General features: G+C 67.2%; 66 protein-coding genes (1 of these 66 running past the window's edge). 48 read left to right on the forward strand and 18 right to left on the reverse strand.

What is annotated here, in order from left to right:
• Positions 1-26: 26 nt before the first annotated feature.
• Positions 27-605, reverse strand: coding sequence for a putative immunity protein (locus R4P95_RS10600; RefSeq protein ID WP_213572096.1), 579 nt, complete (start codon positions 603-605; stop codon positions 27-29).
• Between the two features lie 74 nt (positions 606-679).
• Positions 680-1867 (reverse strand): serine hydrolase domain-containing protein, encoded by a 1188-nt coding sequence (locus R4P95_RS10605; RefSeq protein ID WP_317744893.1) that lies wholly within the window; start codon positions 1865-1867, stop codon positions 680-682.
• 192 nt (positions 1868-2059) lie between these two features.
• On the opposite strand from R4P95_RS10605, the gene R4P95_RS10610 reads away from it, so the two are divergent.
• The 7 genes from R4P95_RS10610 to R4P95_RS10640 all read left to right on the forward strand — a co-directional run bounded on the left by R4P95_RS10610 (position 2060) and on the right by R4P95_RS10640 (position 11497).
• Positions 2060-3490 (forward strand): 3' terminal RNA ribose 2'-O-methyltransferase Hen1, encoded by a 1431-nt coding sequence (locus R4P95_RS10610; RefSeq protein ID WP_317744892.1) that lies wholly within the window; start codon positions 2060-2062, stop codon positions 3488-3490.
• On the forward strand, positions 3483-6020 hold the full coding sequence (locus R4P95_RS10615; protein ID WP_317744890.1) for a polynucleotide kinase-phosphatase: 2538 nt from the start codon (positions 3483-3485) through the stop codon (positions 6018-6020). Before R4P95_RS10610 ends, R4P95_RS10615 begins: the two co-directional genes overlap by 8 nt.
• 190 nt (positions 6021-6210) lie before the next feature.
• Positions 6211-7791, forward strand: a complete 1581-nt coding sequence (locus R4P95_RS10620; RefSeq protein ID WP_317745122.1) for an FUSC family protein — start codon at positions 6211-6213, stop codon at positions 7789-7791.
• A 79-nt stretch (positions 7792-7870) separates the two neighbouring features.
• Complete coding sequence (locus R4P95_RS10625) at positions 7871-8338, forward strand: SRPBCC family protein (protein WP_317744887.1); 468 nt, start codon at positions 7871-7873, stop codon at positions 8336-8338.
• A 112-nt stretch (positions 8339-8450) separates the two neighbouring features.
• Positions 8451-9680 carry an NAD(P)/FAD-dependent oxidoreductase gene (locus tag R4P95_RS10630; RefSeq protein ID WP_317744885.1) on the forward strand — a complete coding sequence of 410 codons (1230 nt, stop codon included), beginning with the start codon at positions 8451-8453 and terminating at the stop codon, positions 9678-9680.
• A 161-nt stretch (positions 9681-9841) separates the two neighbouring features.
• Entirely contained in the window at positions 9842-10471 is a 630-nt protein-coding gene (locus tag R4P95_RS10635) for an antibiotic biosynthesis monooxygenase (protein ID WP_159922382.1), read from the forward strand.
• 123 nt (positions 10472-10594) lie between these two features.
• Positions 10595-11497, forward strand: a complete 903-nt coding sequence (locus R4P95_RS10640; RefSeq protein ID WP_317744883.1) for a DNA ligase — start codon at positions 10595-10597, stop codon at positions 11495-11497.
• An 18-nt stretch (positions 11498-11515) separates the two neighbouring features.
• Here R4P95_RS10640 and R4P95_RS10645 read toward each other — a convergent pair whose 3' ends face one another.
• The 4 genes from R4P95_RS10645 to R4P95_RS10660 all read right to left on the reverse strand — a co-directional run bounded on the left by R4P95_RS10645 (position 11516) and on the right by R4P95_RS10660 (position 14330).
• Entirely contained in the window at positions 11516-12352 is an 837-nt protein-coding gene (locus R4P95_RS10645; RefSeq protein WP_213572102.1) for a formate/nitrite transporter family protein, read from the reverse strand.
• A gap of 169 nt (positions 12353-12521) precedes the next feature.
• Positions 12522-13004 carry an adenosine-specific kinase gene (locus R4P95_RS10650; protein WP_213572103.1) on the reverse strand — a complete coding sequence of 161 codons (483 nt, stop codon included), beginning with the start codon at positions 13002-13004 and terminating at the stop codon, positions 12522-12524.
• Positions 13005-13126: 122 nt separating this feature from the next.
• Positions 13127-13924 (reverse strand): SDR family oxidoreductase, encoded by a 798-nt coding sequence (locus R4P95_RS10655; RefSeq protein ID WP_213577998.1) that lies wholly within the window; start codon positions 13922-13924, stop codon positions 13127-13129.
• A 160-nt stretch (positions 13925-14084) separates the two neighbouring features.
• Complete coding sequence (locus R4P95_RS10660; RefSeq protein WP_397517632.1) at positions 14085-14330, reverse strand: cold-shock protein; 246 nt, start codon at positions 14328-14330, stop codon at positions 14085-14087.
• Positions 14331-14785: 455 nt separating this feature from the next.
• Here R4P95_RS10660 and R4P95_RS10665 point away from each other — a divergent pair, with 455 nt between their 5' ends.
• From R4P95_RS10665 to R4P95_RS10730, 14 genes are all read left to right on the forward strand, one after another.
• A complete protein-coding gene (locus tag R4P95_RS10665) occupies positions 14786-14908 on the forward strand; it encodes a hypothetical protein (protein ID WP_257792479.1) in 123 nt (40 codons plus the stop codon).
• Positions 14909-14973: 65 nt separating this feature from the next.
• Positions 14974-15513 carry a Dps family protein gene (locus R4P95_RS10670; RefSeq protein WP_159922372.1) on the forward strand — a complete coding sequence of 180 codons (540 nt, stop codon included), beginning with the start codon at positions 14974-14976 and terminating at the stop codon, positions 15511-15513.
• A 106-nt stretch (positions 15514-15619) separates the two neighbouring features.
• Positions 15620-15895, forward strand: coding sequence for a GlsB/YeaQ/YmgE family stress response membrane protein (locus R4P95_RS10675; RefSeq protein WP_109329916.1), 276 nt, complete (start codon positions 15620-15622; stop codon positions 15893-15895).
• Between the two features lie 250 nt (positions 15896-16145).
• Entirely contained in the window at positions 16146-16802 is a 657-nt protein-coding gene (locus R4P95_RS10680) for a nucleotidyltransferase (protein WP_317744879.1), read from the forward strand.
• Positions 16799-17059, forward strand: coding sequence for a BON domain-containing protein (locus tag R4P95_RS10685; protein ID WP_317744877.1), 261 nt, complete (start codon positions 16799-16801; stop codon positions 17057-17059). The genes R4P95_RS10680 and R4P95_RS10685 overlap by 4 nt, the downstream gene beginning before the upstream one ends.
• Positions 17056-17772 carry a metallophosphoesterase gene (locus R4P95_RS10690; protein WP_317745120.1) on the forward strand — a complete coding sequence of 239 codons (717 nt, stop codon included), beginning with the start codon at positions 17056-17058 and terminating at the stop codon, positions 17770-17772. Before R4P95_RS10685 ends, R4P95_RS10690 begins: the two co-directional genes overlap by 4 nt.
• Before the next feature lie 35 nt (positions 17773-17807).
• Complete coding sequence (locus R4P95_RS10695) at positions 17808-18311, forward strand: DUF6328 family protein (RefSeq protein ID WP_317744876.1); 504 nt, start codon at positions 17808-17810, stop codon at positions 18309-18311.
• A 156-nt stretch (positions 18312-18467) separates the two neighbouring features.
• The gene (locus R4P95_RS10700; protein ID WP_213572105.1) at positions 18468-18710 is read left to right on the forward strand and encodes a DUF3072 domain-containing protein; all 243 of its coding nucleotides are present in this window, start codon (positions 18468-18470) and stop codon (positions 18708-18710) included.
• 79 nt (positions 18711-18789) lie between these two features.
• Positions 18790-19248: a phage holin family protein gene (locus R4P95_RS10705; RefSeq protein ID WP_317744874.1), complete on the forward strand. Its 459-nt coding sequence runs from the start codon at positions 18790-18792 to the stop codon at positions 19246-19248.
• Positions 19245-19499, forward strand: a complete 255-nt coding sequence (locus R4P95_RS10710; RefSeq protein WP_213572107.1) for a hypothetical protein — start codon at positions 19245-19247, stop codon at positions 19497-19499. The genes R4P95_RS10705 and R4P95_RS10710 overlap by 4 nt, the downstream gene beginning before the upstream one ends.
• 27 nt (positions 19500-19526) lie before the next feature.
• Positions 19527-19676 (forward strand): hypothetical protein, encoded by a 150-nt coding sequence (locus R4P95_RS10715; RefSeq protein WP_201453577.1) that lies wholly within the window; start codon positions 19527-19529, stop codon positions 19674-19676.
• A 60-nt stretch (positions 19677-19736) separates the two neighbouring features.
• On the forward strand, positions 19737-20060 hold the full coding sequence (locus tag R4P95_RS10720; RefSeq protein WP_213572108.1) for a hypothetical protein: 324 nt from the start codon (positions 19737-19739) through the stop codon (positions 20058-20060).
• Between the two features lie 134 nt (positions 20061-20194).
• Entirely contained in the window at positions 20195-20773 is a 579-nt protein-coding gene (locus R4P95_RS10725) for a carboxymuconolactone decarboxylase family protein (protein ID WP_317744873.1), read from the forward strand.
• Complete coding sequence (locus tag R4P95_RS10730) at positions 20770-20970, forward strand: hypothetical protein (RefSeq protein WP_249353756.1); 201 nt, start codon at positions 20770-20772, stop codon at positions 20968-20970. Before R4P95_RS10725 ends, R4P95_RS10730 begins: the two co-directional genes overlap by 4 nt.
• A gap of 31 nt (positions 20971-21001) precedes the next feature.
• Here the strand turns inward: R4P95_RS10730 and R4P95_RS10735 are convergent, their stop codons facing one another.
• Positions 21002-21829: an SDR family NAD(P)-dependent oxidoreductase gene (locus R4P95_RS10735; protein WP_317744871.1), complete on the reverse strand. Its 828-nt coding sequence runs from the start codon at positions 21827-21829 to the stop codon at positions 21002-21004.
• Between the two features lie 216 nt (positions 21830-22045).
• Between R4P95_RS10735 and R4P95_RS10740 the strand changes: the two genes are divergently transcribed.
• From R4P95_RS10740 to R4P95_RS10810, 15 genes are all read left to right on the forward strand, one after another.
• Positions 22046-22288, forward strand: coding sequence for a CsbD family protein (locus R4P95_RS10740; RefSeq protein ID WP_109329899.1), 243 nt, complete (start codon positions 22046-22048; stop codon positions 22286-22288).
• Positions 22289-22438: 150 nt separating this feature from the next.
• Positions 22439-23410 carry a glycosyltransferase gene (locus tag R4P95_RS10745; RefSeq protein ID WP_317744870.1) on the forward strand — a complete coding sequence of 324 codons (972 nt, stop codon included), beginning with the start codon at positions 22439-22441 and terminating at the stop codon, positions 23408-23410.
• A gap of 43 nt (positions 23411-23453) precedes the next feature.
• Positions 23454-24668, forward strand: a complete 1215-nt coding sequence (locus R4P95_RS10750; protein WP_317745119.1) for a glycosyltransferase — start codon at positions 23454-23456, stop codon at positions 24666-24668.
• Positions 24669-24691: 23 nt separating this feature from the next.
• Complete coding sequence (locus R4P95_RS10755; protein ID WP_317744869.1) at positions 24692-25642, forward strand: UDP-glucuronic acid decarboxylase family protein; 951 nt, start codon at positions 24692-24694, stop codon at positions 25640-25642.
• Positions 25643-25761: 119 nt separating this feature from the next.
• Complete coding sequence (locus R4P95_RS10760; protein ID WP_317744867.1) at positions 25762-27402, forward strand: carbamoyltransferase; 1641 nt, start codon at positions 25762-25764, stop codon at positions 27400-27402.
• Between the two features lie 8 nt (positions 27403-27410).
• Positions 27411-28976, forward strand: a complete 1566-nt coding sequence (locus tag R4P95_RS10765) for an HAD-IIIA family hydrolase (protein ID WP_317744865.1) — start codon at positions 27411-27413, stop codon at positions 28974-28976.
• Positions 28973-30016 (forward strand): glycosyltransferase family 9 protein, encoded by a 1044-nt coding sequence (locus R4P95_RS10770; protein ID WP_249353757.1) that lies wholly within the window; start codon positions 28973-28975, stop codon positions 30014-30016. The genes R4P95_RS10765 and R4P95_RS10770 overlap by 4 nt, the downstream gene beginning before the upstream one ends.
• A 68-nt stretch (positions 30017-30084) precedes the next feature.
• Complete coding sequence (locus R4P95_RS10775; RefSeq protein WP_397517650.1) at positions 30085-30612, forward strand: SIS domain-containing protein; 528 nt, start codon at positions 30085-30087, stop codon at positions 30610-30612.
• Positions 30609-32039, forward strand: a complete 1431-nt coding sequence (locus R4P95_RS10780; RefSeq protein ID WP_249353760.1) for a PfkB family carbohydrate kinase — start codon at positions 30609-30611, stop codon at positions 32037-32039. The genes R4P95_RS10775 and R4P95_RS10780 overlap by 4 nt, the downstream gene beginning before the upstream one ends.
• Positions 32040-32067: 28 nt before the next feature.
• Positions 32068-32772, forward strand: a complete 705-nt coding sequence (locus tag R4P95_RS10785) for an SDR family oxidoreductase (protein WP_213572115.1) — start codon at positions 32068-32070, stop codon at positions 32770-32772.
• Positions 32763-33725: a glycosyltransferase family 9 protein gene (locus R4P95_RS10790; protein WP_213572116.1), complete on the forward strand. Its 963-nt coding sequence runs from the start codon at positions 32763-32765 to the stop codon at positions 33723-33725. Before R4P95_RS10785 ends, R4P95_RS10790 begins: the two co-directional genes overlap by 10 nt.
• The gene (locus R4P95_RS10795) at positions 33718-35037 is read left to right on the forward strand and encodes a UDP-glucose/GDP-mannose dehydrogenase family protein (RefSeq protein ID WP_317744864.1); all 1320 of its coding nucleotides are present in this window, start codon (positions 33718-33720) and stop codon (positions 35035-35037) included. Before R4P95_RS10790 ends, R4P95_RS10795 begins: the two co-directional genes overlap by 8 nt.
• Positions 35028-36062 carry an NAD-dependent epimerase/dehydratase family protein gene (locus R4P95_RS10800; RefSeq protein ID WP_317744863.1) on the forward strand — a complete coding sequence of 345 codons (1035 nt, stop codon included), beginning with the start codon at positions 35028-35030 and terminating at the stop codon, positions 36060-36062. Before R4P95_RS10795 ends, R4P95_RS10800 begins: the two co-directional genes overlap by 10 nt.
• Positions 36063-36104: 42 nt before the next feature.
• Positions 36105-37169: an NAD-dependent epimerase/dehydratase family protein gene (locus R4P95_RS10805; protein WP_317744861.1), complete on the forward strand. Its 1065-nt coding sequence runs from the start codon at positions 36105-36107 to the stop codon at positions 37167-37169.
• A 73-nt stretch (positions 37170-37242) separates the two neighbouring features.
• Positions 37243-37392, forward strand: coding sequence for a hypothetical protein (locus R4P95_RS10810; protein ID WP_213572120.1), 150 nt, complete (start codon positions 37243-37245; stop codon positions 37390-37392).
• 18 nt (positions 37393-37410) lie between these two features.
• Here R4P95_RS10810 and R4P95_RS10815 read toward each other — a convergent pair whose 3' ends face one another.
• Positions 37411-37659 (reverse strand): DUF6480 family protein, encoded by a 249-nt coding sequence (locus R4P95_RS10815; protein ID WP_159922334.1) that lies wholly within the window; start codon positions 37657-37659, stop codon positions 37411-37413.
• A gap of 110 nt (positions 37660-37769) precedes the next feature.
• On the reverse strand, positions 37770-38201 hold the full coding sequence (locus R4P95_RS10820) for an ATP-binding protein (protein WP_317744860.1): 432 nt from the start codon (positions 38199-38201) through the stop codon (positions 37770-37772).
• Between the two features lie 283 nt (positions 38202-38484).
• Between R4P95_RS10820 and R4P95_RS10825 the strand changes: the two genes are divergently transcribed.
• The gene (locus R4P95_RS10825) at positions 38485-38913 is read left to right on the forward strand and encodes an STAS domain-containing protein (RefSeq protein WP_213572122.1); all 429 of its coding nucleotides are present in this window, start codon (positions 38485-38487) and stop codon (positions 38911-38913) included.
• 260 nt (positions 38914-39173) lie between these two features.
• Here the strand turns inward: R4P95_RS10825 and ctaD are convergent, their stop codons facing one another.
• Complete coding sequence (ctaD, locus tag R4P95_RS10830) at positions 39174-40937, reverse strand: cytochrome c oxidase subunit I (protein WP_317744858.1); 1764 nt, start codon at positions 40935-40937, stop codon at positions 39174-39176.
• Between the two features lie 233 nt (positions 40938-41170).
• Here ctaD and R4P95_RS10835 point away from each other — a divergent pair, with 233 nt between their 5' ends.
• The 4 genes from R4P95_RS10835 to R4P95_RS10850 all read left to right on the forward strand — a co-directional run bounded on the left by R4P95_RS10835 (position 41171) and on the right by R4P95_RS10850 (position 42813).
• Entirely contained in the window at positions 41171-41614 is a 444-nt protein-coding gene (locus R4P95_RS10835) for a DUF4383 domain-containing protein (RefSeq protein WP_213578010.1), read from the forward strand.
• A gap of 78 nt (positions 41615-41692) precedes the next feature.
• Positions 41693-41935 carry an acyl carrier protein gene (locus R4P95_RS10840; RefSeq protein ID WP_159922324.1) on the forward strand — a complete coding sequence of 81 codons (243 nt, stop codon included), beginning with the start codon at positions 41693-41695 and terminating at the stop codon, positions 41933-41935.
• A gap of 62 nt (positions 41936-41997) precedes the next feature.
• Positions 41998-42459, forward strand: a complete 462-nt coding sequence (locus R4P95_RS10845) for a DUF6098 family protein (RefSeq protein ID WP_213578012.1) — start codon at positions 41998-42000, stop codon at positions 42457-42459.
• An 84-nt stretch (positions 42460-42543) separates the two neighbouring features.
• Positions 42544-42813: a hypothetical protein gene (locus R4P95_RS10850; protein ID WP_249353762.1), complete on the forward strand. Its 270-nt coding sequence runs from the start codon at positions 42544-42546 to the stop codon at positions 42811-42813.
• A 17-nt stretch (positions 42814-42830) separates the two neighbouring features.
• Here R4P95_RS10850 and R4P95_RS10855 read toward each other — a convergent pair whose 3' ends face one another.
• Complete coding sequence (locus R4P95_RS10855; RefSeq protein WP_317744857.1) at positions 42831-43295, reverse strand: SRPBCC family protein; 465 nt, start codon at positions 43293-43295, stop codon at positions 42831-42833.
• A gap of 117 nt (positions 43296-43412) precedes the next feature.
• Here R4P95_RS10855 and R4P95_RS10860 point away from each other — a divergent pair, with 117 nt between their 5' ends.
• Positions 43413-44105 carry an HAD family hydrolase gene (locus tag R4P95_RS10860; protein ID WP_213572125.1) on the forward strand — a complete coding sequence of 231 codons (693 nt, stop codon included), beginning with the start codon at positions 43413-43415 and terminating at the stop codon, positions 44103-44105.
• Positions 44106-44148: 43 nt separating this feature from the next.
• Here the strand turns inward: R4P95_RS10860 and R4P95_RS10865 are convergent, their stop codons facing one another.
• From R4P95_RS10865 to R4P95_RS10875, 3 genes are read right to left on the reverse strand one after another with little or no spacing between them, the layout of a single operon-like run.
• A complete protein-coding gene (locus tag R4P95_RS10865) occupies positions 44149-44373 on the reverse strand; it encodes a hypothetical protein (RefSeq protein ID WP_213572126.1) in 225 nt (74 codons plus the stop codon).
• On the reverse strand, positions 44366-44689 hold the full coding sequence (locus R4P95_RS10870) for a GNAT family N-acetyltransferase (protein WP_213572127.1): 324 nt from the start codon (positions 44687-44689) through the stop codon (positions 44366-44368). Before R4P95_RS10870 ends, R4P95_RS10865 begins: the two co-directional genes overlap by 8 nt.
• A gap of 45 nt (positions 44690-44734) precedes the next feature.
• Positions 44735-46057: an NAD(P)/FAD-dependent oxidoreductase gene (locus tag R4P95_RS10875; protein WP_317744855.1), complete on the reverse strand. Its 1323-nt coding sequence runs from the start codon at positions 46055-46057 to the stop codon at positions 44735-44737.
• A 135-nt stretch (positions 46058-46192) separates the two neighbouring features.
• On the opposite strand from R4P95_RS10875, the gene R4P95_RS10880 reads away from it, so the two are divergent.
• The 6 genes from R4P95_RS10880 to R4P95_RS10905 are packed head-to-tail and all read left to right on the forward strand — an operon-like array spanning position 46193 to position 51328.
• A complete protein-coding gene (locus R4P95_RS10880; protein ID WP_159922314.1) occupies positions 46193-46654 on the forward strand; it encodes an SRPBCC family protein in 462 nt (153 codons plus the stop codon).
• A 52-nt stretch (positions 46655-46706) separates the two neighbouring features.
• The gene (locus R4P95_RS10885) at positions 46707-46976 is read left to right on the forward strand and encodes a DUF4235 domain-containing protein (protein WP_159922312.1); all 270 of its coding nucleotides are present in this window, start codon (positions 46707-46709) and stop codon (positions 46974-46976) included.
• A gap of 39 nt (positions 46977-47015) precedes the next feature.
• Positions 47016-47666: a phosphate signaling complex protein PhoU gene (gene phoU / locus R4P95_RS10890; RefSeq protein WP_109329850.1), complete on the forward strand. Its 651-nt coding sequence runs from the start codon at positions 47016-47018 to the stop codon at positions 47664-47666.
• A gap of 46 nt (positions 47667-47712) precedes the next feature.
• Complete coding sequence (locus tag R4P95_RS10895; RefSeq protein WP_213572129.1) at positions 47713-48249, forward strand: 2Fe-2S iron-sulfur cluster-binding protein; 537 nt, start codon at positions 47713-47715, stop codon at positions 48247-48249.
• A complete protein-coding gene (locus R4P95_RS10900; protein ID WP_317744854.1) occupies positions 48246-49235 on the forward strand; it encodes a xanthine dehydrogenase family protein subunit M in 990 nt (329 codons plus the stop codon). The genes R4P95_RS10895 and R4P95_RS10900 overlap by 4 nt, the downstream gene beginning before the upstream one ends.
• The gene (locus R4P95_RS10905) at positions 49235-51328 is read left to right on the forward strand and encodes a xanthine dehydrogenase family protein molybdopterin-binding subunit (RefSeq protein ID WP_213572131.1); all 2094 of its coding nucleotides are present in this window, start codon (positions 49235-49237) and stop codon (positions 51326-51328) included. Before R4P95_RS10900 ends, R4P95_RS10905 begins: the two co-directional genes overlap by 1 nt.
• A gap of 11 nt (positions 51329-51339) precedes the next feature.
• On the opposite strand, the gene R4P95_RS10910 is transcribed toward R4P95_RS10905, so the two are convergent.
• The 4 genes from R4P95_RS10910 to R4P95_RS10925 all read right to left on the reverse strand — a co-directional run.
• A complete protein-coding gene (locus tag R4P95_RS10910; protein ID WP_213572132.1) occupies positions 51340-51663 on the reverse strand; it encodes a hypothetical protein in 324 nt (107 codons plus the stop codon).
• Between the two features lie 3 nt (positions 51664-51666).
• The gene (locus R4P95_RS10915; RefSeq protein ID WP_213572133.1) at positions 51667-52059 is read right to left on the reverse strand and encodes a Zn-ribbon domain-containing OB-fold protein; all 393 of its coding nucleotides are present in this window, start codon (positions 52057-52059) and stop codon (positions 51667-51669) included.
• A 362-nt stretch (positions 52060-52421) separates the two neighbouring features.
• On the reverse strand, positions 52422-54743 hold the full coding sequence (locus R4P95_RS10920; protein ID WP_317744852.1) for an ATP-binding protein: 2322 nt from the start codon (positions 54741-54743) through the stop codon (positions 52422-52424).
• A gap of 83 nt (positions 54744-54826) precedes the next feature.
• Position 54827: a 1-nt sliver of an SDR family NAD(P)-dependent oxidoreductase gene (locus R4P95_RS10925; protein WP_249353764.1), read on the reverse strand. Its footprint extends 662 nt past the window's final position; a 1-nt sliver of its 663-nt coding sequence is all that appears in the window; the start codon falls outside the window, past its right edge — the gene reads right to left on this strand; the stop codon is cut by the window's right edge — 1 of its three bases falls inside, at position 54827.

The following is a 54827-nucleotide window of genomic DNA, read 5'->3' on the forward strand; positions in this document are numbered from 1 at the left end:
TGGGGGTCCCGGCCCGAGTCCGCCGTCTACTCCGGTGTGTCCGTGAGGTCCGCCATCGTGGGGGAATACCGGAGCGACGCGTCCAACTGACGGATCAGTTCCCCGACCCGTCCTCCCCCACCCGGGGCCACCGGGTAGCGGCGCAGGACCTCTACCACCACGTGATCCGCAAGTCTCTGCGCCCCCGCGAGGTATTCGGCTCCGACGACGGGATCGTCGCCGGCGGAGAGTTCGAACGCTCGTGCGGCATGAGCGGCGGAGCCGAGGATGTGCTTTATCTGCGTGGCTTTGGCGAGTGGATGGAGGAACGCCGCACCGGCCGCGTGGCCGGCCGCGCGGGCAGCGTCGCTCGCTGCGGGCTGTCCTGCATCGCGGGCCTCCTGAGCAGCCCGATGTGCTGCCCACGCTCTGTGGCGGAGAGTTGTGGTCCGCTCGGCTCCCTCCGCGAACGCCCCTGCACCGTCGATCGCGGCTCGTGGGCGCTGATCGTGCGGGCGTTCACGTTCGAAAACCGCCAATGCAGGTCGCGCGCACGCCACTGCAAAGCCGGCGACCTCGCGAAGTTCCGAGCGGCTGAGTTCGATCTCGCTGGAGTCATCCGCCATGGGGTCACCCTTCCGCACAGGGTCCTGAGCTTCAACATCACCAAGGCAGTGACCAGCTGGAGGTGCCGGGTCGGTCAGGGCACCTTGGGCGGGTTGTCCGGGAGGAGGAGTGCGCCGATGTCGTTGCCGATCGGCACGGTGTTGTTGGCGTTTGCGTTGGCCGTCGGTCCGAGCGTGGCGTAGACGACGATCGTGGTCTTCGACTCCGTGTCGTAGAGGGCGATGCCGTTGTAGCCCCCGAAAGCCGGGTTCATGAGCAGCCAACTGCCCAGGTGAACGGTTCCGAATGCGAAGTACCTGTCCGCAGTCAGCGGGCCCAGCCCGGCGGTCTTGTCCGCCATCATCTCCGTGAACGCCGTGTCGGAGAGGAGCTCGCCGTTGCCGAGCGCCCGTACCCACCGCGCGACTTCGGCCACCGTCGAGTTCATGTTGCCGCTGTTGAGGAACGCCGTGGGATTCCAGAACGTGGAGTCCTCGAAGACGCCACGTTCGTTGGTATAGCCGTGCAGAATCGGTTCACTGATCTCGGGTGTCAACATCACGCTGCTCTGATTCATCCCGAGTGGCTGAAAGATGCGTTCCTTCAGCAGATCACCGAGCGGCTTTCCCGTCGCCTGCTCGAGTACCACTCCCAGCAGGCACAGATCGCTGTGCGCGTAGGCAAAACTGGTCCCCGGTTCGAACAGCGGTGGGCGGGAATTGGCGAGGGCGAAGATCTCCTGAGACGTGAAGCCTTTGATCGGATTTGCGTAGAAGGTCTTCAGGAATTCGGGGTTGGTGACGTAGTCCGAAATGCCCGTCGTGCTGTTGGCGAGCATCCGCGGGGTGATCTTGTCGGCGCGCGGAAAGTCGGGTACCCACTTGGCGATCGGCTCGTCCAGGCTCAGCGTTCCGGCTTCGCCCAGCTGTAACAGAACGGTCGACAGCATTGGTTCCATCGGCTGGCCGACTCGCAATTGCATGTCACGCGTCGCGGGAACGCCGAGCGGCGACTCCCCCACTGCTCCGCTGACAATTTCCTCGTCACCGCGCCACACACCGAAGACGGCACCGCTGAGATCGAGTTCCGCCAGCTTGTTGCGAACTACGTCGACGATTCTGTCGGCGTCGGGATCGTCCGCGTGCAGTGCATCCGCACCGTGCTCTGTTGTCTGCTGTCCGCCGCGATCTTCCGAGCCACAGGAAACGGCGCCGCAAACAAGAACGATGCTGAGCGCGGCAACCGCGCTTCGACGCAGCCGGCTGCGAGTCGACGAACTCATGAGGTCGATCCCTTCGTGCGCAGGGTCGAGCGGGACTCGCTGCTTCCTGATTCTAGGCACAAATCTTCCTCGGCCTGAGGGTTTCTGGCCGTCAATCACGGGCCACCGTGTTAGTCCGCCGCGAAGTACGCGATCAAAGCCTGCCGAATATGTTGCTGCGGCGAACACCTCGTCTGCGGCAGACTGTGCCTGGTGATTCTGACGATCTCCACGACAGCACGACCGGCCACCGATCTCGGCTACCTGCTGCACAAGCACCCTGATCGGGTCCAGGAGTTCCCCCAATCCTGCGGTGTCGCCCGCGTGTTCTATCCCGAGGCGACCGTGGATCGCTGCACGGCAGCGCTGTTGCTGGATGTCGACTCGGTACGGCTCGCCCGCATGTCAGGCAGGTCTGCACCCGACTATGCGCTCGGCCAGTACGTCAACGATCGGCCCTACGCTGTCTCCTCGCTGTTGTCGGTGGCGTTGACGGAGGTATTCCGCACCGCCCGCGCCGGCCGGTGCACAATGAAACCCGAGCTCGCTGCCGCCCGGATACCGCTCGAGATTTCGTTGCCCGCATTGCCCTGTCGCGGTGGACCGGAGCTGGCCGAGCGACTTTTCGCCCCGCTGGGATGGACGGTCGTGGCCCGCGCCGTGCCGCTGGACGACGCCTTCCCCGAATGGGGCAACTCCCATTACGTGCGGCTCACCATGCGGGGTGACATCCGGCTCGCCGACGCACTCAATCACCTTCACGTGCTGCTTCCCGTGCTCGATGACGCCAAACACTATTGGGTCGCCTCCGACGAGGTCGACAAACTTATCCGGGCGGGCGGATCCTGGCTCACCGAGCACCCCGAAAGGACGCTGATCACCCGCCGCTATCTGCGGCACCAGTCCGCACTCACTCGCGCCGCCTTCGAGCGACTCGCCGAACTCGGGGACGATGTGGAGGCGCATCTGGAACCGCCGGTCGACGAAGAGCCCGACAACGACACGGTGACCGCGCCGGACACCTCGGTCCCGCCGCCGCTGAACCTGCTTCGGCGTGAGGCGGTCCTTCGAGTGCTCGACGAGCTGGACGCTCGCACGGTCATCGACCTCGGATGCGGGTCCGGTCAACTCGTTTCCGCGCTGCTGGACGATCCCGGCTATACCGAGATCGCCGGTGTGGACGTGTCGACGAGAGCGTTGACGATAGCGGGACGCCGCTTGCGGTTGGATCGGATGCCGGAGCGGCGCCGCACACGTCTGCAGCTGTTCCAGGCGGCGCTCACCTACACCGACAGAAGGTTCGCCGGCTACGACGCGGCAGTGCTGATGGAGGTTGTCGAGCACATCGACCCGCCACGGCTGCCCGCACTCGAACAGGTGGTGTTCGGCACGGCACGGCCCGGGCACGTGATCGTGACGACGCCGAACTCCGAGTACAACGTGCGTTACACCGACCTTCGGGGTATGCGCCACCCCGACCATCGCTTCGAGTGGTCCCGCGCCGAATTCGGTTCGTGGGCAGCCCATGTCGGCGAAGAATTCGGTTACACCGTCGACTTCCGCCCGGTGGGTGACGACGACCCCGACGTCGGTTCCCCCACTCAGATGGCGGTCTTCACCCGGGTGGGCGGCGCCGATGTCTGATATCTCGGTGCCGGCACTGTCGCTGGTCGTGCTCGTGGGAGTCTCGGGCAGCGGGAAATCTACGTTCGCTGCCCACCATTTCGCGCCCACCCAGGTGCTGTCGTCCGACTTCTGCCGCGGCCTGGTCGCCGACGACCAGAACGACCAGGCGGCAACGTCCGATGCCTTCGACGTGCTGCTCTACATTGCCGCAACCCGGCTGCGTCGGGGCCTGCTCACCGTCGTCGACGCCACGAACGTGCAGCGTGAAGCGCGCAAGGCGCTGATCGATCTGGCGAAGTCTCACGACGTCCTGGTGGACGCGATCGTGCTCGACGTCCCCGACGACGTCGCAATCACCCGCAACCAGGCCCGATCGGACCGCGACTTCGGGGCGCACGTGATCCGAAGGCAGCACAAGGATCTTCGGCGATCGTTGCCGAAGATGGGCCGCGAAGGTTTCCGGCGTGTGCACGTGCTGACCGGAGTGGACGACATCGCTGCGGCGACAGTGGCATTGGAGAAGGCATGGACCGACAAGCGTGAGCTGACCGGACCGTTCGACATCATCGGTGATGTACACGGCTGCCGGAGCGAACTTCAGACCCTGCTGCGCAAGCTCGGCTGGATGCTCGATCCCGACGGCGGCGGCGCGTCGCACCCCGAGGGCCGAACCGCGGTGTTCGTCGGCGACCTGGTCGACCGCGGACCCGACACCCCGGGAGTGCTGCGCCTGGTGATGGGCATGGTGACGGCCGGAACCGCCCTGTGCGTGTCGGGCAACCACGAACAGAAGCTCGCCCGGGCGCTGCACGGCCGGAAGGTCGCCACCTCGCACGGGCTGCAGCAGTCGCTCGATCAGCTCGCCGCGGAACCCGACGACTTCCGCAGGAACGCCCACGCCTTCATCGACGGTCTGATCAGTCACTACGAACTCGACGGTGGCAATCTGGTGGTTGCGCACGCCGGGTTGAAGGAGGCATACCACGGCCGCGCGTCTGCCCGGGTGCGCTCGTTCGCCTTGTACGGGGACACCACCGGCGAGACCGACGAGTACGGACTGCCGGTGCGCTACCCGTGGGCCCAGGACTATCGCGGCCGCGCCGTCGTCGTCTACGGCCACACCCCGGTGCCGGAGGCCGAGTGGAGCAACAACACCCTCTGCCTCGACACCGGCGTCGTCTTCGGCGGCAAGCTGACCGCCCTGCGCTACCCGAGCAGAGAAATGGTTTCCGTACCGGCGGAGCGGGTGTGGTTCGAACCGGTGCGCCCCCTCACCACCGGCTCGACCAGGTCGGGTCCCCCGGCACAGCGCGATCCGGGCCAGCTGTCCATCGACGACGTGCGCGGAACGCGGCACATCGACGTCCGGTACACCAAGGGGCGCATCAAGGTGCGCGAGGAGAACACCGCCGCTGCCCTCGAGATCATGAGCAGATTCGCCGTCGACCCGCGCTGGCTGGTGTACCTGCCGCCGACCATGGCCCCACCGGCCACCTCGAACCTCGACGGCTACCTGGAGCATCCGGCGCAGGCCCTCGCCGAGTTCGCATCCGACGGCGTCACCGAGCTCGTGTGCGAGGAGAAGCACATGGGTTCCCGGGCGATCGCCGTGCTGGCCCGCGATGCCGCGACCGCGGCGAAGCGGTTCGGCGTCACCGACGGCAGCTCGGGCATCGTCTACACCCGCACGGGGCGCCCGTTCTTCGACGATGCGACCACGATGAGTGAACTGGTCGACCGGCTACGCGCCGCATGCGGGCCGCTGATGGACGACCTGGAGTCATCGTGGCTGGTACTCGATTGCGAACTGCTGCCCTGGTCGGCGAAGGCGGGAGAGCTGATCCGCAGCCAGTACGCATCGGTCGGGGCCGCTGCTGGTGCATCGCTGCCGGACGCGATCGCCGCGCTCGAGCGCGCCGCCGCCCGCGGTCTGGACGTCGGCGAGCTGCTGGCCCGCACCCGAACCCGTGCGGTCAACGCCGATCGGTTCCGGAAGGCATATGCCCGATACTGCTGGCCGGTGACCGGACTGGACGGCGTGCGGCTGGCCCCGTTCCAGATCCTCGCCTACGAGGGCCGGGCGGCTGCGGTCACCGAACCACACTCCTGGCACCTCGCCAAGTTGGCGATGCTGGACGATCCTCTCGTCGCCGCCACCCGACACGTGTTCGTCGATCTCACCTCGGATGCGTCCCGGGACGCCGCAACCGCCTGGTGGTCACGACTGACCGATGCCGGCGGAGAAGGCATGGTGGTCAAGCCGGTCGGCCAGGCACCCGCGGAACTGGCACGCAGAAGGATTCAGCCGGGCATCAAGGTGCGGGGGCAGGAGTACCTGCGGATCATCTACGGTCCCGACTACACCGACAATCTCGACGTGCTCCGCGACCGGTCTCTGGGCCGCAAACGATCGATGGCCCTGCGTGAGCACGCGCTCGGGCTCGAGGCGCTGACCCGGCTGGCGGAAGGCGGCCCGCTATGGCGGGTGCACGAGCCGGTGTTCGCGGTGCTGGCGCTCGAGTCCGAGCCCGTGGACCCCCGGTTGTAGTCGGAGGGTCGCATCGTCCGGTCGGCGTGTCGACCATCCGTCCTCCCACCCGGTGGTTGGCCATGGGCATCGGACCTACCGCGGGTGAGAAACAACTCATCGACTACCTCGACGCACTCGGTCGCTCGTATTCTGTGTCGTCGTGTCGGTAGGAGCGCAGAACCAGGGAACCGCGTCGCGGGAACACAATGTGCAGATTCCTGCGCCGGCCCCGGCACGGTCGTTACTCCTCGGGGTTGCCGGCCAGGGCCGGCGGTGGCCGGGTGTGGTGCGCGCAGGGGCGGCGGCGGCGTTGCCCGCCCTCGCCGGGATTGCGCTCGGACACTCTGCGGTCGCAGCGACGGCCACGCTGGGCGCGTTCGCCGTCGTCTACGGCGAGGGCCGGGCGTACCGAGTGCGGTGGCGGGTGGTGTCGATCGCCGCCGCTGCACTGGTGTTCCTGGCGGGTGTGGGCGCCGCAGTCGGCGCATCGGTCCACGCGGCGGCGGCCGTGGGGAACTCCGCACTGGGGAATTCCGCGCTGTGGGCAACGGTGCTGGTCCTCACGATGACCCTCGTCGTCGCCGTCTGCGCGTTCGTCGTCGACGGCCTGCGACTCGGAGCCCCCGGCGCCTTCCTTCCCCTGCTGACCGTGGAGATCGCGTCGTCGCTGCCCGCTCTCGGTGTGTCGACGACGGAGGTGCTGGCCTGGACGGCTTCGGGAGCGGCATCGGCGTTGCTCGTCTCGATGTCCGGTGTCGTGGTGCGTCGACGCACCCCCGAGCGGGCCGCGGTCGCGGGAGCGGTCGCCGCAGTTGCTGCCGCGCACTCCGACAGTTCCTCACCGACTTCACGCCGGGACGCGGTGCGGGCGCTGCACGCCGCGTGGCAGTGTCTGCACGACGCCGCACTCGTCGGTCGCGATCACCCGCTGACCCGCACCCTGCATGCCGCTCACTTGCGGTGTGCGGCCATGGTGGACGGTCGCAACGTGGACCACGCCTCGGACACCGACGATCTGCGACCGCAGGTGCCGCTGCCCAGGCCGTCGATTCGTTACCGGCTCGGGCGGGCGGCTCATCCGCGGGGCCGGTCCTGGACCATCGTCGCTCGGCTGCTGGTGGCGTGCCCCGCCGCCGGTCTCCTGGCGCTGAGTCTCGATGTCGGACGGCCCGATTGGGCGGTGATCACCGCGGCGATGATCCTTCACCAGGGACCGGATCGCGTGCTGGGAACGTACCGCGGCCTTCACCGCTTCTTCGGCACCGTGCTCGGTCTCGGTCTGTTGGCGGTGCTCGCGACACTCGACCTGACGGCCGCCGCGCTGGTACTCGTCGTGGCTCTCCTGATGGCGGGGACGGAAGCTTTCCTGGTCCGCAACTACGGCGTGGCGATGGTGTTCATCACCCCGCTCGCCCTGATCGTCGGGAGTCTGGGGACGCAGATGGACCTCGGTGTCGTCACCCGGGATCGGCTCCTCGAAACCCTTCTCGGCGTGGCGGTCGCGCTTGTCGTGCTGTGGATCGTGCTTCCGCGTTCGCACCGGCGGATTCTGCGCGAGGCGGACGAACAAGTTGCCCACACGATCGGGCGGATCGCCGACACCCGTGACCCGGTTGCCGTCGCCGAACTCTGCCACGACCTCGAGTTCGACCTGCACGCTTCCACCACCGCCGCGATCACCGCAGCCCACACCGACCCGGCCTGGACCCGCACCCTGTGGCCCGAACATCACCACCTCCACGAACTCGGCTACCGCACCCTCGCCTGGCACCTCGGGCCCAGCATGTAGCCGGTCGCCGCCGAAGGGCGAATGATCGCCTACCGTTGCCCGGGAACATTCGACGATTGCTCGAAGAAACGGAACACTCATGTCAGTTTCGGAAATCCAGTTGAGTCGAACGATCGATGCGCCCGTAAGCGCGGTCTGGGCGGTCCTCACCGACCTGGACAACGCGGAGTCGGTGCTGAGCGGGGTGGAGAAGCTCGAACGGCTCGACTCGACGAATTACGAAGTCGGCACCCGGTGGCGGGAAACCCGGGTGTTGTTCGGCAAGTCGTCGACCGAAGAGATGTGGGTAGCGGAGATCGACCCGGAGAAGCGCACCGTGGTGAAGGCTGCCTCCCACGGGGCAAACTATACGACCGTGTTCACCCTGTCCCCTGCCGGTGACAGCACCACCCTGACCTTCCACTTCTCCGCAGAAGCGAACGACCTCGGCGCGTTCTCGCGATTCATGATGAGAATTTTCGGCTCCTTCGCCCTGAAGGCCACCACGAAGGCGATCCGGCGCGATCTCGACGACATCGCCGACGCCGCCGAGGAACGGGCCCACTGATCGCCCCTCATGCTGCACGGGGCCTCCGGCGTGGCCGACGGCCGACAGGACCCATGATCACGCGTGATGCGATTCAACGGTCGCCCCGGCCAGGACCTGACACGATATCGGGGTGACTGATTCAGGCCGCGTCCTCGTCCTCGGTTCGGGATTCGCCGGTTTATGGGCCGCGCTGGGGGCGGCGCGGCGACTCGAGGAACTCGACGTGACCGGCACCGTCGATGTCACGTTGATCAGCAAGCTGCCATTTCACGACATCCGGGTCCGCAACTACGAGGCAGACCTGAGCGCGTGCCGCATTCCGCTGAGCGACCTGCTCGACCCGGTTGACGTCGGGCACATCACAGCCGAGGTGACGGCGATCGACACCGCGGCTCGCACTGTCACCGTCGCGGATAGTGGAGGGCAGGGCGCCACGCAGGAATATGACCGCTTGGTCATCGCACTGGGCAGTCGGGTGGCGAAGCCCGATATTCCCGGTTTGCGGGAATTCGGCTTCGACGTGGACACCTACGACGGCGCACTGAAGCTGCAGCGCCATCTGGCGGCGCTGTCCGACGGCGGAGCGGACGTGAGTGCGGCGACCGTGGTGGTGGTCGGCGCCGGTCTCACGGGCATCGAAACGGCGTCCGAACTGCCCGGGATGCTCACGACAATGTGTGCCGGACGCAACCTCGACCCGCGGGTGGTGCTTATCGACCACAACCCCTACGTCGGTTCCGACATGGGGGCGTCGGCGCGACCGGTGATCGAAGCGGCGCTGTCCGAGAACGGGGTCGAAACGATGACCGGGGTCGGCGTCGCCGCCGTCGACGAGCGCGGCGTGACGCTCTCGTCCGGAGAGGTGCTGGCCGCGGGTACCGTCGTCTGGTGCGCGGGCATGCGGGCAAATCCGCTGACCGCCCAGCTTCCCGGAGACCGCGACCGGCTGGGTCGCCTGCCGGTCGACGACTATCTGCGAGTTCTCGGCTCACCCGGAGTATTCGCTGCCGGTGACGTCGCCGCGGCGTGGGTGGACGACGACCACCTGTCGGTGATGTCGTGCCAGCACGGGCGTCCGATGGGCCGCTACGCGGGCTACAACGTGATCGGTGATCTACTCGGAGAGCCGATGATGCCGCTCCGAATACCTTGGTACGCGACGGTTCTCGACCTGGGACCGGCGGGCGCGGTGTACACCGAGGGATGGGATCGCCAGGTGGTGGCGTACGGCGCGCAGGCCAAAGCCACCAAGGTCACCATCAACACCCAACGGATCTATCCCCCGTTGAACCGTGACCGCAACGCGCTGCTCGCGGCCGCCGCGCCGGTGCTGCAGGCGCGCCCCGACCCCGGCCAATGAGGCAGAGGCGCTCCGCGCCCGTGCGCCTTCCTGGTAGCTGGGACAACCAGTAATGGCGCACGGGCCGCGGAGCCGCCCATTGCCTCCAGCCGATTGGAAGAGCAGTGTGAAACACGGGGAATGACCGGCGACGCCGTGTCGGCGCCGCCCTGAGGAGAAAGGTGCCGATCGTGTTCGCACGCTCAACCACAATTCATTCGCACCCGTCATACATCGACGCCGGGATCAAGCACTTTCGGGACACCGTGATGCCCGCACTGGCGGACATCGAGGGCTGTCTCGGTATGTCCCTTCTCGTCGATCGTGATTCGGGCCGTTGCATCGCGACCAGCTCGTGGCGGGACGAGGAATCTCTACGCGCCAGCGAGGGACCGGTGCAGAATCTGCGTGACACCGCCGCCGAAATTTTCCACGGCACCACCGAGGTGTCGCGGTGGGACATCGCGGTCATGCATCGCGACCACCATTCGGAGCGCGGGGCCTGTTGCCGCGTCACGTGGATCAAGACCGAGCCGGCCCACATGGACCGCGGCGTCGACATGTGGAAAATGGCCGCACTACCCAAGATGGAGGAACTCGACGGCTTCTGCAGCGCCAGCCTGATGCTCGATCACGCCGCAGGTCGCGGGGTGTCGTCGCTGACATTCGACAGCGCCGAAGCGATGGAACGCAACAGGGAACGCGTCGACAGCATCCGCGACGAAACAGCCCGTGAGGCGAACGCCGAGGTGCTCGACACGTGCGAGTTCGAGCTCGCCATCGCCCACCTGCACGTCCCCGAGATGGCGTGACTTGTCGGATGGTCGAGAAGGCACACCGCTCGGTATGCGGCGGTGTGCCCATCCATCTCTTCGCCCCGCTTTCGCGCGCCGGGGGCACTGCGGTCGGCTGAGTACGGGGGCAGAATCGGGAGGGTGGCAATCCATCGGCCCGCACTGCCTCTGCGCCCGGTAAAACCGATGTTGGCGACGCTCGGCCCTCCCCCGGGCGGGGACGACTGGGCGGTGGAGATGAAGTACGACGGCATCCGCGCCGTCGCCACGGTCACCGCAGACTCCGTGAATCTGTTCAGCCGCAACTGTGCCGACATCACCGCCGAGTACTCGCAGATCGCCGTCGGACTCTCCGACATAGACGCAGGCCGTGGCGTAGTAATCGACGGCGAGATCGTCGCTGCCGCGACTGGGCCGGCATATTGCGTCTTCGATTTGATGGCGCACCGGGGGGCGCCGACCCTGCGCTGGCCCTACCTCGAGCGCCGCCAGCTCCTGGCCGACGCCGGTCTCGAAAGCGAGGTCGTGCATGTGGCCCCGTACTGGGTCGACGTTGAGGGCGAGGCAATGCTCGAGGTGGCCGACGAGCACGGTTTCGACGGGCTCGTCGGGAAAAGGGTGACCTCCCCGTATCTCCCTGGACGGCGCTCACCGGACTGGGTGAAGACCCCGCTCCTCGACAGCGCAGAGGTGATCGTCGGCGGGTGGGAGGCGACCGGCCGCGGTGGGCTGCGGTCGCTGATCGTCGGTGCCCACCGAGATGGGGTCGGCTTGGTGTTCGTCGGGGAGGTCGGCTCCGGCTTCAGTGAAGCCGACCGGCGGCGGACGCTTGCGCTGCTCCGACCATTCGAACGCCCCACCAGTCCGTTCGACAACCAGGTCCCCGATGAGCTTGCCCGCCATGCCCGCTGGGTCGAACCGATCCTCGTCGGCACCGTCGAGTACCGCGAGTTCACCCTGAACCGGCGGCTCCACCGCCCATCGTGGAAGGGTTTCCGAGCGGGCATAGACCCCAGTTGGGTGACCATCGAGAAATTGCCGTAGACCCGCGCCCCACAGCGATCAGAGTGTCTCGAGCTCTGCGTCGCGGGCGACAACGGGTGTGGGTGCGGTGCGCCGATGCGCCAGGTACAGGGCAAGGCCGGTGAAGATCAATCCGCCGACCAGGTTGCCGAGCACGGTGGGGATTTCGTTCCAGATCAGGTAGTCGAGGAGGGTGAAGTCGCCGCCGAGCAGCAGACCCGAGGGAAACAGGAACATATTGACGACGGAATGTTCGAATGCCATTGCGAAGAACAGCATGATGGGCATCCACATTGCGATGACCTTGCCGGGGATGTCGGTGGCGATCATTGCCCCGGCAACCCCCGTCGACACCATCCAGTTGCACAGGACGCCGCGTATGAACAGGGTCAGCATGCCCGAGGCACCGTACTCGGCGTAACCCAGTGTGCGCGATTCGCCGAGATGGCCGATGGCCTCACCGATCTGGTTGGGCTCGGTTGCGAATCCATAGGTGAAGACGATCGCCATCATCACGGCGACGGTGAACGCGCCGAGGAAGTTGCCGAGGAACACCAGTCCCCAGTTCCGGAGCACCCCGACACCGGTTATCCCGGGCCGCTTGTCGAGCCAGGCCATCGGGGCGAGCACGAAGACACCGGTGAGGAGGTCGTAGCCGAGGAGGTACAGCATGCAGAAACCGGCAGGGAAGAGCAGCGCACCGATGAGCGGTTGGCCGGTCTGCACGCCGACCGTGACGGCGAAGACCGCACCGAGGGCGAGTATCGCGCCTCCCATATAGGCGCGAATCACGGTGTCGCGTGTGGACATCAACACCTTGGACGCACCGGCATCGATCATCGCCGTGACCAAGTCGGATGGCTTGACGTAGGACAACGTGGCTCTCCTTGTGGGACGGTGCCGAACCGGATGCTTCGGCATTTCGAGCGACAGTAGAAACGACGCGTTAACTATCTGAACCCGCCGATTGTCCGGCCGGTAACGAACCGCTCACGACCATCCCGCCACCTGTGTGATGAACAGCCAGTCCAACGCTAGTCGACGCTCAGAGCTTGTACCCGATGGTCCTGAGCAGAGCCTGACGGTCGGCGACATCGGCACTCGTCTCGACGCCGGCAGGTGTGAACCCGTCGATCACTCCGGCGATGCCCCTTCCGAGTTCCGTCTCGGCCACGATGATCTCGACCCGATTGGCCGTAGCGCAGAAGATGCCGCACACCTCGGGCACCTGCTTCAGCGTGTTCAGCACATTGACCGGATAACCCTCCTCCACGAACACGAAGAAGGAGTGGCCCGCACCGACCGCGATCGCGTTGCGCGTGGCCAACTCGACGAGACGGTCGTCGTTGCCCGAACAGCGCACGAGGCGGGGACCCGACGCCTCGCAGAACGCCACCCCGAACCGCAGGTGCGGACTTACTCCAGCCAGTGCTTCGTGCAGATCTTCGACCGTCTTGATGAAATGGGCCTGCCCGACGATCACATTCATGTCGTCAGGCTTGTCGATCGCCACGGTATGCAACTCCACGATCGTCTCCTCCATTGCCTGCGGCCGCGCAAGCCGGCATCGATCTCAGTGTGCGCCGCTCCGGCGACGGGTACAACGCCTGTGCCGCGAGGGCACACCGGTGACTCGCCGGCCAGGGTGGTTCAACCGGGCATGGTCTCGCCGCCGAGCGGTGCGAGAACCTCCCCGCTGTAGTACGACGACAGCAGACCCGCAGCGAAGAACACGTACGAGGGGGCGATCTCGTCCGGTTGCGCGGCTCGCCCGTAGGGGGCCTGTTTGCCGAAGTCCGCCACCTTCTCCTCGTCCATGGTGGCAGGAATCAGCGGTGTCCAGACCGGGCCCGGGGCGACACAGTTGACGCGGATTCCCCGCTCGAGCAGTGCCTGCGCCAACGAGTACGTCAGTGCGTTCACCGCACCCTTGGTGGCGGAGTAGTCGATCAGCGACTTGTTGCCACGCAGCCCGTTCACCGAACCGGTGTTGATGATGGCCGAGCCGGGGGCCAGGTGTGGGACAGCGGCCTTGGTCACGTGGAAAAAGCTGTCGATATTGACGGAAAACGTGCGGCGCCATTGGTCGTCGGACAGGTCGAGGAAGTCATCGACGGGCTCTTGGTATGCCACGTTGTTCACGACGACGTCGAGTCCGCCCAACTCGGACACCGTGCGTTCGACGATGTCACGGCAATGGTGAGGGTCGGCCAGGTCACCGGGGAAGACGCGGCACTTCCGACCCTCGGCCGCGACCAGTTCTGCGGTGTGGCCGGCGTCGTCGCTCTCCTCGAGATAGGCGATGGCCACGTCGGCGCCCTCTTTCGCGAAGGCGACGGCGACTGCCCGGCCGATGCCCGAGTCGCCCCCGGTGATCAGGGCCTTCTTGCCCGCAAGCAGATCTCTGCCGCGGTAGGCGCGCATCTCGTCCTGCGGCTGGTCGGCCATCTCGGCGGTGTGGCCGGGGTAGTCGATGGTGTGCGGGGCACGTTCGCTCACTGTTACCTCCGAAGGGTCGAGTTCGGCTGTGTCGTCACCTCGCCGGTTACCCCGCCGGGGTGGTGTGAACCCGAACCCGGACCGCACCCCGTTGTCGCGAACCGGCCCCTCAGCGGATCCGCACGTTGCGCGCCTGGTCGCCCGTCGCCGTCCGGCACACCTCGAACCTCACGGTTTGCCCCTCGGTGAGGCAGCGGTGGCCGTCTCCGGCGATTTCGGAGATGTGCACGAACACATCCTCGGATCCGTCGTCGGGGGCGATGAATCCGAACCCCTGATCCGCGTTGAACCATCGCACGGTCCCGGTGCGCAGGCCCCGATCCGTCGAACGTGCCAGCGTATCTCCGGTGCTCATCGCACCGACCTCCGGTCGGCCATGCCGTGGAGCGCGGCCGCCACCCACAGACTCGATCCGAGCAGCCCCACCAGCAGAGTTACGTTGAGCATTGCGCCTCCTCCGAACACCGGACACGACCGTGTCGCTGTCGATTCCCCCGAAGATAGGGTCTCGAAACGCGGGACGGGCGCCATTTGCGCGCGGAGGATGCCGAATCGAAATCTTTGGGCCGGCCACCACCTGTCGTCGCAATAAGAAGACATTCGCATGCGCGCCCACACAAGATCTGTTTTGACAGATATAGATTTTGTTGTACGGTCGTATCGTTCGAATCTGAAGGGAACACGGAAGAACCCCGGTTCTTTCGACAAGAAGTTCCAGAAATCGGGAAGGACGACGGGCGTGATGGAGCACAGTTCTTGCGGTGGGCGGGTTCACATACCTGGTTCGCGGCTGCGGCCGGGGGGTACGCGGTGACCACACCCGCGGGATCGACCCGGGCCGGCAGTTGGACGTTGTCGACGGAAGAGTTGAAGAACCGGCTCGAGTGGATGTTCGAGCACACCGCCACCGAGACCGCCGACTCGTCGTCCTGAACGACGGCCCCCGCGCAACCGACACCGTTGCCGGTACACGGCAGTAGCGAACGAGAGGATCGAGAATGTCGAAATTCACCGTGCCAGGCCTGTCCGCGGAGCAGGGTTCGCAAGTCGCCGACACCCTGCAGAAACGGCTCAGCGCCTACAACGATCTGCACCTGACGCTCAAGCACATCCATTGGAACGTGGTGGGGCCGAACTTCATCGGCGTCCACGAGATGATCGACCCGCAGGTCGAATTGGTCCGCGGATACGCGGATGCGGCCGCCGAGCGTATTGCCGCCCTGGGCAAGTCACCGGACGGCACACCCGCGGCCATCGGGCGGGACCGTACGTGGGACGACTACTCGGTCGGCCGCGACACCGCCCAGGCGCACCTAGCCGCGCTCGATCTCGTCTACACCGGCGTTATCGAGGACAATCGCAAGGCCATCGAAGAATTCGGCGATATCGACCCCATCACCGAGGACCTGTTGATCGGGCAGACCGCCGAACTCGAGAAGTTCCAGTGGTTCGTTCGCGCTCATCTCGAAAATTCGGGTGGGTCACTCGCCAACGAAGGCGCACACTCGGAGAAGCAGGCCGCGGCGCAGGCTCGTTGATCGTCGGCATTTCTGTCCGACCCGAACACGCATCACCTATTCGAGCGTCACCTGACCGAGTGATCCCGGCCGTACCGGGATCGCTCGCTTCCGAAAGGACACTTCCGTGCTAGGACTGGGAATTATCGGCTGGATCATCATCGGCGGACTCGCCGGCTGGATCGGCAGCAAGATCATGAAGACCGATGCTCAGATGGGCATCCTCCTCAACATCGTCGTCGGCATCATCGGCGGACTGCTCGGTGGTTTCCTCCTCAAACTGCTCAATGTGGACGTCGAAGGGGGCGGTCTCTGGTTCAGCTTCTTCACCTGCCTCCTCGGGGCCGTGATTCTCCTGTTCCTCGTCAAGCTGGTCACCGGACGCACCGCCGCCCGCCGCTGACCGCAACCGAAGTAGAGGGCCTGCCCATCCGAGAGGATGGGCAGGCCCTTTTGGTCACCGAGTGGGACCCGTTGGTCTCGGCGTACTCCTCGCAGCGGATCCGGAGGACACCGCGGTCGAGCAGCCGCGAGGCAACCGCCTCCACCCGTTCCCGCCGGATGTCAAAAGTCCCGTCGTACCCGTTGCGGGGACGCCCACACCGCCACGTTTCGCGCGGCGCGAGTCGGGGCACCCGTAGCGGACAGGAGGTGTGAACAGCACGCACGCCGATCTCCCGCATCGGAGGCTGCCCGGGCAGAAAGCGACCAGATTCGACATGGACGAGACGGAACTTCTCCAGACGCTCACCAGGGTGGTGAGCACGCTGAACGACACGGGTATCCGGTTCGCGGTCGCCGGCGGCTGCGCCGTCTACGCGCGCGGTGGACCGCCGTCCGATCACGATGTCGACATCTTCCTGAAAGAAGAGGACGCGGAGTCCGCACTGCGCGCGCTCGAAGCCGCCGGGATGACCCGGGTGGTTCCGCCCGAGGACTGGCTCGTCAAGGTCTACGACGGTGAAGTGCTGGTCGATCTGGTTTTCCGGCCCAACTACCAGCCCGTCACCGACGAGCTCTTCGAACGCGCGACGTGGATGCGGGTCGGCCCCACCGCGGCGCTGGTGATCAGTGCTACCGACCTCATGGTCGACAAACTCCTCGTGCTGGACGCGCACCGATGCGACTTCGTCCCGCTGCTGCGTATCGCCCGAGATCTGCGCGAGCAGGTCGATTGGCAGGAGGTAGAGCTCAGCGCCGGCGAATCACCCTACGCGCGGGCATTTCTAGCCCTACTCGGCGACCTTCACATCTCCGACGGCACGGGCAGTGGCCATCACTCGCCGCCGGCAACCGAGGAGAGCGCATGAATCCGGAAGAGCAGCCGCCCCAGTACCTTGTCGCGCATCTACGGCGCGCGCTCGCGGAGGACCCACGCACGTCCGAACTCGGCGTGCGAATTTCGGTGCGCGCGAACCAGGTCTACCTGAGCGGAGAAGTGAGCTGCGCCCACCGCAGGGACGATCTGGAAGTCGTTGTGCGCGAGCATCTTCCCACCATGTCGGTGCGCAACGATGTCCAGGTCGTGGACAGTCGTGAACCGGCAGGCCGAGAGGAACTCGACTGATGCGCATTGCAGCTGTCGGTGACGTGCACCTCGCCGAGGACGCGCGCGGTCTGCTTCGTCCCGCACTCGACAAACTCCACGAACACGCCGATGTGCTGTTGCTCGCGGGTGACCTGACCCGCCACGGCACCGTCGAAGAAGCTTCGGTGGTCGCCGACGAATTCCGGAATCTCGGCGTTCCGGTGATCGCGGTTCTCGGAAACCACGATCACCACTGCGATGCCGCCGATGAGATCACCGCACTCCTCGAAAGCCGGGACATCACCGTTCTCGAAGGAACCACTGCCACCGTTGCGGTGGATGGTCAGACCCTCGGCGTAGCGGGAATCAAAGGGTTCGGTGGCGGGTTCGCGGGCAAATGCGCGAGCGCCTTCGGGGAGCGGCAAATGAAGGACTTCGCCGGTCATACCGTGGAGGTCGCGGCGGAGCTGCGCCGTGCCCTGTCGACCCTCGAGACCGACATCCGGGTTGCCCTCACCCACTACTCGCCGATCTCCGACACCTTGCACGGTGAGCCCCCCGAGATCTATCCCTTCCTCGGGTCGTATCTCCTCGGCGAACCGATCGACGAGTTCGGTGTCGACCTCGCCGTGCACGGCCATGCTCACGCGGGACGCGAACGCGGCACCACCCCTGGCGGCGTTCGCGTGCGCAATGTTGCGCAACCCGTGATTCACTCCGCTTACGCGGTGTACGGAATTCACACGGAATGAACGAATTCGGTACGCCGAGAGAGTAGTGATGACGGATGGACAGTGGCCGATTGGAGCGCGATGACGCGGACTGGAATTTCCGCGCCCGCCATGAGACCGAGACGCAACGACTGGACCGGAACTGGAACGGTCTGCTCCAGGAGCTACGCGTCGTACAGACCGGGGTCCAACTGCTCACCGGGTTTCTTCTCACGCTGCCCTTCCAGGAGAGGTTCGAGCAGCTCACGGACGCCGAGGTTCTCATCTACCTCGTCACCGTCGCCCTCTCGGTGACGTCGACCATGCTGCTGGTCGCCCCGGTAGGTATTCATCGGATGCTGTTCCGCCTGCACGCCCTGTACGACCTGGTTGCCGTGGCGCACCGGCTGGCGATCTGCGGGATCACCACGCTGGCGATGGCGCTCATCGGTGTGGTGCTGCTCATCTTCAGCTTTGTCGTCTCACCCGTCGTCGGAGTCGTCGCCGCCGCCGTGGCCGTGGCCCTGTTTCTCGGACTGTGGTTGTTCGCCCGCATACTGCAGGGACGACACCGCAAGTGAGCGCGGCGCCCGGGCTCCCTCAGCCCACGTCGACCGCGTACCTAATTCACCCCTCCGGCAGATACGGCCGTTTCGGAATGTGGGCCGGCGGGCAATCGTTCGGATGCCACATCCTCGGGTCACGAATCCCGAACCGAACGAGCAGACAGGAATGGCATGGCCGACTCTCAATCCTCCGGACCGGATCCGTCGCCGACCCCCGAGAAGGATCCGGACGACTGGATCACCGGAGACGAACCGATGACCGGGCCACAACGGTCCTACCTGCACACTCTCGCCCAGGAGTTGGGTGAGACCGTTCCCGACGACCTGACCAAGGTCACCGCATCGAAACTGATCGACGACATGCAGCGACGATCGGGGCGAGGCGCCCGCGGCGAGGACTCCTCGGACACGTGAGACCGCTGACGCGCGCTGGCCTCGGCGTTTCGTGCTGTCGGCAGCCGGGTAGGCGTTCGAGTACGAAAGGAGCAGTGACATGACGGACATTCATCGCAGTGATGCGCATCAGACCGGGCCGCCCGGTTCCACCCCGGCGGGCCGTTCGGACAACGTCGACGATCTGTCGACCGTGCAGCTCGTCGAGCGGCTCACCGAGCAGGTGTCGCAACTCGTTCGCACCGAAGTGAGTCACGCCCTGACGGAGGTCAAGGAGAAAGGCACGCGTGTCGGTATCGGCGTCGGAGTGTCGGGAGCGGGCCTTCTGCTGCTGCTGTTCGGCTTGGCGACGCTCGTTGCCACAGCAGTGCTCGGGCTCTCCACAGCCCTCGAACCGTGGCTCGCAGCCCTGATCGTGGCCGCCGTGCTGATCATCGCGGGTTCGATCACCGCAGCCATCGGCCGTCGTCGCGCCAAGAACGCGTTGCCTCCCGTTCCGGAGCAGACCACCCGCAGCGTCCGGGCGGATGTCGACACCGTCAAGGAGGGCTTCCGATGACCGAGGCGCAGCAGCCGAACGGCGAGGTCACCACGCCGAGCCCCCCGGTCGAGCAGCAGCGGGCGGACCTGGCGGCCACCGTCGATGCTTTGCACAAGAAGATCGATATCGGCTCGCGGGCCAAGGCGCACGCGCGCCACGACATCGAGACGCTGAAGCAGCAACCGCAACGCGCGGCGGCGGTCGGCGTCGTCGCTTCCCTCCTCCTCGTGCTGCTGGTGGTGCGGCGGCGGCGACGGAACGCCCACTGAGATCTCCACCCTAGGAGCGTATTTCAGATGCAGAAGGACACGAACGACGACCGGGACACTCCCAAGGGTGGCCGGCCCGGTCCTGCAGATCAGGGCAAGGACGGTGGCATGGCTACCCGGGAGAACGCGCCCGAGTTGGCCGAGGAATCGGCGGGATCCGATGACCCCGACGAATGAGCCGGGCGCGTCACCGGATCGTCCGTATAGACGCGGTCACATGAGCACAGGAGGTCGGCAGTGACGTATCAGCCGGACACCGGGGCCGGGAAGGGCCCCTCCGAGAACGAGCGTCCCCAGGACGACGCGCGGACCATCCGCGGGCACGCGGGGGAAGCGATCACCGACAGTCGCAACTGGCCGGGGTATTTCCTCATCGCCGCCGGAATCGCTGCGCTCGGGGCGACACTGGTCGGAGCAGGTTACGGTTTCGAGGGCTGGGCCGTGATCGGCGCCATCATCTGTGTGGTGTGCCTCATCGGCGGCGCCACACTCGTGCTCCTCGAGCGCAAGCGAGTCAAGGCCCTCGACGGAGAATCCCTCACCGACCAGGAAGGTCATTGATCCGGGCTGCATCCCCTCTCGGCTGACCGGAGAATTCCCCCTCCCCCGATCGGCAAGCATCTTCGGCTCGGGTGTCACATTCGATGGGTGACCGGCGTCTTCATGCCGACAGCACACAAGTCGGAGGAGGAGTCATGGCCGGAAATACCAGAATCCCCAAGGCCGAGCTGACCGGCGTCTACGGCGCGGTGGTCAAACGGATGTCCCGCAAGACGCTCGGCGACGTGGCCGAGCCGGTCGAGGTGGCGTGGCACAACAAGAAAGTGCTGAACTTCAGCTTCAGCGTCGGTCGTCAGGCACAGAAGTGGAATCGGTGTGACAGGAACCTGAAGTCGTTCGCCCACATGGCGGTGGCCAGCCTGATCGGCTGCAGCTTCTGCCTGGACTACGGATACTTCCAGGCGCACAACGACGGGCTCGACCTGACCAAGGCACGGGAGGTGCCGCGGTGGCGCGAGTCGGACGTGTTCACCCCGCTCGAGCGGAAAGTTCTGGAGTACGCCGAAGCAATGAGCCAGACCCCGCCGACGGTGACCGACGACATGTCGGCGCGCCTGCTCGAGCAGCTCGGCGCACCCGCGCTCGTGGAGCTCACCGCCTTCATCGCGCTGGCGAATTTCATGACCCGCACCAACGTCGCATTCGGCATCGAATCACAGGGGCTCGCGGCGGCGTGTGATCTGAAGCCGCTCGCAGTCCGTTCGACGACATGACCGACGACCCGTTCGTCACCCACCGCAGCCTGCTCTTCACCGTCGCGTACGAGATGCTCGGCACCCGGATCGACATCGGTGGCGCTTCCACCGTGGTGAGTGTCGTGGTCGAGGACGGCCGGATCACCCGGATCTACGCCATCCGCAACCCGCACAAGCTGGGATGGCTGGACAAGGTGGCGGAATTGCGGCGGTGACCGTCCCGGCCGGCCGGAGACGGGGGCGCGGTCAGCGAAAGGAACTCCGTATGACGGGTTCTCGCCGTTCGAGGATAGCGGCGGTGTGTTCTCTGACCATCTCGTCGAGGTGGTCGCCCTGCGGTACGAGCCAGAAGTCGCCGCGATCGATGCCGTCGAAAACCCGATCGGCAAAGGTGTCCGCGTCGAGGCCGTGCGTGGTGAGCAGGTCCCGCATCTGCGTGACCATCCGCTCGACTGCAGGGTGCGACACCCGGCCGAAGGGATGCTCGAACACGGAGGTGTTCACCGGTCCGGGTGCGAGGACGCTCGCGGACACCGGGGCTTCGACCATCGCCAGTTCCATCTGCAGGCATTCGGTCAGGGCAACCACAGCGAACTTCGACGCGCTGTACGGCGACATCATCGGTCCGGGTGCGAATCCGCCGACCGAGGCGGTGTTCACCACACGACTGGTGCCGTCCTGGTCGATCATTCTGGGGACGAACGCTCGGATTCCGTTGACGACACCTCTCACGTTGACGCCCAGCACGGTGTCCCAGTCGGATTCACCGAGTTGCCAGATGAACCCGGCCCGCATGATGCCCGCATTGTTGAACAGCAGATCGACTCGGCCGAAAGTGTCGAAGGCGGCATCGGCGAGCGCGTCCACGTCCGCCGGATCCGCGACGTCGGTGGCAACGGCGATGGTGTCGCCGCCCAGTTCTGCGGCAAGGTCGTGCACGGCCGCGGCGTCGAGGTCGGCGAGTACCAGCCTCATACCGCGCCGCCTTGCCGCCCTGGCGAGTCCTGCTCCGATCCCACTCCCCGCACCCGTGACGACCGCCACCGAGTTTTTGCGCATGTCCGGATCTGTCACGGTGAATCCCCTAACAGGAGGTGGGCGGTTCTACTCTCGGCCCGAGAATAGGAAGCGGAACGGGCCCCGGACGCGCGGTGTCCCCCTCAGTGGGAGCCGAATACGCAGCACACGCCGAAGGGATCGGTGTCGTTTGGCCGCTACGGCGCTCGGGTAGTCGGAGCGTGTGTGCGGGATTGTCCGTGCGCGCGTCCACCGACCAGGAGGTGCATCTCAGTGGCAGACGACAAGTCAGGTCCGGCCGAGGGTGTCAAGGGTGTCGTCGAAGACGTCAAGGGCAAAGCGAAGGAAGCAGCGGGAGCTGTGACCGGCAACGACGGCATGACTCGCGAAGGGCAGGCGCAGCAGGACAAGGCCGAGGCTCAGCGCGAAGTCGCGGAGAAGGAAGCAGCAGCCGAGAAGGCACGCGGCGAGGCGGCGGCCGAAGAAGCCCGGCAGCGCGCCGAACAGGGTAAATAGGACGAGCAGGGTAAATAGGACGAGCAGTACGACTGCAGGCCCCGGGCAGAGGAGCCACGGGGCCTGCAGTCGTGCGCCGGGACCTCCCCTCGCGGCGCCCATTCCCGGGGTGGTCGGTTTACTTCTCCTTCTTCGGGACACTCTGTACGCATGCCGAAGCGCGAACTCGACATCGTGCTGTGGCACGTACACGGTGCGTGGACCACTGCGTTCGTTCAGGGCCGCCACCGGTACCTGATCCCGACCCTGCCGGAGGGTGGGGACTGGGGACGTGGCCGCTGCGGTCGCCCCTGGCCGGAATCGGCCCGCGAGGTCTCTCCCGAGGAGCTGCGCCGATCGAATGTGGACGTCGTGGTCCTGCAGCGCCCACACGAACTCGAACTCGCGCAGGAATGGCTCGGGCGGCAGCCCGGACGCGACGTTCCCGCACTGTATCTCGAACACAACACCCCCGCCGCCGGGGCCGCCACCACCCCGCATCCACTCGCCGGCCAGTCCGACATACCGATCGTTCACGTTACCCATTTCAATAACCTGATGTGGGACAACGGTTCTGCGCGCACGCACGTGATCTCCCACGGAATCGTCGACCCGGGACACCTCTACACGGGTGAACTACCCAGGGCCGCGACGATGATCAACGAACCGCAGCGACGGTGGCGGGTGACCGGCAGCGATCTGCTGCCGACCCTCGCGGCCGCGGCGCCGGTAGACGTGTTCGGAATCGGAACGGACACCTGGACACCGCCCGGATCGGAAGGTCGCGTGCGTGGATGTGGTGATCTGCTCACCGCCGAACTGCACCGTGAGGTCGCCCGGCGGCGCGCGTTCGTGCACACGGCGCGCTGGACTTCGCTCGGGCTGTCGCTCGTCGAGGCGATGCACCTCGGAATGCCTGTGGTGGCGGTGGCATCGACGGAGGTGCCGACTTCGGTTCCGCCGGAGGCCGGAGTCATCGCCGCCGATGTCTCCGTACTCGCACGCGCCGTCGCCGATTTCGTGCACGAACCGGACCGGGCCGAGTTGCACGGGAAGGCGGCGCGCGACTTCGCCCTCCAGAACTTCGGGTTGGGCACCTTCCTCGATCGGTGGGACGAACTCTTGGCCGAGACTTCCGAATAGAACACCCGCACAACATAAACGGCGCGAGCCGGGACGGAGGATGATGAAAATCGCGATGGTGTCCGAACACGCCAGTCCCCTTGCCGCTCTCGGTGGCGTCGACGCCGGCGGACAGAACGTGCATGTCTCCGAACTGTCGGCCGGCCTGGTCAGGATGGGACACGAAGTGACCGTGTACACCCGTCGCGATTCGACCACGCTGCCCGACGAGGTCCCGACTCCCGCCGGTTATCGGGTGGTTCATGTGCCGGCGGGTCCGCCCCGGGTTCTCCCGAAGGACGACCTGCTGCCGTGGATGGACGATTTCGGGGTCTACCTGCGCGGCGCCTGGGCCGCGGACCGACCGGATGTCGCCCACGCCCACTTCTGGATGTCCGGTCTGGCCACCCAGTCCGCTGCCCGCCCCCTCGGCGTGCCCACGGTGCAGACGTTTCATGCGCTGGGCGTGGTGAAACGTCGCTATCAGGGTGATGCCGACACCAGCCCGCACGACAGGATTCGGCTCGAGCTCGATCTCGCGAAAGCCGCCGACCGCATCGTGGCCACCTGCTCGGACGAGGTGTTCGAACTGGTGCGGATGGGTCTTCGGCGTTCGAGTGTTTCCGTTGTGCCGTGCGGAGTGGACCTCGACTTGTTCACCCCCACCGGCCCGGTGGAACCGACGCGGGCGCGTCACCGGCTCGTCACCGTGGGGCGGCTGGTGCCCAGGAAAGGGTTCGACATCGCCATCTCCGCCCTCCCGCAGCTGCCCGACGTGGAGCTGGTGATCGCAGGCGGTCCCGCGCACGGCTGCCTCGCCGAGGACCCCGAGGCCGCCCGGCTGCTCCACCTCGCCGACGAGCTCGGGGTGCGGGATCGCGTCCTGATGCCCGGCCAGATCAGCCGGGAACGGATGCCCGCCCTGCTGCGCTCGGCGGACGCCGTGGTGTGCACGCCGTGGTACGAGCCGTTCGGCATCGTTCCCGTCGAGGCCATGGCGTGCGGCGTTCCCGTGGTGGCCGCCGCGGTGGGCGGCATGCTGGACACGGTGGTCGACGGCGGAACGGGTCGGCTGGTGCCCCCACGGGATCCCGATGCGCTGGCAGCGGCGTTACGACGCCTACTGGCCGACGACGCGGCGCGCGCCGCCTTCGGTGCCTCCGGTCACGACCGGGCCCGCTCCCGGTACTCCTGGGATCGGATCGCCTCGGACACGGTGCGGGCCTATCAGCGCATCAACCCGTCCGAGCAGGGCGCCGGTTCCGTCGTCGCGCGGTAACCGGAACCCGGGGCCACACGCTCATGACACGATTCGAACGCGCATTGGTCACCGGTGGCGCCGGCTTCGTCGGTTCTCACCTGTGTGAGGAACTGGTCCGGTCGGGTACAGCGGTGTGCTGCATGGACAACGGGTCGACCGGCACGCCGGCCAACGTACAGGCACTGCGCGACTCCCCCCTGTTCGAGTACGTCGACCACGACGTGAGCGAACCGTTTCCCGATGTCGGTTCGGTCGACGTCGTCTTTCACCTCGCGTCGCCGGCGTCGCCGGTCGACTATCAACGACTGCCGGTGCAAACCCTGCTGGCCGGGTCGCACGGTACGAAGAACGGACTCGATCTGGCGGTGGCGCAGGAGGCCCGGTTCCTCCTCGCCTCGACGAGTGAGGTGTACGGCGATCCACTGGAACATCCTCAGCGCGAGAGCTATTGGGGGAATGTCAACCCGGTGGGTCCGCGCAGTGTGTACGACGAGGCCAAGCGGTACGCGGAGGCGCTGTGCGCGGCGTACGGCCGTGCGGGGCTCTGCGATATCGCCATCGCGCGAATCTTCAACACCTACGGGCCGAGGATGCGCGACGCCGACGGGCGCATGATCCCCACGTTCCTCGGTCAAGCCTTGCGCGGCGAACCGATCACCGTGGCGGGGACGGGACGGCAGACGCGGTCGATCTGTTTCGTCACCGACACCGTCGCCGGCCTGTGCGCGCTTGCCGAATCGAGGGAGCGGGGTCCGGTCAATATCGGGAATCCCGACGAGATGACGGTCCTGTCCGTGGCGGAACGCATCCTCGACCTCACCGGCAGCAGATCGCCGATCGTGCACATACCTGCTGCTCAGGACGATCCCCAGCAGCGATGTCCGGATATCACCCGCGCCCGGAGCGCGCTCGGCTGGGCACCGCGCGTCGGCGCCGACGAGGGGCTGCGTCGCACGGTCCGATGGGTCACGGAGCGCTCCGCCGCGGCGTGAACGGGTAAATCACCTATAGGTGTTTATGGTCCCGTTCCGAGGGTAACCGCCACCCAGATCGGGCGACACCGTTCCGTGCCACGTTGGCCATCCGAATCGAGCACAACGAGAGAGGCGCTATGCGGATTCTGGGCATCAATGCCGTCTTCCACGATTCCGCGGCCGCGCTCGTCGTCGACGGGCAGATCGTGGCCGCCGCCGAGGAGGAACGATTCTCCCGACGGAAGCACGGGAAGCGGCCGGTACCCTTCTCCACCTGGGAATTACCCGAGCAGGCAGCCAGGTGGTGCCTCGAGGTCGGTGGGCTGCGTCCGCAGGACCTCGACGCCGTGGGTTACTCGTACGATCCCGAACTCGTCGACCACAGTCTCGACGGCCTCGATCCCGGGTGGGAAGAGCTGCGCACCACGTATGCGCGTCGCGCGCCACGCTTTCTCGCCACCGCATTACCCGGTCTCGACCCCGACAAGGTGCAGTTCGTGCGGCACCATGTCGCGCACGCGGCGTCCGCCGGGCTCGTCGCCCCCTTCGGCGACGGGGCCGTCCTCACCCTCGACGGCCGCGGTGAGAGTACCTCGATGCTTGCCGGTGAGTACCGTGACCGGAAGTTGGACATCCTTGCCACGCAACAGCTTCCACACTCACTCGGATTGATGTACGAGGACCTGACGGAGCACCTCGGGTTCGCGCGCTCGAGCGACGAGTACAAAGTGATGGCGCTCGCGTCGTACGGAAAACCCCGCCATCTCGAGTACCTTCGCGAACGGGTCTTCACCACCGACGACGGCGGATTCCGGACCCTGCCGATCGACTGGGACACGCTTGCTCCCCGCCGCGCCCAGGACGGCGAATTCGCCCCCGAACACGCTGATCTCGCGTGCTCCATCCAGACCCGGCTCGAAGAGGTCCTGCTGGAGTTGTGTTCGTGGCTGCACCGGCGAACCAATGCCACCCAACTGACCCTGGCCGGCGGTATCGCCCTCAATTGTGTTGCCAACACCCGCATCCACACCGACAGTCCGTTCGAACAGGTGTGGATACAGCCCGCCGCAGGCGATTCCGGGACCGCACTCGGCGCCGCGCTCGCCATCGCTGCCGAGGCGAGTGAACCGCCGTCCCGGTGGACGGGCGCCGCCCTCGGCCGCGGATTCTCCGACGAGGAGATCCGGGGAGCCCTCGTCGCGGCGAAGGTCCCGTTCACGGAACCGGACGATGTCGCGGCGGTTGTGGCCGAGGCGCTGGCCGACGACAAGATCGTCGCCTGGTTTCAGGGACGCGCCGAATTCGGTCCCCGCGCCCTCGGGCACCGATCCCTCCTGGCCCACCCCGGCCGCGCCGAGAACCTCGAACGACTCAACGACGTCAAGGGCCGGGAACAGTTCCGCCCGGTGGCGCCGATGGTCGCGGCGGATCGCGCCGCCGACATCTTCAGCCGCGGACCGATACCGAGCCCCTACATGCTGTTCGTGCACGACGTGCACCCCGCGTGGCGGGACCGGATCCCGGCGGTCACCCACGTGGACGGCACCGCGCGCATCCAGACCGTGGGCGAGGGGGCCGAGCCACTGGTCGCGCGCATGCTGACCGAGTTCGAGAAGCTCACGGGCCTGCCGGTCGTCGTGAACACCAGCCTCAACACCGCAGGCCGGCCGATGGTCGACAGCCCCCGCGACGCGCTCGAGTGTTTCGGGTCGGCCCCCGTCGACCTCCTGGCGATCGGGCCTTTCGTGGTGACGCGGCCATCGGTGACCGAACGGTGAACCCGGTCATGAGCGAGGACGATCGGCCCGAACCCAGCGCAGCCGGAGACAGCGCACCTGGGGACAGTGCAGTCGCCTACTCGGTCGTGATCCCGACGGTAGGCAGGCCGAGTCTCGAACGTCTCCTCGGGGCGCTCGCCTCGGCCACGGGTCCGCGGCCGCACGACATCGTGGTGGTCGACGACCGTCCCGGCGACCACGCCCCACTCCGGGTGCGTGCCGGCAATCTGCCCGTCAGGCTCCTCTCCTCGGGAGGCCGCGGTCCGGCGGCCGCCCGCAACGTCGGCTGGCGGGCGGCGTCGAGCCCCTGGATCGCGTTCCTCGACGACGACGTGATGGTGGCGCCCACCTGGTTCGACGACCTCGCCGCCGACCTGAAGGAGGCCGAGGCCGCCGCGGCGGAAGACCCGGTCGGAGCGTCGCAGGCACGCATCGTGGTGCCGCTCCCGACGTCCCGCCCGCCCGATGACGACGAACGCAGGACCGCAGCCCTGGCCGGTGCCCGATGGATCACCGCCGACATGGCGTATCGCCGGTCCGCACTCCAGGCCGTCGGAGGCTTCGACGAGCGGTTTCCCCGCGCCTTCCGGGAAGACGCCGACCTGGCCCTGCGCGTGATTCGCGCCGCGTACCGCATCGTCGACGGCGCCCGCGTCACCACGCATCCGCCAGGACGCGGGACCACGCTGACGAGTGTGCGTGCGCAGGCCGGCAATGCGGACAACGCCCTGATGCGCCGCAAGTTCGGCCCGCACTGGCGACACGAGATCGGCGAGGGTCCCGGACGCATGCGGGGACACGTCCTCGTGACCGCGGCCGGCGGCCTGGCCCTGGCGCTGGGCCTGGCCGGCAAGCGGCGGACGGCGGTGGTAGCCGGTGCCCTCTGGGCCGGCAGCACCGTCGACTTCGCGGTGCGCCGGATCCTTCCCGGACCGCGTACTCCCCGCGAGGTGTTCCGGATGGCTCTCACCAGCGTCCTGATTCCCCCCGTCGCGTGCGGGTGGCGGCTACGCGGGGAGTTTCAGGTGCGCCGGGCCGAGCGGGAACGTCCGGCCGCCGTCCTGTTCGATCGAGACGACACGATCATCGTCGACGTGCCCTATCTTTCGGACCCCGACCTCGTGCGGCCCGTTCCCGGTGCGGTCGAACTTCTCGGGCGGTTGCGCGCACACGGCGTTCCGATCGGGGTGATCAGCAACCAGTCGGGCGTCGCGAAAGGCCTGATCTCCCCGGAGCGGCTGGCCGCGGTCAATTCGCGGGTCGAGGAGGTTCTCGGGCCGTTCGACACCTGGCAGGTGTGCCCGCACGACGCCGCCGACGGCTGCGACTGCCGCAAACCCCATCCCGCGATGGTCCGGCGGGCAGCGGAGGAACTGGGGGTGGATGTACGCCGCTGCGTGCTGATCGGCGACACCGGAGCGGACGTCGACGCCGCCCTGACCGCCGGTGCGCGTGCAGTCCTCGTCCCGACGACGCGGACACTGCCCGAGGAGGTGGCGGCCGCGCACCGCAAAGCGGCAGTGGCACCGACTCTCGTGGCCGCGGTCGCTCTGGCGATGGGAGATCGGCGTTGACGGGGAACGCGTTGGTGGCCCGGTTGGACAGCGCAGGCGACGTCCTGCTCGCCGGTCCGGCGGTTCGGGCCGTGGCGCAGTCGAGCGCCCGCGTCACCATGCTGGTCGGCCCCCGCGGCCGTGCGGCGGCGGAACTGCTGCCCGGCGTCGACGACATCATCGAGTGGCAGGCGCCGTGGGTCGACTTCGAGCACTCCCCCGTCACCGCCGAATCGGTGCACCAACTGATCAAACAGGTCGAGACACTCGAACTCGACCGCGCGCTGATCCTCACCTCGTTCCACCAGTCACCGCTCCCCCTCGCCCTCGTACTCCGGATGGCCGCGGTGCCCTGGATCGGGGCAATCAGTGAGGACTACCCCGGGGCACTGCTCGACCTGCGCCACCATGTCGGCGGTGACCCGCCCGAGGCCGAGCGCGCGCTGTCGCTGGCCACCGCCGCGGGGTACGCGCTGCCGGCCGGTGACCGCGGCCGGCTCGAGGTTCGGCGACCCCTGCCCGACGTATCCACCGTCACCGGGGACATCCCGTACATCGTCGTCCACCCCGGGGCGGCGGTCCCCGCCCGCCGGATGTCGGTAGATCGGAGCCGCGACCTGGTCCGCGGGCTGGTGGCGGCGGGTCTTCGCGTACTGGTCACCGGGACTCCGGGGGAACGGGATCTCACCCGCGACGTCGCCGGGGACTGGGCCACCGACCTGGGCGGCGCGACCGACATGTTCGAGATGGCCGCGATCCTCGCCGGCGCACGGGTGCTGGTGGCCCCGAATACGGGGCCGGCGCACCTCGCCGCGGCCGTGGGCACGCCGGTGGTGTCCCTCTTCGCACCGGTGGTGCCCGCCGACAGGTGGGCACCCTACGGGGTTCCGCACCGGCTTCTGGGGCGCGCGAACGCACCCTGCGCCGGGACGCGGGCCCGCGAGTGCCCCGTGCCCGGTCATCCCTGTCTCGACGCTGTCACCACCGAGGAGGTTCTCGCGGCCATCGAGCAGTTGACCGCGCACCCGGATGTCCGCACCGACGGAGGAGGTACGCCGTGATCGACGACCACAGAGCGGAAGACGACCGGACGTTCACGGTCGAGCATTTCGCGGAACTCAGTGATGCGCTGGCACGTAACCGACCGTGCGCACCGACGATCGCCCGCTGGGGCCGCCGCCTCGCCGAGATCTTCGCGGCCGATGGGCGGCTACTGGCGTGCGGGAACGGAGGCAGCGCCGCTGAGGCGCAGCATCTGACGGGTGAACTGGTCGGCCGTTTCCGCGACGAACGCCGACCGTTGTCGGCCATCGCCCTGCACGCCGAAACCTCGGCCGCCACCGCCATTCTCAACGACTACGGCGTCGAAGAGCTGTTCGCCCGGCAGGTCCGGGCGCACGGACGCCGCGGCGACGTCCTCGTGCTTCTGTCCACCAGCGGAACCAGCCCCAACGTGGTGGCCGCCGCCAAGGCCGCCCACGACATCGGCGTGACCACCTGGGCTCTGACGGGTCCGGCACCGAATCCCCTTGCCGCACTGTGCGATGACGCCATCGCGGTGGAAGCGCCCTCGGTGGCGACGGTGCAGGAGATGCATCTTGCGCTGGTGCATGTGCTGTGCGCCGCCCTCGACGCCGAACTGGGAGTCACCTCGTGACACCGCTCGTGGTGATCGGCGACACCCTGCTCGACGTCGACATCGAAGGTAGCGCGGACAGGTTGTGCCCGGAAGCGCCGGTGCCCGTCGTCGACGTGGAGCGGCGGTGGGAACGGCCCGGCGGCGCCGGCCTCGCCGCACTCCTCGCAGCCAGATCCACCGGGCAGGTCGTGCTCGTCACCGCTCTCGGTACCGATGCCGACGCCGACCGGCTCACGAATCTGCTCGGCTCCGGCGTCGAGGTCGTCGCGGTGCCCCTCGTCGGCACCACGGTCTGCAAGACCCGGGTCCGCGCGGGAGGTCAGTCCCTGGTCCGCCTCGATTCCGGCGGCGGGATCGCGACAACCCAGCCGTTGGGAGCGCAGGTGCGGGCGGCGATCACCGGTGCGGGTGCCATCCTCGTGTCGGATTACGGACGTGGAATGGCGAACCACCCCGAGATCCGGGCGCTCGTCGCCGAACGCGCCGCGCACGTTCCGGTGGTGTGGGATCCCCATCCCCGCGGCCCGGAACCGGTGCCGGGCGCCCGGCTGATCACACCCAACGACGCGGAGGCCACCCGAGCCGAACCCGAGGCGCGTGGACCGCTCGACCGAGCCGCTGGGCTGACCGTGCGGTGGGACAGCGACGCAGTGGCGGTCACGGTCGGAGCCGCCGGGGCAGCCCTCGCCACCCGGTCACCCGGCACGAGCGGAATGATCGCCGTCCCCGAATCGGCCCGTCTCGCGGCGGCGAGCAGGCCCGACACGTGCGGCGCCGGAGATCGCTTCGCCAGTGCGGCGGCCACCGCACTTCTGGACGGGTCTTCGGTCGAGCAGGCGGTGACCGCGGCGGTCGAATCGGCCGCCCGCTTCGTCGGCCTCGGCGGGGCCTCCGCGGTCTCGGTGTGTTCCTCCACGCAGGCGCCAGCCCTCGGCGGCGGCGACGCTCACACCGACCCGTACGCGTTCGCCGACCGCGTGCGCCGGAACGGTGGACGGCTGGTGGCGACCGGCGGCTGTTTCGACCTGCTGCACCGCGGGCACGTGAGCCTTCTTCAGCAGGCACGCATGCTCGGTGACGCGTTGATCGTCTGCCTCAATTCGGACGACTCGGTGCGCCGCATGAAAGGCGCCGACCGTCCCCTCGTACGCGCCGAGGACCGCGCGCGGGTGTTGTCCGAACTCGGTTCGGTCGACTCCGTGGTGATTTTCGACGAGTCCTCGCCCGCCGAAATTCTGGAACGCCTACGCCCGGATGTGTGGGTGAAGGGCGACGACTACGCAGACAAGGAAATTCCGGAAGCGGAGGTGGTGCGGCGGCACGGCGGTGACGTGGTGTTCGTGCGGGTCGTCGACGGCTACTCGACGACCCGGATGCTCGCGACCGCCCGGGCGGCAACTCGAGCCGAATCCCGTGACGGCCGCAACTACCCCGGGCCGCGGTGACGGCCCTCAACTTTCGAAGGGAGCCCTGATGACAACAGCCAGCAACGATCGGATCGGTACCGTACTCGTCACCGGTGGTGCGTCCGGTCTCGGCGCGGCGACGGTCCGCGCCGTGCGGGAGCGCGGCGGTAGGCCGCTCGTGATCGACCGGGTGGCGCCGGAGGGTGAGGTCGAGTACATCATCGCCGACCTCGCCGACTCCGGTGCGGCGGAACAGGCCGTGCACGACCTCGTCGAGAGGGCGGGCGGGCGGCTGGACGGCGTGTTCACGGCCGCTGGTATCGACAGTTGCGGCCGGCTCGACACCGTCCCCACCAAGGACTGGGAGCGCGTGGTGCACGTCAATCTCCTGGGCACGGTGGCGGTGGTTCGTGCGGCGCTGCCGCACCTGAAGGAATCCCGCGGAACGGTGGTGACCTGTGCATCCACGTTGGGGATCAAAGCGGTCAGCGATGCCACCGCCTACTGCGCGGCCAAATTCGGTGTCGTGGGATTCACCCGGGCTCTCGCCGCCGAGACCGCGGGCGAGGTAGGCGTCACGCTGCTGATTCCCGGCGGAATGACCACTCCCTTCTTCGACGGACGCGACGAGCAGTACAAGCCGCCGGCGGATGCCAAGCTGAACGATCCGGCGCACGTCGCGAACACGGTGCTGTTCGCCCTGAGCCAGCCCCCCGGATGTGAGGTTCGAGAGATGGTCGTGTGCTCGTCGACCGAGAGCTCATGGCCCTGACGCCGACCGTCCTCGTCCTGCGCGCGCTCGGCATCGGCGACCTCCTGACCGCGGTGCCCGCTCTGCGCGGGCTCCGCCGGTCCTGTCCGGACCGGCGGCTTGCGCTCGCAGCCCCCGCGGAATTGGCGCCACTCGTGGAGTTGATCGGCGCAGTCGACGAACTCGTTCCGACCGCCGGTCTCGGCGCCCTCGACTTCCGCGGCGGAGAGCTCGACCTGGCGGTCAATCTCCACGGGCGCGGCCCGGAGAGCATCGCGGATCTGCTGCGCCAGAATCCGCGCCGCACCCTGACCTATCGGCACGCCGACTACCCGGACCTCCCGGGGCCGGAATGGGTGGCGGACCAGCACGAGGCGCAGCGGTGGTGTTCCCTCCTCGACTGGTTCGGAATCCCCTGTAATGCCGCAGATCTCGATCTCACCCCGCCACCGGAGGCGTCCGCCGCCCCCGGCGCGGTCGTCATACATCCGGGGGCGGCGTCCCCTGCCCGCCGCTGGCCGGTGGACCGTTTCGGAGCGGTGGCCCGCGTCCTCGCCGACCAGGGGCATCGCGTCGTCGTCACGGGGAGTGCAGGTGAGCGGCCCCTCGCGGAAGCGGTTGCCGATTCCGCCGGACTGCCGCCGGGCGCCGTCCTGGCGGGCGAGACGTCGCTGCGCGGGACCGCGGCAGTGGTCGCCGATGCGCGACTGGTCCTGTGCGGCGACACCGGGATCGCGCACCTGGCCACCGCGTTTCGCACTCCGTCGGTGATCCTGTTCGGTCCGGTCTCACCCGCACACTGGGGACCGCCTCGCCGCCCGCAGCACGCGTGCCTGTGGTCCGGACGGCGCGGTGACCCGCACGGGAACAGTCTCGACCCCGGGCTCGCGGCGATCACCGTCGAGGACGTGCTGGGCGCCGTGGGCGAGGTATGTGCAGACAAGCACGTGATGGAAGGAGGGCTGGATGTCTGACCGGCACGTCGGCGTCGTGGGCGCCGGCTACGTGGGATTGACCAGCGGCGCAGGCTTTTACGATCTGGGACACCGAGTCACCCTGGTGGACATCGACGCGCACCGCGTCGAGGCCCTGCGCAGTGGTGAGCTGCCCTTCCTCGAGCCGGAACTCGAACGGCTCGTCACGCAGGGTGTGGCATCGGAACGCCTGCACATCACCACCGACCGGACCGCACTCGCGTTGTGTGACACCGTATTCGTGTGCGTGCCCACCCCCATGGGTGAGGACGGCGCCGCAGATCTCTCTTCCGTCGACGCCGTGGTTACCGAACTGGCGGCACTGCTCGCACCCGGCAGTATTGTGGTGACCAAATCGACTGTGCCGGTGGGAACCACCATCCGCATCGGCGAACGCCTCGAACCCCATGGGATCACCGTGGTGAGCAACCCGGAATTTCTGCGGGAAAGCCATGCGGTACACGACTTCCTGAACCCCGACCGCATCGTCGTCGGCGCCTCGGACGCGGACGCCGGGCAACGCGTCGTCGACCTCTACGCCGGCGTCGAGGCGCCGGTTCTGCGGATGGATCCGGCCAGTGCCGAACTCGCCAAGTATGCGAGTAACGCGTTCCTCGCACTCAAGTTGTCCTACGCGAACACCCTCGCCGACCTGTGTGATCACTTCGCCGCCGACATCCGCGACGTCGGACGGGCCATGGGCGCCGACCACCGTATCGGGGCCAGCTTCCTGAACCCCGGGCCCGGCTGGGGAGGATCGTGCCTTCCCAAGGACACCCACGCCTTGCTGGCGACCGCGGAACGCGGGGGCGTGTCGTTTCCCTTGCTGCGTGCGGCGCTCGAGACGAATGCCGCGCAGGCGCACCGGGTGGTCGCCAAAGCGCGGCAGGCCGCCGGGATCGAAGCAGGCGGCTCCCTCGAAGGGGTACGCATCGGGCTGCTGGGCCTGGCGTTCAAAGCCGACACCTGCGACGTCCGCGACTCCCCGGCGCTCACCGTCGCGGCCGCACTGTCCGAGGAAGGAGCCGTGCTCACCGCCTACGATCCCGGAGTGTCGCCGGCCTCCCCGACGATCCCGGGTGTGCAGGTGGTCGACGACCCCTACTTGGTAGCGAAAGACGCGGCGGTGCTGGTGCTTCTGACCGAATGGAGTGACTTCCGAACCCTCGACTGGGACCTCGTCGGCACACTCGCCCAGCGTAAGGCGATCGTCGACACGCGGAACCTCCTGGACCCCGCCGTGTTGAGAGATTCCGGCTTTCAGCTCGTGTCGAACGGACTCGGGGACGGCGAGGCACAGCGATGCGGCTGATCATCACGGGGGCGACCGGTAACGTCGGCACCGCCCTGCTTCACCGGCTCCGAGGCGGATCCGAGCTCCTCGACCAGGACCTCGAGCTGGTGGGGCTCGCACGACGACCTCCCGCGCAGGTCCCGCCGTACGACGGGCTGCAGTGGCACGCGATCGACGTGGCGCACCCCGATGCGATCGACCTGTTGCGGCCCATCTTCGAGGGCGCCGACGCGGTGATCCACCTCGTGTGGGCGTTCCAACCCACCCACGACCGTAACTATCTCCGACGCGTCGGCGTGGACGGCACCCTGGCGGTGGCGGCCGCAGCCGAGGCCGCCGGTGTAGCGCATCTGATCCATATGTCGTCCGGGGCGGTGTACTCACCGGCCCCCGGACGGACGGTCGACGAGTCCGCACCCCGCGGCGGTGTGCCGGGCTCGGTGTACAGCGTCGACAAGGCCGCCGCCGAGGCGGGACTCGACGACTTCGAAAAGAATTCCTCGGTGGCCGTCACCCGCGTACGGCCGGGATTCATCGGCCAGCGGGCAGCGGGCAGCGAACTCGGCCGTTACACCCTGCCGCGGGGCATTCCGGCGGGCGTTCTGAAGTATCTTCCGCTGCTCCCGTTGGACCGCGCGCTGGCGATCCCGGCCGTCCACGCCGACGATGTTGCCGACGCGCTGGCTCGAATGGTGTTCGAGCGGGCCACCGGGGCGTTCAATCTGTCGGTCGATCCCCCGCTGGGCACGGACAACTTCGGTGCTGCGCTCCACGCCCGCCCCGTGCACGTGCCGCGCTCGCTGCTGACGCTTCTCGTCGACGTGACGTGGCGAGCCCACCTGCAACCTGTCCACCGCGGGTGGATCGATCTGGCCTATTCGGTTCCCCTGCTCGATTCGGCCAGGGCCCGCCGCGAACTTCAGTGGGAACCCCGGTATTCGGCGCAGGACACGCTCGACGCGGCGGTACGCGGCGTCATCGGCGGCGATGCCGGAGACAGTCCTGTGCTGCGCCGCCGATCGCCGTTCGACGGGACCCGGTGACCCCTGTCGATTACGAGTGCGTTCGGTGGGTATTCGGCTGCCATGAGCGAGCAGCAGCGGCTGAAGGTCGTCGTCGTCGGTGCCACCGGCAATGTCGGAACGAGCATCGTCGAGGCGTTGAGCGAGGAGCCGTCGGTCGGAGAGATCGTCGGCGTAGCGCGCAGGCACACCGATTGGACCTGCTCGAAGACACGGTGGATATTCGCCGATGCCAGCGTCGACGACTTCCGGCCGATCGTGCGGGGCGCCGACGCCGTCATCCACCTCGCCTGGTTGTTCCAGCCCACCCACAAGCCGGAGGTCACCTTTGAAAACAACGTCCTCGGTGCCATCCGCGTGTTCGAGGCCGTGGCCGAGGAACGGGTACCGGCCCTCGTGTACGCCTCTTCGGTGGCGACGTATTCGCCGGGGCCGTCCGACACCGGCGTCACCGAGGACTGGCCCACCCACGGTTGGCCCGGCGCCGCCTACCCGCGTGAGAAGGCGTATCTGGAGCGGTGGCTGGACGTGTACGAGCTGAGCAACCCGGACATGCGGGTGGTGCGGATGCGTCCAGGCTTCATCTTCAAGCGGGAGTCGGCAACCGCGCAGCGTCGGTTGTTCGTCGGGCCCCTGCTGGCCGGCCGGCTGGTCCGGAGCGGGCTCATCCCGGCTGTTCCCCTCGTCGAGGATCTGCGTGCGCAGATTCTGCACACCACCGATGTGGCTGCGGCATACGTCCAGGCGGTACTCAGGCCGGTGCGCGGTGCCTTCAACCTTGCGGCGGACCCGCCCGTGGACGGCGCCTACCTCGCCGAACTTTTCGGGGCCCGTCAGATTCCCATTCCGCGGCCCGCGGTCCGCGGTGCCCTGTGGGCGGCGTGGCACACGCACGCGGTACCCGCCTCACCCGGACTCCTCGACACCGTTCTGCAGCTGCCGATCATGGACACGACCCGAGCTCGGACGGAGTTGGGGTGGCAGCCGCGCTACACGCCCCGGGAAACCCTCGAGGAATTTCTGGGCGGGTTGCGCGATGGTGCCGGGTTGCCCACGCCACCCCTGCACGGGGACACGGTAGGTGGTCGGCTCCGGGAATTCGCGACCGGAATCGGTCAGCGGCCATGACCATGGACATCGCGACGCCGTGCGCGAGTGACGACGCCTGCGCGAGTGACAAGGAAAGGACTGGGTAGTTGCCATGACGAAAGACGCGGGAACGCCAGGCACGGGCAGTGAGTCCGAGAAGCCCTACGACCCGGCGGAAGACCCGGATTCGGACCCGGAGAATCTGCTGTCCGGCACACATCAACCGGATCAGGCCGAGGGTGAGGACGACGACCCGACCTGACGCGGGTCTCGTTCCTGCTCAGTCGAACACGCCGGCGAGGTCGAGAATCAGCAGAACGGCAATTGCCAGGAACACAGCGGCGATCGCACCGACTGCCACCATCGTCGCGATGCCCGTAGGCGGAAAATGTCTACCGGTTCGGGGCTCGGAGAACGACGTCCCCGAGGTCTGCGCCGCATCAGGTGGGGTCGAACCGGGGCTGACACCACCCCCGGGTTCGAGATCGGGGGTCTCGGCCGGGTCCGGATCCGGGGGTTGAGCGGTCATGGCGACGATCCTCCCTGTCCTGAGTCGACATTTCGCGAGCACGAGCCGCGCGTACCCTCGCCGAGTACCCGCCCGCGCACCGTCCACACGAGGACAGAACCCCCCGGCACTCATTGCGGTCCCCGATGTTTGACGAATTCGACGGCCACTTGCCGTTCCGGTGCCGCCGAATCGAGCTCACCCTCGGTGACCGTCACGCCGTCGGTGACCGTCTCCACGACGCGCCACCCGAAGGCCCCGCGGTCCGGCACGTTGCCCGCCGGAATTCTGGCCGCCACCGTGACGGCCAGCGCGGAATCCGAGGTCACGAACGAACACGTCAGATCCACGTCGGAGATCACGGCGCCGATCAGCTCGGAGGCGATCTCATCGACTGCGAGCTTGATGTCCGCTACCTCGTCGGCACCGAAATCAGCGAGGGCAGCGAGGGTTTCGGCTACCGCCCTGATCACCGGAAGCTGATCGAACTCGGCCGTCACCCGTAATTCGACAGGTGAACCCGGCTCCGCTCGAAGCTTCCCGAATTCGCCGATCTCGGCCATCTGCACTCCACATTTCGGTCGCAGGTGCGTGGATCTTCGCGCAGCGTACCCAGCGATCGGAACCGCCAATCGGTTGAAAGCGTGCCGTGCGGGGACGTAGGGTTGATCGCGCGTGGTTGAGAACACAGCCGCACGCAGTCCGGACGCCGCAGGACGCGCAATGGACGGAGGTTGTGCGCCCTGTACGTGGCATCGGGCCACCGACGCTTGCGGTTGGTGTGTCCCCGCCGCGGAATGAACCGACGCGCACGGACGCCCACAGATTGCATGCGATCGGAGGGTCATGAAATCTTCACGCAGCGTCAGCGCCGTGGCCGCACCGCACTGCGACCGGGGATCGCGCCTTGCGCACGACCACGAAATCGGTGTCGCGGTCGAAGCGGCCGCGCCCGGGGGCGCCACGATAGGCCGTATCTCAGGTGACATCGACGTGCTTGCCGCACCGTCGTTCGCGTTGGCGCTGGCCGACCTCGCGCAGGACGACGCCGCGCTCGTCATCGACATGACCGGTGTCGACTTCGTCGGAACCTCAGCGCTGTCGGTGCTCTCGACGTTCGCCGAGTCCGCGCGGCAGCGGCACATGACCTGGGCGCTTGCCGGCAACCGGGCGGTGCTGCGTCCCATTCAGGCCACCGGACTCGACACGATGATCCCCACCTGCGACTCCGTACGCAAGGCTCTCGACTGGATAGATGCTCGCGGGCACGTATGACGACCGATCAGTGATGACTGTCTTGCTGACCTTGTGGGGAACGCAACCGTTCCCTCGGGTACGGCCTGGTGTCACGGCGCCTGAAGGATCCGGCCCTGCGGATCGACGAGCTACCACCCTCGATGTGATCGTCCTGTCCCACTCGAAGGACGACGTGCAGGTGACGGTGACGTCCCTGCCCGGCCGCCACGCGCCCGGGTGGACCGCGGCGAGACCGTGACCATCTGATCGCCGTCCCTCGCCCTCGACACCGGGGAGCCTCACCGGTCCCCTGCCGGTCCGCCCGGCTCCTCCGAACGCTGGGCGGTGTCTTCGACGTCGACTGCCGTCTGCTTGTGGCCACCCGGGCCGATGTGCGCTTCGGCCCGCATCGTCTCGACCATGTGCGGGTAGTGCAGCTCGAACGCGGGACGCTCGGAGCGCACCCGCGGAATCTCGATGAAGTTGTGCCGCGGCGGCGGGCAGGTGGTGGCCCACTCGAGCGAGTTGCCGTAACCCCACGGGTCGTCGACGGCGACGACCTCGCCGTACCGGTAGCTCTTGAAGACGTTCCACAGGAACGGCAGCGTCGAGATCCCCAGAACGAAAGCGAATACCGTGGAAATCGTGTTCAGCGTGGTGAACCCGTCCGGCGGCAGGTAGTCGGCGTACCGGCGCGGCATACCTTCGGCCCCGAGCCAGTGCTGCACCAGGAACGTGCCGTGGAAGCCGATGAACGTGGTCCAGAAGTGCCACTTGCCGAGGCGTTCGTCCATCATCCGCCCGGTCATCTTCGGGAACCAGAAGTAGATGCCGGCGTAGGTGGCGAACACGATGGTGCCGAACAGCACGTAATGGAAATGAGCCACCACGAAGTAGCTGTCGGTGACGTGGAAGTCGAGCGGCGGGCTGGCCAGGATGACGCCGGTGAGACCACCGAAGAGGAACGTGATGATGAAGCCGACCGAGAACAGCATCGGCGACTCGAAGGTCAACTGCCCCTTCCACATGGTGCCGATCCAGTTGAAGAACTTCACCCCGGTGGGCACCGCGATCAGGAAGGTCATGAACGAGAAGAACGGCAGCAGCACCGCGCCGGTGGCGTACATGTGGTGCGCCCACACCGCGATCGACAGGGCCGCGATGGCCATGGTTGCGAAGACCAGGCCGTTGTAGCCGAAGATCGGCTTACGGCTGAAGACGGGGAAAATCTCGGTCACGATGCCGAAGAACGGCAGCGCGACGATGTACACCTCGGGGTGCCCGAAGAACCAGAACAGGTGCTGCCACAAGATCGTGCCGCCCGTGGCCGGGTCGAAGACGTGGGCTCCGAGGTGCCGGTCTGCGGCCAGCCCCATGAGTGCGGCGGTGAGGATCGGGAAGGCAAGCAGTACAAGGATGCTCGTGATGAAGATGTTCCAGGTGAAGATCGGCATGCGGAACATGGTCATCCCGGGGCATCGTAGGCAAATCACCGTGGTGATCATGTTGACGCCGCCGAGGATGGTGCCGAGCCCGGACAGGGCGAGGCCCATGATCCACAGGTCCGCGCCGAGCCCGGGAGAGTGTATGGCGGAGGTCAACGGCGAATACGCGGTCCAGCCGAAGTCGGCGGCGCCACCGGGGGTGATGAACCCCGCGAAGGCGATGAGGCCGCCGAAGAGGAAAGCCCAGTAGGAGAAGGCATTCAGCCGGGGAAAGGCCACATCGGGGGCGCCGATCTGCAGCGGCAGGATGTAATTGGCGAAGCCGAAGACGATAGGGGTGGCGTACAGCAGCAGCATGATCGTGCCGTGCATGGTGAACAGCTGGTTGTACTGCTCGTTCGACAAGAACTGCAGGCCGGGCACCGCGAGCTCGGCGCGAATCAGCATCGCCATCAATCCGCCGGCGAGGAAGAACCCGAATGCAGTGACCAGGTACATCAAACCCAGCGTCTTCGGGTCCGTCGTCGAGATCATGTCGTAGATGAACGACCCTTTGCGGCGATAACGCGGCGGATAGGGCCTGCGGGCTTCGATCGGGCGCACACCAGTTGCCGTCATGTCCAACTCCACGGTCGACACTATTGGACTACAGCGTAAACCCCATCCTCACAGGTCTGCAGGAATTGCAGGCGGCGCCGGCCACCACTGGGGAGCCGAAAGACGCGATAAAACGTTGGGGATTCCCTGTTTGAGGTGATGGCGGCGAGGTATACGGCGGGTAGACCGCGAACTACCGGTAACGCACCCGAAGGAGTAGGGCGATGACACGACCGACCTCAACCCGAAGCTCGATGACCGCCACACCCGTACAGATTGCGGCGCTGGTGGTCGGAGCGGTATTCCTCTTGGTGGGCATTCTCGGGTTCATCCCGGGCGTGACCACCGACTACGACGTGATGGCCGTCGCCGGACACGAGTCGCACGCCATGCTGCTGGGCATCTTCGAGGTGTCGATTCTGCACAACGTCGTGCACATCCTGTTCGGCGTCGCAGGCATTGTCATGGCGCGCGCCGCTAACACTGCCAAGGCCTTCCTCGTCGGCGGCGGCGCGATCTACCTGGTCCTGTGGATTTACGGACTCCTCATCGACCAGGACAGCGCGGCCAACTTCGTCCCCGTGAACACTGCGGACAACTGGCTGCACTTCGCCCTTGGTGTCGGCATGATCGCACTCGGCCTCCTGCTTCCCCGTCTGAGGTCGACCGGACACACCACCGCGGTCCCCCCGCGGTAACCCAGCCCGCGAGTTATCCATCGATCGCCCGCCGCCACACGGGGCGGCGGGACTTCAACGAGAACAGAGGAGACCATCATGGCTACCGGAGAAACCGGATTCGACGACGTCAGCTACGACCTGGTGTCCGTCCAATACCATTCGCTCAAGGCCGGTCACGACTACGGGCAATATGTGCGGGACGCCAAGAACGCCGGCCGCGACGACATCGCGTCGTTCTTCGAGCAGGTGATGGCGGAAGATTCCGACCGCGCACGCCGCTGCCACGAGTTCCTCAAGGACATGACCGGATCGTCGGACGCCGGCCCTGCAATGAGCTGAACGTTGGTGGGTACATGACCGACGCGCACATGCCGAGTGGGGATATCGACCCGGCGAAGCCGATGATCCGCTCTTCGGATCATCACAGCCGCCCGGTGGGCGACGAGGATCTTCCGGTGATCGACAGCCTCGAAGCGCTGACCGACATCGTCGCCTCCGACTCCGAGGTCTACCTGCGTCACTCCAAGGGGCCCAGGGCCGACGCGGTGGAGGGTCCCAGCAAGGATTACGAGGCCAAACTCACCCTGCCCGGATTGTCGGTGACCACCATCTCCCCGGAGCCGTGGTGGCACCGGCCGGTCGAGGACTGGGTTGCGAGACGGATCCGCAAGTACGCCGAACTGTCTCGCCAGGAGGACCGCTTCGCCTGGTTACTCAAAGGCCGTGTGGTCGGGCGAGGCCCGGATCACGAACCGCTGCTGACGGATATCCGGCCTCTCGCCCGACTGAGCCATTCGGTTCTCGACGAAGCGGCGCACCGCTACCGGGAGCGCTTCGACGTGGGCCAAGATTCGACTGCCTGACATCAGAGGAGACTGCGGTGGCATCCGAAACTCTTACCTTCTTCAAGCTGGTGTCGCGGTGATGTCGGCCGGAACCGGAACGCCGTGACCGACACCCGAACCACCACCGACCACATGGAGATCCGGCGGTGGGTGGACCGACACGACGGAGCTCCGGCCAGAGTCGGCAACGCCGGCTCCCCGGAGACCGTCTTACTTCGGCTCGATTTCGCCGGCGGCGCTTCCGAGGAAGCCCTCGAACGCATCTCGTGGGACGACTGGTTCTCCGCGTTCGACCGGTTCGCACTCGCCTTCCGCTACCGCGATGCCGACGCCGGCGAGGACGGCGCATTCTTCGAACTCGTCCCGCGTTGAGAGTAGTCGGGAGGTTGTCAGGGGGTGGAAGTCTGCTCGGCCAGAAAGGCGAGCCGGCGCAGACATTCGCGGTTGCGGGGATAGACGGCCACGTCCTGCACCGTCCGCGGGATCCACTTCAGCGGTGGCGTCGCCACCTTCTCGTCCATCTCGAGGTGGCAGCCGGAACCTCTCGGCTCGAGCTGGAGGTGCACGACGGCTTTCGTCGCGGGCGTGGCCCGGGCCAGCAGCCGAAGCTCTCGCTCCTCGTCGACTTCCAGGACTTCCGTCGAGTCGTTGATGAGTACCGGCCAGACACCCACCGAATGGTGCAGCTGACTGCCCACGGCGGGCCACTCCGCGTTGACGGCGCGCATGCGGGACGCACCCACCACCCAGGACGGATACAACCACCCATTGGCGAGGACGGACCAGACGGCGGACACCGAAGCTGTTGTATCCCATTGAGCCTTGATGACGATCACTCCCTCGCGCTGGTGCATCGGTGACAGCCGCATACCCGGGGCCGGCGCCCGCGAAACCACCCGGGCTACGGCTGGCCGCGATCGTACCCGTGTGGTTTGCTCGACCACACGTGTCGGTTTTCGAGGAGGTTCATCGTGGCAGATCCCGGGTCAGGGTCCGGCACCACGGCGGCGTTGTTCGACGTCGACGGCACGCTGGTGGATTCGAATTACCTCCACGTCGATGCGTGGCAACGTGCGTTCGCCGAAGTCGGGCATCGCATCGACGCATGGCGGATACACCGCGCCATCGGATTGGACTCGCAGTTGCTGCTCGACACCCTGCTGGGCGACGCCGCCGGCGAGGTGGGTGATCGGGCGAAGGAGCTGCACAAGCAGTACTACCTGGATCTGCAGCCGAGTATGCGGCCACTCCCCGGTGCTCGCGAGCTGATCCGCGAGTTGCACCGTCGCGGCGTGCAGGTGGTGTTGGCGACCTCCGCACCCGAGGACGAACTCTCGGTGCTTCGTGCGGTTCTGGACGTGGATTCCTACATCGCGCACACCACGTCCTCGGGCGATGTCGGACAGGCGAAACCGGATCCCGAGGTGGTGAAGACCGCACTGGAGCGATCGTCCACATCACCCGACACCGCGGTGATGGTCGGGGACGCCGTGTGGGACGCCGAGGCGGCCACCGAGGCCGGGGTGCCGTTCATCGGTCTGCTCAGTGGCGGCATCTCACGCGGAGAACTGCTCGACGCCGGCGCGAAAGAAGTGTACGACGACGCGCGAGCCCTTGCGGACGGACTCGAATCGAGTGCGCTCGCAAGTCTTTTCGGGCGGTGACCTCCGCCGCCGGTACGTGCGCGGCGCCCGTCGGCGCCGGCGATCAGTGCCGGTGCGAGGACCAGGCCGCGGCGATATCCGGGTACGAGGCGGCGATCTCGTCGACGCGTTCGTCGGTCGCGGTGTCTACTTCGGCGCGATGGCGCTGCGCCGTCACCAGCGGCCCGTCCGCCTGACCGGTGCCCGAACCGGGCGGGGCGTCCGCCTCCCACTCGTGGATCACCTCGTCGAGGCGCCGTGCCACGAAGGTTCTCTTGTCCTCACTCATCGTCACTCCGTTCCAGGTCGAACCGGCCCCGATCGTTTTCCGGTACCACAGTCCGGTAGTCCGGATGTTTGCGAATCCACTGCTGCACGTATGTGCATTCGGGAAGGACTCCCAGCCCACGGCTCCGGGCGTCGTCGAGTGTGTCCTCCACCAGCCGGCCCGCGAACCCCTTGCCCTCGAACGCGTCACCGACCTCTGTGTGGGTAAGGGTGAGCACACCGTCGCCCACCGAATACTCGATGAACCCGGCAACGTCACCGTCCTCGATCAGTTCATAACGGTTCCGCTGCGGATTGTCCTGCACCTGTGATGCCATCGCATTCCTTCCTCTTCGACGACCCTTCTGTACTCGGCGCCGCGGTCAGTTCCGGGCACCGATGCCCTGGCTGACCGCGAATTGCGCCCGGGATTCGGTGGCCAAGCCGATCGACACCAACGGGCGAGGGAACAGCAGGTCGGTGAGATAGGCGAGGCCGACCGCCCACCGGTTGACCGGCGAGGGCATGGCGAAGAGGTGATACAGCCTGGTCACCACCTTCGCGGGTAGTCCCGACAGCGGGATGCCGAGCGGGTTGGCCACTGCGAAGCCGGGTCCCAGATCGACCACCAGGCCCATGTCGCGGTGCGCATAGGGTTTCGCCTCGCCGACCCCGAGGCTGGCCGCGACGTTGCGGGCGAGTGTGCGCCCTTGACGGACCGCATGTTGCGCCGTCGGTGGGGTGATCGACCCCTGATGGCGCGGATCCGGGACGGCCGCGGCGTCCCCGCCGGCGAAGACCCCGGGGTGTCCCTCGACGGACAGGTCCGCGGCGACCTTCAGCCTGCCCTTCTCGGTGGGCAGGCCGAGCGAGTCGACGAGAGGATTCGCGGTCACTCCGGTCACCCAGGCGACCGTGCGGGTGGGGACCACAGTGCCGTCGCTCAGTGTCACGCTGTTCTCGGTGAGCTCGGTCAGCGTCGTCTCGAGCCGCACCTCGATACCGCGCGACCGCAGCACGTCGAGCACCTGGGCACCGAGCTTGTCCCCCACTTCCGGCATCACTTTGTCGGCGGCGTCCAGAAGCACGAACCGGACCGCGGTCGGGTCGAGGCCCTGGCGGGCGGCCGCGCTGTCGGCCAGAGCACGCAGTTGGGCGATCAACTCCGTCCCGGCGTAGGACGCGCCCACCACGACGAATGTCCGCCGCGCCCGCGCGTCCCGCGGATCGGTGTCGCGGCTGGCCATCTCGAGTTGAGTGAGGAGCTGGTCACGGAAGTACAGCGCCTCCGCGGGCGTTTTCAGTCCCCGACCGTGGTCGAGGAGGCCCGGGATGTCGAACAGTCGCGTCACCGAGCCGGGCGTGAACACCAGCCGGTCCCACGACAGCGTCTCCGCACCCGCCTCGCAATCGGTGACGTGCACGGTGCGATTGTCGAGGTCGATGGAATCGACAGCGCCCCGGACGAGTTCGACGCCGGGGAGCGCGTCCGACAAGGCGATGGTGACGAACCGGGCGTCCAGAATGCCGCCCGCCACCTCGGGCAACAACGGGGTATAGAGCATGTAGTCGTTGGGCGAGACCATGATGATGCGGGCGCCGGTGTCGCGCAGCGAGCGCCGAAGCCGCCGCGCGCATTCGAATCCGGCGAAGCCGCTTCCCACCACGACGATCCGCGGCGGCCCTCCAGTTGATTCGTTGGCCATATATGGGGCATTGCCCCACCCGGGGAATTCTGAAACACGTGCCGCCGGTTCGTGCGTGCCCGGTACTCCTCGCCGGATTGACCCGGGCCCCCTCGGGGTACGCGTTCACCGCGACACCGACCGACAGGAGACGAAATGAGCACTATCACCGAGGCCGTGGACGTGTCCGTTCCGGTGACCACGGCATACAACCAGTGGACGCAGTTCGAAGAATTCCCTCGATTCATGGAGGGTGTCGACGAAATCCGTCAGATCGATCCGACACACGTCCATTGGGTCGTGTCGATCGCCGGGGTGAAACGCGAATTCGATGCCACCATCACCGAGCAGCACCCCGACGAACGGGTGGCATGGAAGTCCGATGACGGCCCCCATCACGCCGGGGTGATCACCTTTCACCGTCTGGACGACGACAAGACACGCGTGACGGCGCAGATGGACGTCGACCCAGACGGGTTCGTCGAGAACGTGGCCGACAAGCTGGGTGTGCTCGGCAAGAGAGTGAAAGGCGACATGGCCCGGTTCAAGGAGTTCATCGAGTCCCGTGGCACCGAGACCGATGCGTGGCGCGGTGAGGTCGATCGCCCCGGCCCCTGAGAAAGATCACCGACTACCGCGACCCGCGACGACACCGCAAAAGGACGAGAACATGAGTGCCGTATCGAAAGTGATGTACAAACCACTGGCCCTCGCCGCGAGTGTCGGCGGCGGAATACTGGCGGGCGCGGTGTTCGGCCAGGTGTGGAAGCGCGTGGCTGGTGAACCGGAGGCGCCGGACCCGAAGGATCTCTCCCGCACCGATCGCGAGGTATTCATCGCCGCCGCCGTGCAGGGCACGATTTTCGGTCTGGTCCGAGCTGCGGTCGACCGGGCAGGGGCGCGGGGATACCGCAAGCTCGCGCACGCGGACCCCCGCTAGTGCAACGCAATTGCTACAGAACACACCTAGGCTGACCCGATGCGCACACGATTCGCGGAGAACATCGACAGTCTCGCCGGTGACCTGGCTGCTATGTGCCGACTCACCGTGACGGCGATGCGGGAGGCCAGCGGTGCGTTGCTGCAGGCGGACCTAGGGCTCGCCGAGCACGTCATCGACGTGAGCGGCGAGCTCGACGCAGCCGCGTCCCGCTGGGAACAGCGCGCGTTCTCACTGCTGGCGTTGCAGGCACCGGTCGCTCACGACCTCCGATTCATGGTGGGCGGTCTCCACATCTCCGCCGACCTGCATCGGATGGGTGGCCTCGCGGTGCACATCGCGAAGATCGTCCGCCGACGGCATCCGGAGCATGTCGTCCCGGACGAGGTGCTCGAGGTGTTCACCCGGATGGGTGCGGTCGCGGTGGCCCAGGCCGAGGAAACCGAGCAGGTCCTGCAGCACCGCGACCCCGAACGCGCCAGGGGTTTGTTGACCGCCGACGACACGATGGACGACCTGCATCGCGGACTCTTCGCGATCACGCAGGCCGAGGACTGGCCACACGGTGTCAAGGCTGCGGTCGACATCACCCTCCTCGGCCGATTCTACGAAAGATTCTGCGATCACACCGTCGAAATCGGCAGGCGGGTGATCTTCCTCGAGACCGGAGTCCTCCCCGACCAGGGCTAGCGGTAGAAGCGGTTCGGAATCTGGGCTCATGGGTACGCCTCAACATATGAATCACCCTTCTGGTCCGCGCGGCGCACGGCACGCGAAGATCGCCCTCGACGTCGACGGCGAGCATCGCACCCTCGAGGTCGACACGCGGACGACGTTGCTGGACGCCCTGCGGGAGCACCTGGGTGTGACGGCACCCAAAAAGGGATGCGATCACGGCCAATGCGGTTCGTGCACCGTGCTGCTGGACGGTCGGCGGGCCACCACCTGCCTGACCTTCGCCGTCGCCCACGACGGTGCCCGCATCACCACGGCGCGCGGCCTGGCCGACGGCGACGAGCTGCACGCGATGCAGCAGGCATTCGTCGAGCAGGACGGGCTGCAGTGCGGCTACTGCACACCCGGTCAGGTCTGTTCCGCCGTCGGAATGCTCGACGAGTTCTGGGCGCAGCACCCGAGCAACGTCACCGAGGATCTGACGGCGCCGCCCGAGCTGACCGACGACGAGATCCGTGAACGGATGAGCGGGAACCTGTGCCGCTGCGGCGCGTACACGAATATTCTGGCCGCGATTCGTCAGGCGGCAGAGGCATGATCCCGTTCGATTACGAACGGGCCACCGACGTCGACGGAGCCGTCGCCACCGTCACCGCGGACCCCGACGCGCGCTTCCTGGCCGGCGGCACCAACCTCGTGGATCACATGAAACTCGGTGTGGCGCAGCCGGGTCGACTGGTGGATGTCAGTGCACTTCCCCTCGGCGACGTGGACGAACTCCCGGACGGCGGACTTCGAATCGGTGCGACCGTCCGCAACAGCGATCTGGCTGCGCACGAACTCGTCCGCTCCCGGTACCCGATGCTGTCGAGGGCACTGCTGTCCGGCGCGTCGGGTCAGCTCCGTAATCTCGCCACCACCGCGGGCAACCTTCTCCAGCGCACTCGGTGCGTGTACTTCCAGGACATGACGACGCCGTGCAACAAACGGGCACCGGGTACCGGCTGCTCTGCTCTCGGAGGGTATGCCCGCTACTCCGCCATCCTCGGTGCCTCCGAGCACTGCGTGGCCGTGCATCCGTCCGACATGGCCGTCGCGATGACCGCGCTCGACGCAGTGGTGGTCGTGCGGAGTGTCGACGGCAACCGGCGCATTCCCCTGGCCGAGTTCTATCGGCTCCCCGGGGACAGCCCCGACCGGGACACCGAGCTCACTCACGGTGAACTCGTCACCGCGGTGGAGCTTCCACCGCCGGTGGCGGCAAGCCGGTCGGCGTACCGCAAGGTGCGTGACCGGGCGTCGTTCGCGTTCGCGCTCGTGTCGGTGGCCGCGGAACTGACGATCGAGAACGACCGCATCAGTTCCGCACGGATCGCACTCGGCGGGGTGGCGCACCGACCGTGGCGCGCGGAGCGAGCCGAAGAAATGCTGAACGGTTCCGCACCCACGGAGCAGACCTTCGCGGCGGCGGCCGACGCCGAACTGTCCGCGGTGAGCCCCCTGCCGGGTAACGAATTCAAGGTGACCCTCACCAGACGCGTCCTGTCCACGACGCTCCGTTCCCTCACCGAGGAGGCACGCTGATGGCGTTGCTCGAACCGAGGGTCGTCGGGACGCCCGCCGAGCGCCTCGATGGTCACGACAAGGTGACCGGTGCGGCGCGGTATGCCTTCGAGCACGCAGTGCCGGATCCGACGTATCTGCATCCCGTCCTGTCGAGCATCGCCCGCGGGAAGGTCACCGCCATGGATGCAGGGGACGCGCAGGCCGTGGACGGGGTGGTCACCATACTGACGGTGTTCGATGCGCCGCGACTCGCGGACACCTCCGACGGTGAACTCGCGATCCTGCAGGACCCCGAGGTCCACTTCCGGGGCCAGTTCCTCGGCGCGGTGGTCGCGGAGTCGCCCGAAACTGCCCGGCAGGCTGCCGACCTGATCCGAGTCGAGTACGACGTGCGTGACCACGACACCGACTTCCGCGCCGACCGCAGCGACTTCTACGCCCCGGAAACAGTGAATGCCGGTTTCCCCACCGACACGCGAAGCGGTGATGTGGAGGCGGCGTTGACCACCGCCCCACGGACGGTCGACCAGGTGTACTCCACAGCCATGGAGCACAACAATCCGATGGAGCCGCACACCACGATCGCCCAGTGGCGGCCGGGCGGACCAGGCCCCGTCCTGACACTGCACGATTCGACGCAGGGCGTTCATTCGGTCCGGAAGACGTTGGCGCCGGTGTTCGGTCTCGAACCGGAGGACATCCGGGTCATCGCACCACACGTCGGCGGCGGTTTCGGATCGAAGGGGTTGCCTCACGCGCACAATGTGCTGGTAACGCTCGCTGCGCAGAGGGTACCCGGCCGGCCGGTCAAGTTCGCGGTCACCCGGCAGCAGATGTTCGCGCTGTCCGCCTACCGAGCCCCGACGCTTCAGCACATCCGGCTCGGCGCGGACACCGACGGTCACCTGACCGCCGTCTCCCACGAGGTGCTCACCCAGTCCGCCAAGATCAAGGAATTCGCCGAGCAGGCGGCGGTGCCGTCGCGGATGATGTATTCCTCCCCCGCCCGGTACACCTCACATCGCCTCGTCGCCCTCGACGTGCCCGCACCGTCCTGGATGCGGGCCCCGGGCGAGACCCCTGGAATGTTCGCGGCCGAGGTCGCGATGGACGAACTCGCCGAGGTATGCGGGATCGACCCGATCGAACTGCGCATCAGAAACGAACCGGCCACCGACCCGGAGTCCGGGCACCCGTGGTCGGGCCGGCGCCTCGTCGATTGTCTCCGCGAAGGCGCCGGCCGTTTCGGCTGGGCCGACCGGGACACCAAGGCCGGGATTCGCTCCGGCTCGGACTGGTCGGTCGGGTACGGAGTGGCCGCCGCAACCTACCCGGCGAACACGTCCCCGGGGTCGGTTGCGCGCATTCGCTACGAGGGCGACAGGTATCGGGTGCAGATCGGGTCCGTCGACATCGGCACCGGAACGTGGACCGCCCTCACCCAGATCGCGGCCGATGCCCTCGGCTGTCCTCTCGACGCGATCGACCTGGAGATCGGCGACACCGACCTACCGTCCGCCACGGTGGCCGGAGGTTCCACGGGGATCAGTTCCTGGGGCAGTGCCGTCGTCGCCGCGGCCCGGGCGTTCCGCGACACACACGGCACGGCGCCGCACCCGGGGGCGGAAGCGAGTGCGGAGACACCGGGTAACCCCGACGCCGAAAGATTCGCACTCCATTCGTTCGGCGCCCATTTCGTGGAGGCGCACGTCCATCGCGACACCTGTGAGATTCGGGTGGAGCGAATGCTCGGGGTGTTCGCCATCGGACGGGTCGTCAATGCGCGGACGGTCCGCTCCCAACTCATCGGCGGCATGACGATGGGAGTGTCGATGGCCCTGCACGAGGAAAGCGTCGGGGATACCCGTTTCGGCCACATCGTCAACCACGACCTCGCGAGCTACCACATCGCCGCGCACGCCGACATTCGCTACCTCGACGCCGTCTGCCTCGAGGACATCGACGAGCACGCCAATCCGATCGGCTCGAAAGGCGCCGGGGAAATCGGGATCGTCGGTGCGGCCGCTGCCGTGGCGAACGCGGTGCGCAGCGCCACCGGCATCCGGGTCAGGGCGGTACCGATCCACCTCGACGATCTGTTGCACGACTGACCGCGGCGCGACTACTCGATCCGCCGCCACGCGTGCTCGAGGGAGGCCCGCAGACAACTTTTCACCGCGCGAATCCGCTGCAGATCAGAGCTTCGTGGCGCCAGTGCGGCGAGGACGAGTTCCAGGAAACGCTCCCGCTCGACGCCGAATCGTTCCATCAGGTCCGCCGCGGCGGCACCGCCGAACGGGGCCCACTGAATGGCGAAGACTGCCATCCATCGGCCGTCCGAACTCAGCGAATGGGTCCGCTCGAGCCATTCACACCGGCCGAGCCAGAATCGGATCCATTCGGCGTCGTACTTCTCGCCGGGCTCGACCGCAGGACGTGTTTGCATGGGTCAGCCCTCGCTGGAGTGCCGGATCGCGAACACGGGTAGCTGCTCGGCCGCTGCCGCCGGCCGGAACTCGACACGGACGGGTTGCTGGGAGGAAGAGGCAGGGACCTCGCCGTCGATCCAGGTGTACACCCAGGGGCCTTCGTCGAGTTCCACGATCGCGATCGTGCAGGGGGCCGAAACACGATCCCGGCCGCGCCGTTCACGTTCGACCGATTTGGACGAGACGATCGAACCGACACCACACGAGGGCACCTGCTCGAAATCGGAACCCTGGCACGTCGAGCACGTGGCCATCAGCGGTGCCAGCAGGGTCGTGCAGCTGCGGCAGCGTTGGATCATCAGCGCGCACGCCTTCGCGAGCGCATGCCCGCGGCTGTGTCGTTCCGGGCTCATACCGTCACCCACCCGGCGAAAGTGATACCTACCGTCGGCGTCGCGGACGCGAAAGGTAACGGCCTGCTGTGCGGTGTCCCCCGACCCACCCTGCCGAACAACCTCCGTTTCCCCCCGCTCCGGAGTCGACACCCGTCGGTCGGGTGAGGGCGCCGAAGGATCGGGGGCCGAGCGCGGTGGGAGTCGGGCTTTCGGTGTGTTCGCGGTGTAGGGGACATTGGGGGCCTCGGGGGTGGTACCGGCTGAAAGGGGGACGCGTATGAGCTTGACCCGTGCCGCCGGAAAGTACAGCGGCCGATCGACCCGGGCACATACCTGTTTCGCCCCCCGCGACGCCTTCCCCCGTCCCGGCCGTGCAGTTGTCAGACGTGCCGATCCTGCGCGTGCTCCACGACCCACGCCGCGATCTGGGTGCGGGAGGTGAAGCCGAGTTTTGCCAGAATGTGCTCGACGTGTCCCTGGGCGGTGCGTTGCGAGATGACCAGGGTGGCGGCGATCGCCTTGTTGGTCAGCCCGTCGGCGACGAGTTCGGCCACCTGCCATTCGCGGCGCGTCAGGGCGGTCTGCGTTTGATCGGTGTTCGGATTCGTGCGCTGCTTCGTGCCCAGCACAGCCGCTGCGGCCTCCTCGAGGCAGGTGTTCATTCCCTGATGGAAGGCGGCCTCGAACGCGCGGTCACCGATGTCCCGTCGCGCCTGTTCGGCGCAGTCGAGATGATGGATGCGCTGGTTCGGATAGACCGTGTTCGGATTGCCGACCGCATGCGCCAGCGCGTACGCGGCCCCCATCAGTTCGGCCGCGTGGTGGCTGTCTCCCCTACCCACTGCGATCCAGCCCAGCACTTCCAGGCATCCCGCAGCACTGATGCGGTCGTCGACCATCCCGGCCAGTTGCAGACCCTGTTTCAGCAGACCCTCCGCGCCCTCGAAGTCGCGGTGCTGCCACGCCGACATACCTGCCGCCCACAGTGACCAACTGCGATACACCGACTCGCCGCGCGCTTCGGTGAGGGCGAGTATCTCGCGCTGACACTGTGCGGACCGATCCGGATCGGTCGAACCGGTCGCCAGCGCGAGTCCGAGAAGCCCCCAGATCAGGTGCAGCAGATCGTCGTCGGTGCGGAACACGGCCAACGCGGCCTCGTAATTTGCCCGGGCCGCGTCGAGATGTCCGCCGAACATCGCGCGACCACCTTCGGCGTGAGCAATCAGTGCGTGTGAGATCGGGTCGGCGACCCCCTGGGCGAGTGCATGAGCCTCCTCGATCGCCGCGGACGAGGCCTCGACGTCGCTGTCGAGTTCGGACAACATGACCGCGACGTAGAGGGCGCGGATCCGTTCCTCCGCGGAACCGGCGCCGCGCACAGCCAGCAGTTGGTCGATCCAGCGTCTGCCCTCCCTCAGCAGTCCCCGCGACCGCCAGAACGGGTACAGGGCCGCGGCCATGCGGAGCCCCGCCGCCGCGTCCTTCGGTGACGTCAGGCAGAAATGTAGGGCGGCTCGCAAGTTCGGTTGCTCGGCGTCCAGGCGCTCGATCCAGCTGACCTGCCGGGCGCTGACCCACTCGGACCGCGCCTGCACCGCCAATTGCTCGTAGAAATTCCGGTGCCGGCGCAGCAGTGACGCGAACTCCGAGGTCTCCTGTAACTTCTCGCGGCCGTACTCGCGGAGAGTCTCGAGAAGTCGGTAGCGCACCGCGCCCCTGGCCTCTTCCCGGATCAGGATCGACTTGTCGATGAGCGAGGCGACCACGTCGACGACCTCGGCGGGGCGCAACGATCCTGAACAGATCTTCTCGACCGCATCCAATTCGAAGCCCCCGGCGAAGACGGCGAGCCTTCCCCACAGTTCCCGTTCCTGCGGCGTGCACAGTTCGTGGCTCCAGTCGATACACCACAGGAGCGTCTGCTGGCGTGCGGGCGCGCCGCGGCATCCGGTCGTGAGCAACTGATAGCGGTCCGTCAGCCGCTGAAGGATTTGTTCGACCGACATCACCCGGAGTCGCACTGCGGCCAGTTCGATCGCCAATGGCAGACCGTCCAGTTGCTGACAGATCTGCACGACCGCAACATGGTTGTCCTCGGTGAGATGGAATCCGGGGACGGCCGCGGCGGCGCGCTCGGCGAACAGTGCGACCGACTCGTACTGGGCGAGGGCCTTCACCGACGCGGGATGGCCCGAGTGGGGCAGCGTGAGTGGTGGCACCCGAACGGTGGCCTCGCCCGGGATTCCGAGAGGTTCCCGGCTGGTGGCGAGGATCCGCAAATCGGGGCAGCTCCGCAGCAAGAACTCGGTCAGACCGGCGACGGCGTCGACGAGATGTTCGCAGTTGTCGAGGACCAGCAGCACGCACCGTGGCTCCAGAAACTCCTGCAATACCACCTCGGGTGCCTCGGATTGCTGCTCACGCAACTTCAGAGCTGCCACCACGGCACCGACTACCAGGGCGTCTTCCTCGAGTTCGCCCAGTTCGACCAGCCACACGCCGTCCTCGAATGCCCGACTCGAATCGAGCGCAACTCGCAGGGCCAGCCTGGTCTTGCCGACTCCTCCGATTCCGGTGAGTGTCACCAGGCGTGAGGTGGCCAGCAGGCCACGCGCTTCTGCGATCTCTCGACGCCGACCGACGAAACTCGTCAGCTCGTGAGGCAGATTCCCCACCTTGATCTTCGCTGCGGGCTGCATGAAGCCGTCACTCTCATTTCACGCCCCCTGGAACAACGGTACAGCGGCGCTCGTCCTGCACCGAGTTTTCGCACAACGGAGGGT

Source organism: Rhodococcus sp. IEGM 27 (genome assembly GCF_033142305.1).
Taxonomy (GTDB): Bacteria; Actinomycetota; Actinomycetes; order Mycobacteriales; family Mycobacteriaceae; genus Rhodococcus_F; species Rhodococcus_F oxybenzonivorans.

Excerpts from the sequence above, each read along its gene's own strand:
- R4P95_RS10600 (WP_213572096.1), bottom strand. The coding sequence starts at position 605 with ATGGCGGATGACTCCAGCGAGATCGAACTCAGCCGCTCGGAACTTCGC.
- R4P95_RS10605 (WP_317744893.1), bottom strand. The coding sequence starts at position 1,867 with ATGAGTTCGTCGACTCGCAGCCGGCTGCGTCGAAGCGCGGTTGCCGCG.
- R4P95_RS10615 (WP_317744890.1), top strand. The coding sequence starts at position 3,483 with ATGTCTGATATCTCGGTGCCGGCACTGTCGCTGGTCGTGCTCGTGGGA.
- R4P95_RS10625 (WP_317744887.1), top strand. The coding sequence starts at position 7,871 with ATGTCAGTTTCGGAAATCCAGTTGAGTCGAACGATCGATGCGCCCGTA.
- R4P95_RS10655 (WP_213577998.1), bottom strand. The coding sequence starts at position 13,924 with ATGGCCGACCAGCCGCAGGACGAGATGCGCGCCTACCGCGGCAGAGAT.
- R4P95_RS10660 (WP_397517632.1), bottom strand. The coding sequence starts at position 14,330 with ATGAGCACCGGAGATACGCTGGCACGTTCGACGGATCGGGGCCTGCGC.
- R4P95_RS10670 (WP_159922372.1), top strand. The coding sequence starts at position 14,974 with ATGTCGAAATTCACCGTGCCAGGCCTGTCCGCGGAGCAGGGTTCGCAA.
- R4P95_RS10685 (WP_317744877.1), top strand. The coding sequence starts at position 16,799 with ATGAATCCGGAAGAGCAGCCGCCCCAGTACCTTGTCGCGCATCTACGG.
- R4P95_RS10695 (WP_317744876.1), top strand. The coding sequence starts at position 17,808 with ATGGACAGTGGCCGATTGGAGCGCGATGACGCGGACTGGAATTTCCGC.
- R4P95_RS10700 (WP_213572105.1), top strand. The coding sequence starts at position 18,468 with ATGGCCGACTCTCAATCCTCCGGACCGGATCCGTCGCCGACCCCCGAG.
- R4P95_RS10705 (WP_317744874.1), top strand. The coding sequence starts at position 18,790 with ATGACGGACATTCATCGCAGTGATGCGCATCAGACCGGGCCGCCCGGT.
- R4P95_RS10710 (WP_213572107.1), top strand. The coding sequence starts at position 19,245 with ATGACCGAGGCGCAGCAGCCGAACGGCGAGGTCACCACGCCGAGCCCC.
- R4P95_RS10715 (WP_201453577.1), top strand. The coding sequence starts at position 19,527 with ATGCAGAAGGACACGAACGACGACCGGGACACTCCCAAGGGTGGCCGG.
- R4P95_RS10725 (WP_317744873.1), top strand. The coding sequence starts at position 20,195 with ATGGCCGGAAATACCAGAATCCCCAAGGCCGAGCTGACCGGCGTCTAC.
- R4P95_RS10730 (WP_249353756.1), top strand. The coding sequence starts at position 20,770 with ATGACCGACGACCCGTTCGTCACCCACCGCAGCCTGCTCTTCACCGTC.
- R4P95_RS10745 (WP_317744870.1), top strand. The coding sequence starts at position 22,439 with ATGCCGAAGCGCGAACTCGACATCGTGCTGTGGCACGTACACGGTGCG.
- R4P95_RS10750 (WP_317745119.1), top strand. The coding sequence starts at position 23,454 with ATGAAAATCGCGATGGTGTCCGAACACGCCAGTCCCCTTGCCGCTCTC.
- R4P95_RS10755 (WP_317744869.1), top strand. The coding sequence starts at position 24,692 with ATGACACGATTCGAACGCGCATTGGTCACCGGTGGCGCCGGCTTCGTC.
- R4P95_RS10760 (WP_317744867.1), top strand. The coding sequence starts at position 25,762 with ATGCGGATTCTGGGCATCAATGCCGTCTTCCACGATTCCGCGGCCGCG.
- R4P95_RS10765 (WP_317744865.1), top strand. The coding sequence starts at position 27,411 with ATGAGCGAGGACGATCGGCCCGAACCCAGCGCAGCCGGAGACAGCGCA.
- R4P95_RS10785 (WP_213572115.1), top strand. The coding sequence starts at position 32,068 with ATGACAACAGCCAGCAACGATCGGATCGGTACCGTACTCGTCACCGGT.
- R4P95_RS10790 (WP_213572116.1), top strand. The coding sequence starts at position 32,763 with ATGGCCCTGACGCCGACCGTCCTCGTCCTGCGCGCGCTCGGCATCGGC.
- R4P95_RS10795 (WP_317744864.1), top strand. The coding sequence starts at position 33,718 with ATGTCTGACCGGCACGTCGGCGTCGTGGGCGCCGGCTACGTGGGATTG.
- R4P95_RS10800 (WP_317744863.1), top strand. The coding sequence starts at position 35,028 with ATGCGGCTGATCATCACGGGGGCGACCGGTAACGTCGGCACCGCCCTG.
- R4P95_RS10805 (WP_317744861.1), top strand. The coding sequence starts at position 36,105 with ATGAGCGAGCAGCAGCGGCTGAAGGTCGTCGTCGTCGGTGCCACCGGC.
- R4P95_RS10810 (WP_213572120.1), top strand. The coding sequence starts at position 37,243 with ATGACGAAAGACGCGGGAACGCCAGGCACGGGCAGTGAGTCCGAGAAG.
- R4P95_RS10815 (WP_159922334.1), bottom strand. The coding sequence starts at position 37,659 with ATGACCGCTCAACCCCCGGATCCGGACCCGGCCGAGACCCCCGATCTC.
- R4P95_RS10820 (WP_317744860.1), bottom strand. The coding sequence starts at position 38,201 with ATGGCCGAGATCGGCGAATTCGGGAAGCTTCGAGCGGAGCCGGGTTCA.
- R4P95_RS10825 (WP_213572122.1), top strand. The coding sequence starts at position 38,485 with ATGAAATCTTCACGCAGCGTCAGCGCCGTGGCCGCACCGCACTGCGAC.
- ctaD (WP_317744858.1), bottom strand. The coding sequence starts at position 40,937 with ATGACGGCAACTGGTGTGCGCCCGATCGAAGCCCGCAGGCCCTATCCG.
- R4P95_RS10835 (WP_213578010.1), top strand. The coding sequence starts at position 41,171 with ATGACCGCCACACCCGTACAGATTGCGGCGCTGGTGGTCGGAGCGGTA.
- R4P95_RS10840 (WP_159922324.1), top strand. The coding sequence starts at position 41,693 with ATGGCTACCGGAGAAACCGGATTCGACGACGTCAGCTACGACCTGGTG.
- R4P95_RS10845 (WP_213578012.1), top strand. The coding sequence starts at position 41,998 with ATGATCCGCTCTTCGGATCATCACAGCCGCCCGGTGGGCGACGAGGAT.
- R4P95_RS10855 (WP_317744857.1), bottom strand. The coding sequence starts at position 43,295 with ATGCACCAGCGCGAGGGAGTGATCGTCATCAAGGCTCAATGGGATACA.
- R4P95_RS10865 (WP_213572126.1), bottom strand. The coding sequence starts at position 44,373 with ATGAGTGAGGACAAGAGAACCTTCGTGGCACGGCGCCTCGACGAGGTG.
- R4P95_RS10870 (WP_213572127.1), bottom strand. The coding sequence starts at position 44,689 with ATGGCATCACAGGTGCAGGACAATCCGCAGCGGAACCGTTATGAACTG.
- R4P95_RS10875 (WP_317744855.1), bottom strand. The coding sequence starts at position 46,057 with ATGGCCAACGAATCAACTGGAGGGCCGCCGCGGATCGTCGTGGTGGGA.
- R4P95_RS10880 (WP_159922314.1), top strand. The coding sequence starts at position 46,193 with ATGAGCACTATCACCGAGGCCGTGGACGTGTCCGTTCCGGTGACCACG.
- R4P95_RS10885 (WP_159922312.1), top strand. The coding sequence starts at position 46,707 with ATGAGTGCCGTATCGAAAGTGATGTACAAACCACTGGCCCTCGCCGCG.
- phoU (WP_109329850.1), top strand. The coding sequence starts at position 47,016 with ATGCGCACACGATTCGCGGAGAACATCGACAGTCTCGCCGGTGACCTG.
- R4P95_RS10895 (WP_213572129.1), top strand. The coding sequence starts at position 47,713 with ATGAATCACCCTTCTGGTCCGCGCGGCGCACGGCACGCGAAGATCGCC.
- R4P95_RS10900 (WP_317744854.1), top strand. The coding sequence starts at position 48,246 with ATGATCCCGTTCGATTACGAACGGGCCACCGACGTCGACGGAGCCGTC.
- R4P95_RS10905 (WP_213572131.1), top strand. The coding sequence starts at position 49,235 with ATGGCGTTGCTCGAACCGAGGGTCGTCGGGACGCCCGCCGAGCGCCTC.
- R4P95_RS10910 (WP_213572132.1), bottom strand. The coding sequence starts at position 51,663 with ATGCAAACACGTCCTGCGGTCGAGCCCGGCGAGAAGTACGACGCCGAA.
- R4P95_RS10915 (WP_213572133.1), bottom strand. The coding sequence starts at position 52,059 with ATGAGCCCGGAACGACACAGCCGCGGGCATGCGCTCGCGAAGGCGTGC.
- R4P95_RS10920 (WP_317744852.1), bottom strand. The coding sequence starts at position 54,743 with ATGCAGCCCGCAGCGAAGATCAAGGTGGGGAATCTGCCTCACGAGCTG.